We start from the raw sequence: 52,451 nt of genomic DNA on the forward strand, positions 1-52,451 counted from the left end.
CATCTGGAACATAGACACCACGACGAAGTCGTTTCACTTCATACTTGGAGACATCGTCACGCGCATAGCGTGTTGGACCCTCTTCGCTAAGGTGCGGAATGAACTCATCTGAGAAATAAAACTCGCTGTCACTGGCTTGTCTTGCCGTTCGAGTAATTTCTTTTTGTTTGGCATTTCTTTTTGGCTGCTGGATTATGGTATCCTGTTGCAACTTTTTAACGCCCTTTACTGCATCGCTGAACAGGGCGAAATCGTCATCGAAATCGGTGTCTTTTTTGCTCATCAGGTTATGAATTCTAATTTGAAACGTAATTAGCAGTATTGTAGCGCTTTTCGGAGACAATTTTGGATAAGATTTTTGTAGAAGAAGCGGTATCAGAACTACACACGCTTCAAGATGTGATTCGTTGGACTGTTAGCCGCTTCAATGCAGCGGGCCTATTTTATGGTCACGGCACTGATAATGCGTGGGATGAGGCGGTACAACTTATTTTACCAACTCTTTATCTGCCGATTGATGTTCCTTCACATGTATTGAACTCTCGTCTAACGAGCAGCGAGCGTCTACGCATTGTTGAGCGTGTAATCAAGCGTATCAATGATCGTACACCAACGGCTTACCTAACGAACAAAGCTTGGTTCTGTGGTCTTGAGTTCTTCGTTGATGAGCGTGTTCTTGTGCCTCGTTCTCCAATTGGTGAGCTTATTGAAGCTCAATTCCAACCTTGGTTAACTGAAGAGCCGACTCGCATCATGGACCTTTGTACGGGCAGTGGCTGTATTGCTATCGCTTGTGCACACGCATTCCCTGAAGCAGAAGTTGACGCAATTGACATCTCTACTGATGCATTGCAAGTTGCAGAGCAGAACGTTCAAGATCACGGCATGGAGCAACAAGTGTTCCCAATCCGTTCTGATCTGTTCCGTGACCTGCCAAAAGAGAAATACAACCTGATCGTATCTAACCCACCATACGTGGATGAGGAAGATATGAACAGCCTGCCAGATGAGTTCACTCACGAGCCAGAACTTGGTCTAGCTGCGGGTACTGACGGCCTGAAACTGGTTCGCCGTATCCTAGCTAACGCGCCAGACTACCTAACTGATGACGGTATTCTTATCTGTGAAGTAGGTAACTCAATGGTTCATATGATGGATCAGTACCCAGAGATTCCATTCACTTGGATTGAATTCTCTAATGGTGGTCACGGTGTATTCATGATCACTCGTGAGCAGCTTGTTGCTTGCGCTGATGAGTTCTCTATCTACAAAGACTAGTTGGTAGCTATTAAGCGAATGACCCGGTCATAGGGCTGTAAGCTTAGAACCTGAAATCTAGTAAGACGTTCGATTTGAAACGTTTTGTTTAAACGCCATGCATTGCTGCATGGCGTTTTTTATTGCCTAGATTAAAGATGTTTGTATTCATATCGAAGACGTTAAGTGCAATATTTAGTTGATTAATATGAGGGCTTATTACATATTGGTGTTTAATATTTAGTCGTTTTAGTGAGTTAAGGAGAATTCACGATGAGCTTTGATACATGGATTTACTATCTGCTAGCCGTGCTGATCTTGACGGCATCCCCAGGCCCGAGTTCTTTATTGTGCATGACCAAAGGAGTGCAATCGGGCTTCAAATTGTCGATATTTACAGCCTTGGGTAGCCTAACAGCGATTACCGGAATCCTCACGCTATCGTTTACGGGACTCGGAGTCATTATTGCCTCTTCTGAAGTGGTATTTAATGTCATTAAATGGACGGGGGCGGCTTATCTTATCTTCCTCGGATGGAAATCGTTGCGCTCGAGTCAGCAAGATTATGACCAACTACCGAGTCAGCAATCAGACTCTAAAGTCGTTAAAGAGAGTATCGTTTCTCACTACGTAAGTGGCTTTATCGTCGGTGCCAGTAATCCTAAAGCGATTCTGTTTTTTACCGCACTTTTCCCGCAGTTTATTGACCCATCACTCGCGCTATTACCGCAGTTTGCTGTGTTTGCTTTAACCTTTGCTGTGATGGAGCTTTCTTGGTTATTGGTCTACGCGTATTTAGGTGCAAAGTCGTCGAACTGGTTGTTCTCGAAAGGCCGAGCTAAGGTTTTCAATCGTGTGACAGGTGGCGTGTTTATTGGAGCTGGAGCGCTGCTTTCAACGACAAGTCGAGCTTAACTCTATGATTTATCGAAGGGGTGAATAGTTACAGAAACTTCTTGGTGCTGTCATAAAAGGTTAACATTAATATGCTTGCTGCTTTTAACAAAAAGCCGATATATTGTAGTTACACCATCACGTTCTCAAGGAGAGGCATATGCAGCATCAAGAAATGATTCAACACAGTAACTTTGGCGTTATCAGCCGTACTTGGATTTTCTCTACCCTTTCTCTAGTGGGTATTCTTGCTCTAATGTAGTCAGCTAAATGGCTCTATATTTCCAGTTTTCATTATGAACATACTTGTAAAAAAGTTTTCAAAGTTAGAACTCTTCCTCCTATAAATGTGGCTTTTCTCACCAGCTTAGCCACTTAACCTCTTCCTAAACGCGTCCTTCTTCTTAGTAAAAACTACATTTCATGGGGCAACAAAGCCAACTTTCGCACAAAGCTAATCGTGTAACCTGATCTGAAGTTGTTACTAAACTGTGATAATCTTAAATTATCTTTTATTTACAGTGTATCTCTCATGTCTGTCTGGGATTCTATTTCATTTAACAATCGATTTACTGCATTACCTCGACTGTTCTATACCCCAATCCAACCAACTCCGTTAAGCAATGTCCAATGGCTCGCCTGGAATCAAAGCCTTGCGACTGAACTCGGCTTTCCGTCATTTGAGAGCGCTTCAGAAGAATTGCTAGATACCTTGTCTGGCAATGTGGAACCAAAGCAATTTTCTCCATTAGCGATGAAATACGCAGGCCATCAGTTTGGTGCTTATAACCCTGATTTGGGCGACGGAAGAGGATTGTTGTTAGCTCAAGTTGTCGCTAAAAGTGGCGAAACGTTCGACTTACACCTAAAAGGTGCGGGGAAAACACCGTATTCGCGCATGGGTGACGGGCGCGCGGTTATCCGTTCGACTGTGCGCGAGTATTTGTGCAGTGAAGCTATGGCGGGGCTCAATATCCCAACCACACGTGCATTAGCAATGATGACCAGTGATACGCCGGTTTACCGAGAGAAGCAAGAATGGGGTGCACTACTGGTGCGTGCTTCTGAATCACATATCCGTTTTGGTCATTTTGAGCACTTGTTTTACACAAATCAGTTGGTTGAACATAAGTTGTTGGCCGACAAAATCATCGAGTGGCACTTCCCTGAGTGCTTAGATGAAGAAAAGCCATACGCTGCTATGTTTAATCAAATTGTTGACCGCACCGCAGAGATGATTGCGTTGTGGCAAGCAAATGGCTTTGCTCACGGGGTGATGAACACGGATAACATGTCGATCATTGGACAAACCTTCGATTACGGTCCATTTGCATTCCTAGATGAATATGACCCGAGATTGATTTGCAATCACTCCGACTATCAAGGGCGTTATGCGTTCAATCAGCAACCAAGAATCGGTATGTGGAACTTATCGGCATTGGCACACTCGTTGTCACCGCTGGTGGAAAGGGCTGATTTAGAGGCGATATTGGAACAATACGAGCCACAAATGAACGGTTATTTCAGCCAACTGATGCGTCGAAAGCTTGGTCTGATTTCCAAGCAAGAAGGCGACAGCCGCTTGTTTGAGTCTATGTTCGAATTGATGTCGCAAAACAAAGTCGATTACCCAAGGTTCTTTAGAACTCTGTCGAACTTAGACACTTTGCCTGCTCAGGAAGTCATTGATTTGGTCATCGATCGTGATGCAGCGAAGCTATGGTTAGATAACTACTTGCAACGTTGTGAACTTGAGGAGAGTTCAGCTACAGAGCGCTGCGAAAAGATGAGGCAGGTAAATCCTAAATACATTCTTAGAAACTATTTGGCTCAACTTGCGATTGAAAAGGCCGAACGTGGTGATAGTAGTGATGTTGATGCTCTGATGGTAGTACTCGCAGACCCATATGCGGAGCACCCTGATTACGAATACTTAGCTGCTTTACCACCGGAATGGGGTAAAAGGATGGAGATTAGCTGCTCGTCTTAAATCGGCTTATCAGTATAAAACCAACAGATAGCGGTCGCTTAGTTGTGATCTCTATCTGTTTGTTCTTCTAATTTTACAAACATATCAATAATCAAATACTCGACCTGCCTATACACTATGTGAATAAGTTGTAAATTTTATAGGTTTGGGCGATGCCAACAAATACTCGAATTCTCGTGGTGGATGATGATCAAGAAATCCGCGAGTTGCTGGAAGAGTACCTTACAAAATCGGGTTTCGATGTCTCTTCGGTTGGAGATGGGGTTGAACTACAAACTCACCTACAGAGCCAAGGTTACCCTGACCTGATACTTCTTGACGTGATGCTTCCCGGTGATGATGGTTTTACCCTGTGTCAGCGCGTCCGTAGAAACTCCAATGTGCCCATCATTATGCTGACTGCAGTGTCCGATGAAACCGATCAGATCATTGGCTTGGAAATTGGCGCCGATGACTATATCGCTAAGCCGTTTAGTCCCCGCCAATTAATGGCACGAATCAAAGCCTTGTTACGACGTGTTCAAGTGGTCGATGACAAGCCGAGTGACGCATTGCCTAAACAGATCATCTTTGGTGATTGGACACTCGATACTCTTGCACACCGAATCTCACACAACGAAAGCGCTGAAGAGATGGATTTGTCGGGCAGTGATTTTTCACTGTTAATGCTGTTCCTAACGCGCCCAAACGAAGTACTAGACCGAGATACTATCTCTTTTGCGACCAGAGGGCGTGAAGCACTGCCTTTTGAGCGTGGCATTGATGTTCAGTTAAGCCGTTTGAGAAGCAGGTTAGGAGATAGCGCTAAATACCCGCACTACATCAAAACCATGCGTGGTAACGGCTATATCTTGGCTGTACCTGTGCATTATGAGCACTGAGTAAGAAGTCCGTATGAAGTGGTTGAGAAGTTTAAAGCCAAACTCGTTAGTTGCTAGAACCTTGCTTTTGACCTTGCTAGCCGTCGTCATCGCACAAGGCATTGCAACGTCGATTTGGTATAGCGAATCCAAACAGAAAGAGTTAGAAGGTATTCGTTCTGCTTCATCGAGTATGGCGAACATGTTTGCTTCAACAGTGACCTTCTTTCAGTCTCTGCCCGTCAAATATCGCCATATCGTGTTAGACCAAATTCGAAACATGGGCGGCACGCGATTCTTCGTCTCTTTCAATAAAGAGGCATTGATTGTTGAGCCGATCCCCGATACCCGCTTAAAAACGGCATCGATAGAAGCGATAGAGAGTGTTTTGAGTAGCAAGCTTAACAAGGTGGAATCAGTTCGTGTCGACTTTTCTCGCCCAGAGCATCTTCGTTTGCTTAAAAATGACATCTATTTGAGCGATCTCCCGCGATCGTGGGCGCATCATACCTTAACTTTAGAGCCTCTTAATCCGCCTATTTTGGTTGTTCAGATTGAGCTAGCCAGTCACGAATGGGTTTACATTGCAGCACTGTTGCCAGCACCCTATGTAAAACTGGATGACACCATTCTCGGTCGTGAGCAGGTGATCTTCTTACTCTCTTCAACGTTGATTCTGCTGGTGTTGACCTACTTAATGATTCGCCGCCAAGTGCGCCCGCTTAAAAAGCTCGCGAGGGCCGCTAATGAGATGAGTATGGATATTCAGCAGCCGCCACTTAACGAGGAGGGGGCGACTGAGCTGGTCACGGCGACTCGAGCATTTAATCGCATGCAGCAGCGCATTCGTCGCTATGTGGCCGATAGAGAACACCTTTTCTCTGCTATTTCTCATGATTTAAAAACACCGATCACTCGGCTTAGGCTAAGAGCTGAATTGTTGGAAAGCGAAGTTAAGAAAGAGAAGTTCAACAAGGATTTGGATGAGCTAGAGATGATGGTCAAAGGTGCTCTGCAAGCGGTAAGAGATACGGACCTTCACGAAAACAACGCCATTATCGACCTCAATGACATGGTTGCTTCGGTTATTGAATCGCATAACCAGCATCAAACCTTAGTGGAGTTTGAACCCATTGTGGTTGAGCCGTTAGTCGCTAAACCATTAGCGATTAAACGTGTGCTGACCAATCTTATCGACAATGCAGTGAAATACGGCACATCCGCTAAGGTCGATATCAGTAGCGATTCTGTGTGGGTAATCGTGACGATTCAGGACCACGGTAAAGGAATCCCAGAAGACAAACTTGAGTTGGTGTTTGAACCCTACTTTAGGCTCGCGACCGACGATCAAGGGCACGGTTTAGGGCTCGGAATTTGTCGAAATATCCTGCACGGACACGGCGGAGATCTCATTATTCGCAACTCCCCTCAAGGTGGTTTAGAAGCCAAAGTCTATATCCCACGTGGCCTTGAAGTGTAATGTAACAATTGTGTTACATTGAGCTTACCTTTTGTTTCAATCTTATAAATCAGAATAAGTAGACTCTTTATTGAACCGGGCGTCGAGTCCGCTAAACATGGAAGATTATAATGAAAATCAATAAAACCCTACTTACTCTATCTCTTCTTGCTGCCTCAACATTTTCTCAAGCAGGTGAAGTGGAAGTACTTCACTGGTGGACTGCTGGTGGTGAAGCTAAATCCGCTGCAGTACTTAAAGAGATGATTGAAGAACAAGGTCATACTTGGAAAGATTTCGCTGTTGCTGGTGGTGGCGGCGAAAGTGCGATGACCGTTTTAAAAACTCGAGCAGTATCTGGTAATCCACCATCTGCCGCGCAGATCAAAGGTCATGATATTCAGGAGTGGGGTGGTTTAGGTTTTCTAACGTCTCTCGATGCAACCGCGAAACAAGAAAAGTGGGATGACTTACTTCCTGCTGTTGTTACCAAAGTAATGAAATGGGACGGTGAGTACGTAGCCGTTCCTGTGAACGTTCACCGTGTTAACTGGCTTTGGGCAAACCCAGAAGTACTCGAAAAATCAGGTGTGACGGTTCCAACTACCTTAGATGAGTTCTTTGTTGCCGCAGACAAGATCAAAGCGGCTGGCTTCATTCCACTGGCTCACGGTGGTCAACCTTGGCAAGACGCTACGGTATTCGAAGCTGTAGCACTTGATGTACTAGGCAGTGAAGATTACAACAAAGCGTTCGTTGATCTGGATATGGACGTGTTATCTGGCGACAAAATGGTGGAAGTGTTCACCAAGTTCAAAAAGATGCGTGACTACATCGACAGCAACTCTCCAGGTCGTGACTGGAACGTAGCAACCTCAATGGTTATCAATGGTGAAGCAGCAATGCAAATCATGGGTGACTGGGCGAAGGGCGAGTTTACAGCGGCAGGTAAAGTGCCAGGTAAAGACTACATCTGTGCACCAGCTCCGGGCACTGACGGCCAATTTACCTTCAATATCGATAGCTTTGCCTTCTTCGAGCTAGGCGATAAAGAGAATCAAAAAGCGCAACAAGATCTTGCGAAAACCATTCTTACTAAAGACTTCCAAGAGGTCTTCAACCTAAACAAAGGCTCGATTCCAGTACGTCTTGATATGGACATGTCTAAGTTCGACCAATGTGCGTTGGATTCAATGGCAACCTTCAAAGCAAGTGCGGAATCTGGCGACCTTGTACCGAGTATGGCTCACGGCCTAGCAACGACAAGCTACGCTCAAGGCGCTATCTATGACGTTGTGACCAACTTCTTCAATGAGAAAGATGCTGATCCTAAAGAGGCAGCAGCTAAGTTAGCGAAAGCAGTAAAAGCCGCTATCTAATCTCATTTGGTCTAGTACCAAACCCCCAGGGTGGGTAGGTTCGTGGCGAGCCTATCCGCTCTTCACCTCAATTCTGATATGCGTGATGCTGATGTGGTGCCGAGAGGTAAGCCATTGGCTTAATTGTGCAACAAGGAAAAGTTATGGAGCATGTTTTGACTGAGTCGACTCCAAAACCGACAAGGAGCCAGCCTGCACCAAAGCCCAGTTTTGCTGACAGGTTACAACATTGGTTACCTAAGATTGTGCTGGCACCGACCGCGTTGGTGACCGTGGTATGTATCTACGGCTATATATTCTGGACGGCAGCGCTGTCGTTTACTAATTCTCGATTTCTACCGAGTTTCAACTTTGTTGGCTTTGCTCAATATGAAAAGCTGATGGAGAACGACCGCTGGATCACCTCAATCACTAATCTCGGTGTGTTTGGAATCCTATTCATGGTGATTGCTATCGTCTTGGGTGTCGGTTTGGCGATTTTGCTTGACCAAAACATCCGTCAAGAAGGCGCGATTCGTACCATCTATTTATATCCAATGGCGCTGTCATTCATCGTGACGGGTACCGCTTGGAAGTGGATTTTGAATCCGGGCCTAGGCATTGAGAAATTGATGCAAGATTGGGGCTTTACCGACTTTAAATTTGACTGGTTGGTGGACTCTGAAATGGCGGTCTACACCTTAGTGATTGCCGCGCTTTGGCAGTCGTCAGGCTTTGTGATGGCGATGTTCTTAGCTGGCCTGCGTGGTATCGATTCCTCCATCATTAAAGCCGCACAAATTGATGGGGCAAGCTTACCCACTATTTATCTCAAAATCATTTTACCTTGCTTGCGACCTGTGGTTTTCAGCGCGGTGATCATAACTTCTCACATTGCGATTAAGAGCTTCGACCTTGTGACGGCGATGACAGCAGGTGGACCAGGGTATTCCTCGGATCTTCCGGCGCTATTTATGTATGCACACTCATTTACACGTGGACAAATCGGCCTCGGTGCCGCCAGTGCGATGATGATGCTTGCCGGTATCTTAGCGATTCTCGTGCCTTATCTTTACTCTGAACTTAGGGAGAAAAAGTCATGATGAATAACATCAATTTTGCTCGAATGTTTATCTATTCAGCACTGCTTTTCTTCTGTTTGGTGTATTTGATGCCACTGTTCGTGATGGTGCTGACCTCGTTCAAAACTCTGCCTGATATCAAGGCGGGTAACTTGATGAGCTTACCGAAAGAGTGGGTGTTTGATGCTTGGTATAAAGCGTGGGACACCGCTTGTACTGGCGTGAAATGTGAAGGCATCAAAGGCTACTTCTGGAACTCGTTCCAAATGGTGATTCCTGCGGTTGCGATCTCAACATTGCTCGGTGCATTTAATGGTTATGTCGTGACGAAATGGCAATTCAGAGGTTCAAACCTGTTCTTTAGTTTGTTGTTATTTGGCTGCTTTATTCCATTCCAAGTGGTGTTGCTGCCAATGGCAACCATGTTAGGAAAAATGGGTTTGGCAAACACAACTATCGGCTTAGTGATTGTGCATGTTATCTATGGCATGGCATTTACGACTCTGTTTTTCCGGAACTTCTACATCTCGATTCCTGATGAATTGATCAAAGCGGCAAAGCTTGATGGCGCTGGCTTCTTTACCATCTTCTTCAAGATCTTATTACCGATCTCCACGCCGATCATTATGGTGACGGTGATCTGGCAGTTTACTGCTATTTGGAATGACTTCTTGTTTGGAGTGGTCTATTCCGGCTCAGAAACTCAGCCGATTACCGTGGCATTAAATAACTTGGTGAACACCAGCACTGGCGTTAAAGAATACAACGTCGATATGGCAGCTGCGATCATCGCCGCACTGCCAACGCTGTTGGTGTATGTCTTCGCAGGAAAATATTTTGTTCGTGGCCTAACGGCAGGATCAGTAAAAGGATAATTACCCATGGCAACATTAGATTTAAAACAGATCCGTAAAACCTATCGCAACGCGGACAACGAAACGTTAAAGGGCATCGACATTAGTATCGATTCGGGGGAGTTCTTGATACTTGTCGGCCCTTCGGGGTGTGGAAAATCCACCCTAATGAATACCATTGCTGGGCTAGAAAACATTAGTTCAGGTGAAATCGTGATTGATGGTGTCGACGTGGCTCAGGTTGAGCCCAAAGACCGCGACATCGCGATGGTGTTCCAGTCGTACGCACTTTACCCAAACATGACGGTACGTGGCAATATCGCCTTCGGCTTGAAGATCCGTAAGATGCCTCAAGACGAGATCGATGCTGAGGTGAATCGAGTCGCTGAAATGTTGCAAATCGAACAACTGCTGGACCGCAAACCATCACAGCTATCGGGTGGTCAGCGTCAACGTGTCGCGATGGGGCGTGCTTTAGCGCGTCGTCCTAAGCTGTACTTGTTTGATGAGCCACTTTCTAACTTGGATGCCAAGCTACGTGTGGAAATGCGCCATCAGATTAAGCGTCTGCATCAAAAGCTCAGCACCACGATTGTTTATGTAACCCATGACCAAATCGAGGCAATGACGCTGGCTGATCGTATCGCAGTAATGAAAGATGGTGAACTGCAACAGTTAGGCACACCACAAGAGATCTACACTAAGCCAAGCAACATGTTTGTGGCAGGCTTTATGGGGTCACCATCGATGAACTTCATCAAGACCATGGTGGATCTCGACGAAGAGCAGAACCCGATCATCAAGGTTATTGGTACGGCTGATCAGGAGCACCATATTCGTCTGCCGCAAAGCATGCGCGAACAAGATGGCAAAGAAGTGGTGATTGGCCTTCGCCCAGAGCACATTACTGAGCAACAAGGCGATGATCTATCAGCAACCACTCAACTGGACTTACAACTGGAAGTGCTAGAACCGACAGGGCCAGATACGATAGCGATGGTGAAAGTGAACGACCAAGAAGTGGCTTGTCGCTTGTCGCCGGAATTTGAAGTGTCAGTTGGGCAAATGGCGCCGCTGCATTTTGATTTATCAAAGGCGGTATTCTTTGATGCTCAGACTGAAGCGAGAATTGATTTCTAGTTTTTGAGTCGGTCGCTCAATTAAAGGCTAAGCTTAAAATAAGGCAGTATCACCAATTCGTAATTGATAATGTGATGTTGCCTTTTTGTTGTTTTAGCTCGTTTTATTTCCTCATGAAAACAGAGGGATAAACGAGATAATCAGATTAACTGAAATAATATCGCCAATTAGTCACGGTTAGCTCTATAAAGCGGACTGAGAACAGCGTAGGATCGCGCTACTTTAGACCCAATACTAGGTGCACTTTTGTGCATAGACAGAATAAAACATGAAACTAACAGCAAAACCCTCCGCTAGTAACGCTCTACTTATCTCTATTACGACACCTGATTTTAAAGGTGACGAAGCAAAAGAGTCTCTTGCTGAACTTGCTCGATTAGTGACAACCCTAGGGTTTAAAGTGGTCGGTACTCAGTCACAACACCACAGTTCAACCCAACGACAAAACGTATTGGGTGCCGGTAAGCTTGCAGAAATTGCTCACCTAACCGGTTACCAAGGTTCGATTCAAGAAGTGGAAGACGAAGACTTCATTGATGAGTCTTTTGATTTTCATGCTGGTATTGATGAACTCGATTTTGACGACCTGCCATCTGAAGAGGTGGAGTTTGGTACTGCTGATGTTGTGGTATTTGACTGTGATTTGAGCCCATCTCAACTACGCAATGTTGAGGCTCACTTAGGTGTCGAAGTGTTTGACCGCACCGGTATCATCATCGAAATTTTCAGTCGCCACGCTCGCACTCGTACCGCACGTCTGCAAGTAGAAATTGCTCGTCTAAATTACTTAGTACCTCGACTTCGTGAAACAGCCGACGGTGACAAAGAACGTCAAATGGGTCAGGGTGCTGGTGAAACCTCACTAGAGCTTGACCGTCGTAAAGTTCGAGACCAAATTGCTGCGCTTAAGCGTGAGCTGGTAAGTGTACAAGATGAAATGAAGAACCGACGCACACAGCGTTCGGAACTTTTCACTGTTGCTCTGGTTGGTTACACCAACGCGGGTAAATCTTCGATGATGCGTGCAATGACCGCAACCGAAGTGAGTGGTGAAGACAAGCTGTTCGCAACCCTAGATACCACGGTTCGTGCACTTCAGCCGATCACTCAGCCGCGTATCTTAGTGTCAGATACGGTTGGTTTTATCAAGAAGCTGCCACATGATCTGGTTGCTTCATTCCACTCAACGCTTGCAGAAGCACACGACGCGTCACTACTGCTTTATGTGGTTGATGCGTCTGACGTTTCATTCCGCGCGCAGCTTGATGTGGTACATGAAGTATTAGCGCAAGTGGGTGTTGAAGGCAGTGAAAAACTCTTGGTACTCAACAAGTGCGATAGATTGAGTGAAGAGCAGCAGCTTGCGTTGATGGACGAATTCCCTGATGCAATGCTGACCTCGACTCGTGACCCGCTCGATATCACTAAACTGCACAAGTACATCGTGGGTGTGGCTGAGCAAGGAATGATCGAAGAAGAGATCACCATTCCTTATTCTGGGCAAGGCATCATCGGTGAGATCCGCTCTAATATGAGTGTGGTGAAGGAAGAGTACGACTACGAGTGCATTAAGCTGACAGTACGTTCAAGTGCTATTGATTTAGCAAGACTTAAAAAGCGTATGCAGAACTCGTAATCATCTGTTTCAGATAATATTTCAATATCCTATTAAGATAACCAGCTCTAAAGAATCTCTATATAAGGCTGCCATTTTGTTTACCGAAGTGGTGGCCTTTATTTTTCCTCCTAACCTTTATTTGTCCTCTAAACCTCTATTTCATCATTGATAGTTTGGTCAACTCTCACCCATTTATAAATTTTCTATGGGTCATTTTCCACCCATTAATATTATTGGCTGAGCTCCCTGATGAGCGGCTCGATATTACCAAGCCTTATGGTTAAAGGGTTGTTAATGATTTGTGTCAATATGGCGCGCTAATTGCCTTAGTGAAAGCACGCAGTTCCCATTGAAGGGCTGCTTTGTTTACTAAGGAGAATAATAATGTTTAAGCCTCTTACCCTGCTGTCTGTATCTGCTCTGGCACTCACCAGTTTTAATGCTGCTGCAAACTGTGATCCAGGTGAAATCGTGATTAAATTCAGTCATGTAACCAATACGGATAAACACCCGAAAGGCATCGCTGCTTCTCTACTTGAAGAGCGAGTAAACACGGAAATGAATGGTAAAGCTTGTATGCAAGTTTTCCCTAACTCGACGCTTTACGATGATAACAAGGTACTGGAAGCCCTGTTAAATGGTGATGTTCAAATGGCGGCACCTTCGTTGTCTAAATTTGAGAAGTTCACTAAGAAATACCGCATTTTTGACCTTCCGTTCCTGTTTGAAGATGTAGAAGCCGTTGACCGTTTCCAAAACTCAGAATCTGGTGAAAAGCTGAAGAACGCAATGAAGCGTCGTGGTCTTCAAGGTTTGGCATTCTGGCACAATGGCATGAAGCAGATGTCTGCGAACAAGCCACTACTAACCCCTGCAGATGCAGAAGGTTTGAAGTTCCGTGTTCAAGCGTCAGACGTATTGGTAGCTCAGTTTGAGCAGTTAGGTGCTAACCCTCAGAAAATGTCGTTCAAAGAAGTATATGGCGGCCTGCAAACTAAGGTTATCGATGGTCAAGAGAACACTTGGTCAAACATCTACGGTAAGAAGTTCTTCGAAGTACAAGACGGCGTGACTGAAACCAATCACGGCATTTTGGATTACCTAGTGGTAACGTCAAACGACTTCTGGAAAGACCTACCTGAAGATGTACGTACACAGCTTGGCACCATCGTCCAAGAAGTCTCTGAAACTCGTAACGCTGAATCTTCAAAAGTTAACCTAGCGAACAAAAACAACATCATCGAAGCTGGTGGTGAGGTTCGTACGTTGACGCCTGAACAGCGTCAAGCATGGGTAACAGCACTTCAACCAGTATGGAAGAAGTTTGAAAAAGACATCGGTTCAGATCTTATCGATGCAGCATTAGCTTCAAACCAATAACACCGCTATAGGGCGGCGGCTCCCTACCGCTGCCCTTTATTAAAACAATTATAAGCGGAGCATTTTATGGAACAGTCTCAAATGGAACAGTCTTTATTTTCCAAAGTCGGAAGAGTCACCGATTTAATTGAAGAGTCTTTAATAGCCTTCTTTCTGGGTGCAATGACCCTACTAACTTTTGCGAACGTGGTCTTTCGATACGCGTTCAATGACAACATTTTATGGGCATTGGAACTGACGGTATTCATGTTTGCATGGATGGTACTGGTTGGCGCTTCTTACGGCGTTAAAAAGCACTTTCACATTGGTGTTGATGTCATCATCAACCTTGCCCCTGAAAAGCTACGCAAAGTGTATGCGTTAATTGCCGTCACTAGCTGCCTTGCCTTTTCAATCTTACTTCTCATCGGCTCATGGAATTATTGGTACCCATTCGCGACTGATCGCGCATGGTATGAAACCGATGATATTCCAATGCCAGAGATACTGCAGTTCTTAGCTGACTGGCTGAATGAAGGTGAGCGATACGAGAAACTACCACGCTTTATCCCTTACATGGCGTTGCCGATTGGTATGGCATTACTAACGTTCCGATTCATCCAAGTTGCTTACCAAGTTGTGACGGGCAAACTCGACCGCATGATTGCAGGTCATGAAGCCGAAGAAGAGTTGGATGCGTTGAAAGCGGATGTACTTGCGGGTTCTGACGAAGACGCGACTGCAGTATTGGATTCGACTACGAACAACAAGACCAGCGCGTCGGGTACAAAGCCTAACGGTAAGGAAGACTAATCATGGCAATGTTATTTCTATTTTTGATGGTAATTGCTTTTATGTTGGTCGGTGTGCCAATTGCGATTTCCTTAGGTTTATCAAGCATCTTGTTTTTGTTGATGCATTCAGATGCGTCATTGGCATCGGTCGCACAAACTCTGTTTAACGCCTTTGCTGGCCACTACACATTGTTAGCGATTCCTTTCTTTATCTTGGCCTCGAGCTTTATGTCTACTGGTGGCGTGGCGAAACGAATTATCCGCTTTGCTATCGCGATGGTTGGCTGGTTCCGCGGTGGCTTGGCGATGGCATCGGTTGTGGCATGTATGATGTTCGCAGCGTTGTCTGGCTCTTCACCTGCGACGGTAGTGGCGATCGGTAGTATCGTTATCGCAGGTATGATCAAAAACGGTTATTCGAAAGAGTTTGCTGCAGGGGTTATCTGTAATGCAGGTACTTTGGGTATTTTGATCCCGCCATCGATCGTAATGGTGGTATACGCGGCGGCAACCGATGTATCGGTAGGTCGTATGTTCCTTGGTGGCGTGATCCCGGGTTTGTTGGCGGGTGTGATGTTGATGATCGCTATCTACATTGCAGCACGCATTAAGAAGATTCCAGCGCAACCATTTGTGGGTTGGGGTGAGATGTTCGCAGCCGCTAAAGACGCAAGCTGGGGTTTGCTACTGATCGTCATCATTCTTGGTGGTATCTACGGTGGTATCTTTACCCCGACAGAAGCAGCAGCAGTAGCGGCGGTGTATGCCTTCTTTATTGCCAACTTTATCTATAAAGACATGGGGCCGTTTGCGGATAAGAGCAACACCAAGCCAGCGCTGGTTAAAGTGTTCCAAACCTTCTTTCATAAAGATACCAAAGACACACTCTATGATGCGGGTAAGCTGACGATCATGCTGCTGTTTATCATTGCTAATGCTCTGATTTTGAAGCACGTGCTGACAGAAGAACGTATACCTCAGATGATTACCGAATCTATGCTCTCTGCGGGCTTAGGGCCGATCACCTTCTTGATTGTGGTGAACGTACTGCTCTTGATTGGTGGTCAGTTCATGGAGCCATCAGGCCTTCTGATCATCGTTGCTCCGCTAGTATTCCCAATTGCTATTGCACTCGGTATTGACCCAATTCACCTTGGCATCATGATGGTGGTGAACATGGAAATAGGGATGATAACACCGCCAGTGGGACTCAACTTGTTTGTAACTGCAGGGGTTGCCAAGATGTCGATGATGAATGTGGTCAAAGCGGCGCTGCCTTGGGTTGGCGTAATGTTCCTGTTCTTGATAATCGTAACTTACGTGCCTTGGGTATCGACATGGTTACCAACCACCTTGATGGGACCGGAGATCATAACCAAGTAGTTGCTTGAACGTTTCATTGACATGGCATTCAATTCATAAAAAATGAGGAGGTCTTTAGACCTCCTCATCTATGTGTCTTCCTCGCTTAACATGAGGATTGATCTGTTCGTATAGCGCTCTTTTCGCTTCCAATTCCGGCGTGTTTAAGTCGAGATGTTCATCGGTATAGTAAATGCCATCTATCTCGAAAGTGTCGCTAATCGAAGGAACTCTAGTTTTCTCACCCATAGCCATATCCTTATTATATTTATTGCATAACATCCTGTTATTGAAATAAGTATAGGTGATCTTGCTCGCAAATCTAATTTAGTTTGGTTCCGCCTTAAATGACTCTTTAGATAGCTGATGTTTTTGCATCTTATCGTAGAGTGTTTTTCTTGGTAGCTGCAGCCTTTCCATTGTCTCTTTGATACTACCGTTACATTCGATAAGCACTTGCTTTAACGTGTTTTTTTCAAATTCTGATACTAACTCGGCCAAAGACATTTGTTGGGCGGTTGTATTAGCGTTATCTGATAGGTGAGAAAGCTTACCTAAAAGGACAAAACGTTCTGCAGTGTTACGTAATTCACGCACATTTCCCGGCCAATCATGCGCTAAAAGGGCGTGTAATTCACTTTGTGGTAGAGCAGGGGCGGTTTTGCCATAGCGAGCGGCAGCGACCAACAAGAAGTGGTGGAACAGGGCTGGGATGTCTTCTTGTCTGCTTCTCAACGGTGGTAAATCTAAGGTCACAACGTTAAGTCGATAATAGAGATCCTGGCGGAAAGTACCTTCTTCAGCAGCCTTCTTTAGGTCGACTTTAGTGGCCGCAATCACGCGGATATCCAGAGGTACCAATCCGTTTGAGCCCACCCTTTCGATAACGCGTTCTTGCAACACACGTAGTAGGCGTATCTGTGCTTGCATCGGCATAGATTCTATTTCATCCAAGAACAGGGTTCCGCCCTGAGCAAACTCAAACTTACCCACGCGTTTACTCTCTGCACCTGTGAATGCGCCTTTTTCATGACCGTAGAGCTCACTCTCAATTAGGTTTTCAGGAACGGCACCACAGTTTACAGCGACAAAGTTTTGTTCTCTGCGGCTGCTTTGCTCATGCAGGGAGCGCGCGACCAGCTCTTTACCTGTGCCTGTCTCTCCAAACAACAAGATATCGGCGTTGGTGTCAGCGACATGGGTAATCACAGAGCGAAGCTCAGTCATGGATTGAGTATCACCAATGATTCTTGGTCCAAGGGTTTTACTGGCTTTGAGTGAGCGTTTGAGTTCAAGGTTTTCCAAGGTCAGCTGGCGCTTTTCAATGGCGCGTTTGGTTGTCTCTATTAAGCGTTCATTGGCAAAAGGCTTCTCGATAAAATCGTAGGCGCCGTCTTGAATCGCTTGCACCGCCATCGAGATGTCACCGTGCCCTGTGATCATGATGACGGGAATCTCTTTGTCTTTATGCATGACAGTGTTGAGCAAGTCATGGCCAGAGATACCGGGTAGACAGATATCGGTAATGATCACATGAGGTAACCCGTTCTCTTGAATCGCGAGCAAAGCTGATTCCGCATCGGGAAAGAATTCGGCGTCAATATCCGCGAGCTCAAAACTCTGTTCAATCGCTATTCTTAGGTCGGATTCATCATCAATGAAATAGACGTGACACATAGTTAATCCTTTACTCTTTTCTACTAATTATTGCTGAGTTTTTGTTCGCTCTTATTTGAGTGGGCGAATCTCAGTCTGTTGTTTTTGCTTCGTGTGTTGGTGCTTATTCTTTTGTCTTTGCAGTTCTTGCTCTTACTGTTGCTCAATAACGGGTAACTCAATGCTAAATCGAGCACCACCTTGTGGACTGGTTCCCGTCGTGAGCTTGCCGTTGATCCCACTGATTATTTGCTGAGATATCGATAAGCCTAACCCAAGCCCGTTCTTCTTGGTGGTATGGAAAGGCTCGAAAAAGTTACCGCTTGATGAAGACGTAAAGCCAGGCCCGTTGTCATCGATGTGAATCAGTAGCGTGTTATCTTGAGCCTCATCCGTTTCTTTGATTTCTAACAAGATGGCTAATTGCTTATCGTCTTGCTCTTCCATTGCCTGAACAGCATTAGTGAGTAGGTTGATGATGACTTGTTCCAGTTGAATGGCGTTAGCGAGTACACAGACATCGAAGGTTTCGGGCAGCTCATTAAGCTTAACTCGCTCGCTTTTGAACTGTGGCTTCATCAGTTCTTTAGATGAGTGAAGAATGGGCAGTATTTGTAAGGTGTGCAGCTCTTCGGCGGTCGATTTTTTAGCAAAGGAGCGAAGCTGGTGGCTGATTTTCGCCATACGATCGGTGAGTGCTGAAATACGCGATAAGTTGTCATCGACTCGATCTATTTTCTCTTTGGCCAGAAACAGTCGCCCATTGTCGGCGTAGCTGCGAATGGCCGCGAGAGGGTTGTTCAACTCATGACTAATACTGGCTGACATCTGACCTAATACCGCTAGCTTGGCTGCTTGAATGAGCTCGTCTTGGGTGTGTCTCAATACTCGCTCGGTTTCGATACGTTGCTTGATCTCTCCATGCAACTCAGAGGTTCTTTCGAGTACTTGAAACTCTAGTTTCTGATTCGCTTCAGACTGTAATCTGTCGATCTGAGCGCGTCGGTGTTGGCGATGAAGGTTAAGCTGAATGACCAGATAAATGATCGCGAATACTAAGCTTAATACCACCATGTAGGCTACCAAATCCCACCAAACCAAGTGTGTAGGAGAGAAGACCCTGACCGTTAATCCAGGGTCAGGTAGAAAGCGTGAAGAGGTAAAAAACTTTTCTCTAACTAAAGGATGAGATGAACGAATGCTGCTGGTCGCGCCCTCTAGATCGCCAGAGAAGTGAAGGCTTTCAATCTGGGTATCGAGATATTGCTGATTCTCCCGAATGCGAGCTTGTTGTGCATTATCGAGAGGCTGAAGACTTTTGAATAGCCATTCAGGATTGCTAGACATAAAGATAATCTGGTCTTTATCATCCGCGACAAAAAAGCTCTGTTTGCCTTGCCAGCTTGCTTCTATCGAAGATAAATCCATTTTTACCACAATTACACCAATGATTTCAGCAGCATAAGAGACCGGGTAAGAGTAATAGTAGCCTCTCTTTCCTGAAGTCGAACCTAAAGCAAAGTACTGCTTTTCATGTCCTTGAATGGCTTGTTGGTAATAAGGGCGAAAGGCAAAGTTACGCCCAACAAAAGAATGTTTTAGATTCCAGTTACTGGCTGCGATAGTGGTACCGATGCTATCCAATAAATAGGTGTCAGACGCCTGAATAACAGTGTTGACGTGCTCTAGATAGCGATTGGTGAGTTCAATTTGAGCAGTGTTGCTTGGTGAGTGCAGGGCATCAACTAGCTCTTTATCCTTCGAAAGTAGCTCAGGGATATGGGCAAACTTATCCAATTGGCTGGCAATGTGGACGGAAAAGCGGTCTAAGTTAGATTGGTGATCATTTAACAAACTTTGATGGCTCGTATTCCATACCCAGTGACCACCAAGGATCATCAAGACGCTGTAGGCGATCAATAACAGGATACGAATTCTCGAAGCTTGAAACATGTTGGTTCTCCGCTAAATCGGGGCGACAATATAAAGCCTGCTTTCTCTCATTCATCACAGCAATTAGCGGTAGTTTTTGCTGAAAATAGAGAGCTAGTAGATGGAGTTAGGTTAAGGCTTTGTAACGGAGATTGTTGAAAAAGTTATCGACTCTGAGGGGTAAAACAAGAGCAAGATCTCTTTTTAAGGTTTTTAGCAAAAAAAGCCCTCGATTCCCTTGAAAAAGTCGCTATTGTCCCCATTTCTGTTGTGCTAAGTGATGTTCTGAACGTTTTTGTATCATTTAGTTGGACGAATTTAGAGCATTCATCATCAAGCAGAGGTGAACGGCTCGACAGAGATTAAACAGATCGCTAGAATGTCGCGTCTAAAATTTCTGTCCTGAGGCTAATCGGAGATACCTTTCTTGTTTCCGAAAACAAGCTTCGCTGCTTTTTATTAGCCAGTGAAAACTGAGCTCTTAACAAGTATGTGAAGATGAAGATATCGCTGATTAGTCTGGTGTTTGGTTGAATGATCAATTCAAACATCAATGCTCGATTTTAAATTAGGTGTTCGGATAGAGCACTACACAAGGATGCAGCCAACAACGCCGGCTTTTGAATTAAAGCCAAGTTACGGCTCATATGCTCAGATTACTGAGCCAGTTTTGAGGTTTATATAATGCAAGTTACTGTTGAAACGCTAGAAGGCCTAGAGCGCCGTCTTAATATTACTGTTCCTGCTGCTAACATCGAAGATGCAGTTACAGCTGAACTACGCAACATCGCGAAAAACCGTCGTTTCGATGGTTTCCGTAAAGGCAAAGTGCCAATGAAGATGGTTGCTAAAATGTACGGCAAAGCAGTACGTCAAGACGTGATGGGCGAAGTAATGCAACGTCACTTCATCGAAGCGATCGTTAAAGAGAAAATCAACCCAGCTGGCGCACCAACTTTCGCACCAGTTGAAAACAACGAAGGCGCTGACCTAGTATTCAACGCAACTTTTGAAGTTTACCCAGAAGTTGAGCTGAAAGGTCTAGAAAACATCACTGTTGAGAAACCAGCAGTAGAAGTTAAAGACGCAGACGTTGAAGAGATGATCGAAACTCTACGTAAGCAACAAGCAACTTGGACTGAAGTTGACACTGCAGCTGACGCTGGTTCTCGTGCAACTATCGACTTCGTTGGTTCTATCGACGGTGAAGAGTTCGAAGGCGGTAAAGCTGAGAACTTCCCACTAGAGATGGGCGCTGGTCGCATGATCCCTGGTTTTGAAGACGGTATCGTTGGTAAAACAGCAGGTATGGAATTCGAAATCGACGTAAACTTCCCAGAAGATTACCACGCTGAAAACCTAAAAGGTAAAGCAGCTAAGTTTGCAATCAAAGTAAACAAAGTTGAAGCTCGTGAACTTCCAGAACTAAACGAAGAATTCGTTGCTAAGTTCGGCGCAACTGACGGCGTTGAAGGTCTTAAAGCTGAAGTTCGTAAGAACATGGAGCGTGAGCTTAAGCAAGCTGTTAAGAACCGCATCAAAGAGCAAGCTATCGACGGTCTAGTTAACGAAAACAACATCGACGTACCTTCTGCTCTAATCGATCAAGAGATCGGTGTTCTACGTCAACAAGCTGCTCAACGTTTCGGTGGCAACACTGAAGCTGCTGACCAACTTCCACGTGAGCTGTTCGAAGAGCAAGCTAAACGTCGCGTAGTTGTAGGTCTTCTACTTGGTGAAGTAATCAAGACTGAAGAGCTAAAAGCTGATGACGAGAAAGTTAAAGCTATCATCGAAGAGATGGCTACAGCATACGAAGATCCATCTGAAGTTATTGCTTACTACGAGCAAAACGAGCAAATGATGAACAACATGCGCAACGTTGCTCTAGAAGAGCAAGCTATTGATGCAATCATCGCTAAAGCTCAAGTTTCTGATAAAGAAGTTAGCTTCAACGAGCTAATGAATCAGCAACCTGCTTAATATAGTAATATCTGACGTAGAAGGTTGACGTACGGTCGACAATTCTGCTAACAATGGTCCGTATGATTTTATCATTCGGGCCATTTATTTTAGGGACATAAGAATATGAGCTACCAAGAAAAAAATACAATGCCATCGATTATGGACGCACTAGTTCCTATGGTGGTTGAACAGACTTCCCGTGGTGAACGTTCTTACGATATTTATTCTCGTCTATTAAAAGAACGAATCATTTTCTTAACAGGTCAAGTGGAAGACCACATGGCAAATCTTGTCGTGGCTCAACTGCTTTTCTTGGAATCTGAAAACCCAGACAAAGATATCTACCTTTACATCAACTCACCTGGCGGTAGCGTAACAGCAGGCATGTCTATCTACGACACAATGCAGTTCATCAAGCCAAACGTGAGCACAGTATGTATGGGGCAAGCTTGCTCTATGGGTGCATTCTTACTAGCGGGTGGTACTCCAGGTAAGCGTCACGTGCTTCCAAACTCACGTGTAATGATTCACCAGCCACTTGGCGGCTTCCAAGGCCAAGCGTCTGATATTCAGATTCACGCGCAAGAGATCCTAACGATCAAACAAAAGCTAAACAAACTATTGGCAGAGCACACAGGCCAGCCTCTAGAAGTTGTTGAGCGTGATACAGATCGTGACAATTTCATGTCTGCTGATCAAGCAGTAGAATACGGTTTAGTGGATTCAGTTCTTAATCACCGCGGTCAATAATTGCAGGGCAATTGTTTGACGCAAAGTGATGCAAATTGATATACACTCAAACCATAGAGAGTAAAGGCTAAGAGGTTAGCGAATGACAGATAAAAGCAAAGAGGGTGGTAGCGGTAAACTGCTTTACTGCTCTTTCTGTGGCAAAAGCCAGCACGAAGTTCGCAAGTTAATCGCAGGTCCTTCTGTTTACATTTGTGATGAATGTGTCGATCTTTGTAACGACATTATTCGTGAAGAAATCAAAGATGTTCTTCCTAAGAAAGAGTCTGAATCGCTGCCAACGCCGCGTGAGATTCGTGAGCACCTTGATGACTATGTAATCGGTCAAGAATACGCGAAAAAAGTGCTAGCAGTTGCAGTATATAACCACTACAAGCGTTTACGTAATGGTGATACGACAGCTGAAGGCGTAGAACTAGGTAAGAGTAACATTCTTCTTATCGGTCCTACTGGTAGTGGTAAAACACTACTGGCTGAAACACTGGCTCGTTTCCTAGACGTTCCTTTCACAATGGCGGATGCAACCACACTAACCGAAGCGGGTTACGTGGGTGAAGATGTTGAAAACATCATCCAGAAGTTGCTTCAGAAATGTGATTACGACGTAGCGAAAGCGGAACGCGGCATTGTTTACATCGATGAAATCGATAAGATTTCTCGTAAAGCTGAAAACCCATCAATCACGCGTGACGTGTCTGGTGAAGGTGTACAGCAAGCTCTACTAAAACTTGTTGAAGGTACAGTTGCTTCTGTTCCACCACAAGGTGGTCGTAAGCATCCACAGCAAGAGTTCTTGCAAGTGGACACGTCTAAGATTCTATTTATCTGTGGTGGTGCATTTGCCGGCCTAGATAAAGTGATTGAACAACGTGTAGAGACAGGTTCAGGTATCGGTTTTGGCGCTGAAGTGCGTTCAAAAGACGAAACCAAAACTATTGGTGAACTGTTCACTCAAGTAGAACCTGAAGATCTAGTGAAGTACGGTCTAATTCCAGAATTCATTGGTCGTCTACCTGTTACGACAACACTGACAGAGCTTGATGAAGAAGCGCTAATCCAAATCCTTTGTGAACCAAAGAATGCACTTACTAAACAGTACGCAGCATTATTTGAGCTAGAGGATACAGAGCTTGAGTTCCGCGAAGACGCGTTACGTGCGATTGCTAAGAAAGCGATGAGCCGTAAAACGGGTGCTCGTGGTCTACGTTCTATTTTGGAAGGTGTTCTGCTAGAAACGATGTACGAACTGCCATCTTCAACTGATGTAAGCAAGGTTGTGATTGATGAGTCGGTAATCAATGGTGAGTCAGAACCACTATTGATTTACAGCAACTCAGATAACCAAGCAGCTGTTGCAGAGTAGGTCTTTTTTAGACAAGTCACTCAAATTGAAAAAGGAGGTAAGCAATTACCTCCTTTTTTTTATTCTTCCATTGAATCCAGTCGTTTAAGCCCCATATACTGCTTTATAAGTTAAAGCGGAAGAGAGAAATATATGAACTTGGAACGTTCCGAGCGTATCGAAATCCCCGTGCTACCTCTACGTGATGTAGTGGTTTACCCACACATGGTTATTCCATTGTTTGTTGGTCGTGAAAAATCGATTACTTGCCTAGAGTCGGCAATGGAAGCTAACAAACAAGTACTACTTGTTGCGCAGAAAGAAGCGGACACTGATGAGCCTTCAATTGACGACCTATTTAAAGTAGGTACCGTCGCTACCATTCTTCAGTTACTTAAGCTCCCTGATGGTACAGTTAAAGTACTTGTTGAAGGTCAGCAACGTGCAAAAATTCACCAATTTAAAGAGAGTGAGTTTTTCCTAGCGGATGCCGAATACGTTGTTACCTCAGAACTTGACGAAAAAGAACAAGAAGTGGTTGTTCGCAGTGCGATCAATCAATTCGAAGGCTTTATTAAGCTAAACAAAAAGATTCCACCAGAGGTTCTAACCTCTCTGAATGGGATTGATGAAGCTGCTCGTCTTGCAGATACCATCGCAGCACACATGCCACTTAAACTTGTAGACAAACAGCACGTACTAGAAATTCTAGATGTGACTGAGCGTCTAGAGTTCCTGATGGGCCAAATGGAATCAGAAATTGATATCCTGCAGGTTGAAAAACGCATCCGTGGCCGTGTTAAGAAGCAGATGGAAAAATCTCAGCGTGAGTACTACCTGAATGAGCAAATGAAAGCGATTCAGAAAGAACTTGGCGAGATGGATGACGCTCCAGACGAATTCGAGACTCTGAAGAAGAAGATCGAAGAGTCGAAAATGCCTCAAGAAGCTCGTGAAAAAACCGAGCAAGAACTGCAAAAACTGAAAATGATGTCGCCTATGTCTGCTGAAGCAACAGTAGTACGTAGCTACATCGATTGGATGGTTGGCGTTCCTTGGGCTAAGCGCTCAAAAGTTAAGAAGAATCTAGCGAAAGCGGAAGAGATCTTAAACGAAGATCACTACGGTTTAGAGCGTGTTAAAGAACGTATTCTTGAGTACTTGGCGGTACAGAACCGTATCAATAAGCTGAAAGGTCCAATCCTTTGTCTTGTTGGTCCTCCTGGTGTGGGTAAAACGTCATTAGGTCGCTCTATCGCGGCTGCTACAGGTCGTAAGTACACGCGTATGGCACTAGGTGGCGTTCGTGATGAGGCTGAGATTCGTGGTCACCGTCGTACCTACATTGGTTCTCTTCCGGGTAAATTAATCCAGAAGATGTCTAAAGTTGGTGTTAAGAACCCACTGTTCCTATTGGATGAGATCGATAAGATGTCTTCTGATATGCGTGGCGACCCATCTTCAGCACTTCTTGAAGTACTGGATCCAGAACAAAACAACGCGTTTAACGATCACTACCTAGAAGTAGATTACGATCTGTCAGACGTTATGTTCGTGGCAACATCGAACTCGATGGACATCCCTGGCCCACTATTGGACCGTATGGAAGTGATTCGTCTGTCTGGTTACACAGAAGATGAAAAGCTGAATATTGCTAAGAGCCACCTGCTAGATAAGCAAGTTAAGCGCAACGGTCTAAAACCTCATGAGATTGAGATTGAAGACTCTGCAATCATCGGCATTATTCGTTACTACACGCGTGAAGCGGGTGTACGTAGCCTAGAGCGTGAAATCTCTAAGATCTGCCGTAAAGCAGTGAAGAACATCCTGCTAGACAGCGATCTTAAGTCTGTAACGGTTAACATGGATAACCTGAAAGAGTACTTAGGCGTTCAACGTCACGACTTCGGTAAAGCGGATGAGAGCAACCGTATTGGTCAAGTAACAGGCCTAGCGTGGACTCAAGTTGGTGGTGACTTGCTGACTATCGAAACCGAAGCAATGCCGGGTAAAGGTAAGCTAACGCAAACCGGTTCTCTTGGCGATGTGATGAAAGAGTCTATCCAAGCTGCGATGACGGTAGTTCGTTCTCGTGCAGAAAAACTGGGTATTAACTCAGATTTCTATGAGAAACGCGACATTCACGTTCACGTACCTGAAGGTGCAACACCGAAAGATGGTCCAAGTGCGGGTATCGCAATGTGTACTGCGCTTGTTTCTAGCTTAACGGGTAATCCTGTGAAAGCTGAGGTCGGTATGACAGGTGAAATTACCCTTCGTGGTGAAGTTTTACCTATCGGTGGCTTGAAAGAGAAACTGCTTGCAGCACACCGCGGCGGCATCAAAACGGTACTGATTCCGAAAGACAATGAGCGTGATTTGGAAGAGATTCCAGACAACGTAATCGCTGACTTGAAGGTGATCCCAGTTCAGTGGATTGACGAAGTACTGAAAGTAGCGCTAGAACGAGATCCGTCAGGGGTCGAGTTTGACGTGAAAAAATAGTGATGCATAGCAAAAATAAGTAAAGAATTACGCTGATAGGCCCGAAAAGGCTTGTCAGCGTTTTTTTTGGACGCTAAGTTATTGATCAAAGCGGCAGCCCTTTTGCAATAAGGGTTGCGGCTAAATTAAAACCAAAATGGAACGTACAGTCATCGAGAAGTAGTCACAGATGACACATAGGGGAAAAACAGTGAATAAAACACAACTAGTAGAATCAATCGCAGAAAACGCAGACATCTCTAAAGCTTCAGCTGGTCGCGCTCTAGACGCTTTCATCGAAGCAGTTGGCACAACGCTACAATCAGGTGACCAAGTTGCACTTGTTGGCTTTGGTACTTTCAGTGTTCGTACTCGTGCTGCTCGTACAGGTCGTAACCCAAAAACTGGTGAAGAGATCCAAATCGCAGAAGCTAAAGTACCTGGCTTCAAAGCGGGTAAAGCACTTAAAGACGCATGTAACTAATTTCTACTGCTGAAACCTCGATTTTAAAGAGGGGAAGGCAGTAAAATGCGTTTACTGTTTGAAAAATGATGTTTCATTCTTAAACAGTATATGTGCAAAGCACATTGAACTAATTTAAATTATGCGCATCCTACTGATGCGCATTTCTTTTTCTGATAATATCGCGTGAATAGATTTTTATTTTGAAGCCAATGCTTCATATCCGGAGAGCACTTAAATTATGATGGATCGATTACGCGAAGGCGTGAATAGCATCGCGGTAAAAATTATCCTTGGGTTGATTATCCTGTCATTCGTATTCGCAGGTGTAGGCAGCTACATCACCGGTGGCGGTAACAACGCAGCAGCTAAAGTTGGCAATACAGAAATCGGTCGTGGTGAGTTCGAACAAGCTTACCAAAACGAACGTAATCGCATGCAATCTCAACTTGGCGATTACTTCGCTCAAATGCTTGCAGACCCTGCGTACGTAGAGTCTTTCCGTAAATCAGTACTTGATCGCATGATCAACGACGTTCTACTTGAGCAGCAAGCAGAGTCTCTAGGCCTACGAATCAGCGATTCTCAAATCCGTACAATGATTCTAGAAATGCCTCAGTTCCAAACTGCGGGTCAATTCGACCAAGAAGTTTACCAAGCAGCACTACGCCGTGCAGGTTTCAGCGCAGAAAGCTTCGCTGAATACATGCGTCGTGACCTAATGCGCAACCAGCTTGTGACAGCACTTCAAGGCAGTGAATTCGTTCTTCAAGGCGAAATCGACACACAAAGCAAGCTAATCGCTCAAACTCGTGACATTCGCACAGTGACTCTTTCTGTTGCTGACCTTGCTAAAGACGTTGAGCTAACTGATGAGCAGATCGAACAGTACTACACTGAAAACCCTCTAGCGTACACTCGTCCAGAGCAAGCTAAAGTGTCTTACATTGAACTTTCTGCTGAAGCACTTAAGTCACAGCTAGAAGTGAGCGACGAAGAAGCACAAAAATACTACCAAGAACACTTAGACAAGTACTCAACGGCAGAGCAACGTAAAGTGAGCCACATTCTTGTTGAAGGCGACGACGAAGCAAAAGCTCAGTCAATCCTAGACGAGCTAAATGCAGGCGCTGACTTTGCTACGTTAGCAGAAGAGAAATCTGACGACTTCGGCAGTGCAGATGTTGGCGGTGACTTAGGTTGGATCGAACGTGATGTGATGGACCCAGCTTTCGAAGACGCAGCTTTCGCTCTTCAGAATGTTGGTGATACAACTGGCCTAGTTAAGTCTGACTTCGGTTACCACATCATCAAGCTAGACGAACTAAAAGCGCCTGAATCTCAGCCATACGCAGAAGTAGCAGCGGAGATTAAGCAAGAACTTCTAGACCAACACGCAGTAGACCAGTTCTACGAAATGCAAACTGAGCTAGAAAAAGTAGCGTTTGAATTCCCAGACTCGCTAGACGATTCTGCAGAAGCTATCAATGCTAAGATCACAACAACTGATTTCATCTCTCAAGCTGATGCTCCAGAAGTTCTGATGACGCCTGCAGTTATGCAAGCTATTTTGAGCCCTGAAGTGAAAGAAGATGGCCTTAACTCCGAAGTTATCGAAGTGGCTCCTGAGCACGTCATTGTTGTACGTGTTGAAGAGACTCGTGATGAGACAGTTCTTCCTCTTGAAGAAGTGAAAGACCAGGTTGTGGCGGCACTATCTGCTGTAAAGGCGGAAGAGCAAGCTGTTGAGCTAGGTGTTTCTCTAGTTAACGACCTTAAAGCTGGTAACGAAGCTGTGCTAGCGGACAACAACCTTGAGTTCACAGAACTTGAGACCATTGACCGCAACTCTCCACTAGCGGCTTCTGTATTTGCTCTAGCTAAGCCAGAAGAAGGCCAAGTTGTATTCGGTCAATCTAAAGACCAAGAAGGCAACATCGTTGTTGTGGAACTGTCTAAAGTAACAGCTGAAATCAACCCAGCTTACAGCACTCAAATTGGTGCTCAGTTGGAGCGTGTTGGTAACCAGCAAGATCTAACTAACGTATTAAACGTACTACGCAAAAACGCAGACGTTGAATACTACGTAGTAGGTCAAGGTCAGTAATCATCAATTGTCTTGCTAGTTAGCCACAAATCATATTTGTGAGCCAACAAGCAAGCTGATGAAAATAAGATGTATAACAAAGCGGGTCACTTAGGTGACCCGCTTTATTTTTATCTGGCGATTATGTTATCTCTTGCTACAAACGCATAAATTACCTTTTTTCACAAAGGAATGGATTATGCGCACTCTATATTCAACACTACTTCTTTCACTTCTGATGTTTTTAAGCCCTACAGCACTCGCAGACAGCCCAACTAAGGCTGAGCTTTATGATGGCATTGAGGTTACAGTAAACATTAATACCGCGACCGCAGAAGAGCTATCAGCGCTATTGGTTGGTGTGGGCGATAAGAAAGCCAAAGACATTGTCGACTATAGAACTGAGAACGGTGCATTTGCTACCGCTGACGATTTGGTGAGTGTCAAAGGGATTGGTGAAGCAACGGTTGAGAAGAATCGCGAAAGAATACAGCTTTAGTTTGTTTTTTTGCTCATTACCAATGAAATGATAGCTAGGAAGCCGCCTGCCAGTGCACCTGCTAGGTGGGCTTCAATAGCCACTCTCGCGTTAATTAGCTCACCAGTCGTGCTGGAAGGGCCTACAAATTGCTCCCAAGCGATTTTAGCGACTAATCCTGATACCAACAGCCAACTAGATTTCCTGCCGTTTAAAGCCTCTCTGAGCGCGAAAAAGCCAAACAATCCATGCAGTGTTCCCGATAAGCCTACATAAATCTGAATGCTTGAAAGCAACAAAGCCAATCCAGTGATTAAACTGATCATAGCTAACGCAGAGATCAGTTGTTTTCGCGTGGGTTGAAACAGATAACTGATGATCCACAAGCCTGCTAGATTCATTAGCAGATGTGAGTAGTTGGTATGTGAAAAGTTTCCTGTTAGGATCCGCCACCATTGTCCATCGACAATCGCACTTTTATCCCAAACGACCCAAGCCTGCACTGGCTCTAGTTGGAATATGACGCATAAAAGTGAAGTGAAAATTAAAACAGGGTACACATTACATCCATGTCTCGTTATTGCCCCCAATGCAGCAAGGCGTTGAAAGCTTGTATTTGTCAGTGGGTTACACCACTAGAGTCGAACGTTGAGCTTATCATTCTTCAGCACCCATCAGAAGAGCATCGTCCGATGGGAACCGCGCGTATCCTCTCGTTATCTTTAAAAAATAGTGTGACGATCGTCGGTGAAGATTTTTCAGACAATGAGCAACTGAATGCCATGCTGGCTGATACGCAATATCAGCACGTGATTTTGTACCCGAGTGAACACTCTGCGCCAGTTGAATCTGTAACACGGCCTAATAAAAAACTACGTGTGATTTTATTGGATGGGACGTGGAAGAAAGCATTCAAGATGTGGCAAGTGTCGAGTAACTTGCATGCGTTGAACACGGTCCACTTACCAAAAGATCTCAAGGGTAATTACCGAATCCGTAAAGCGCCAAGTGAAAATAGCTTGTCGACTGTAGAAGCTGGGTACCATTTACTGAGCTTGTTAGAAGATGGCCGAGATTTCAGTCCGCTGCTAACGGCATTTGACCAAATGATTCAGTTTCAAATCAATCAAATGCCGCCGGGCGTATTTGAGAAAAACTACTTAGCGTAATCTCACTAATACTTATCTAAGTTCGCTGAGTCTAAGTACTGCGAGTAAGTCTAGAACTCTGTATGTGCTGAAAACAACTGTTGGTGCATCTTCTGAGCCAGGTCATCGGTCATTGATGAGATGTAATCGGTGATCACGCGCATCTTTCTGGATGCATCTTGATGTTGTAGCCATTGCTTCTTGATGGGCAGTGGCAACAGGCGTTCAGGATCGGCGCTGAAGGCTTCAAACATATCCATGATGATCTGCTGGCCTTTGTACTCAATAACTTGAACCTGCGGTACTTGAATCACGAATTCGCTGACGAAGTGTTTCAGCTTGTCGAGGGTAGCATCCATGCTTGGCTCCAATACGGCATTGTAGGCAAGCAGTGCGTTCTCAAAACTTTCATCAACAGGCTTAATCGAGATACTCGTCAGCAGCGCGTTAACAATCCCACCAATGGCATCTTTTCTGCGGTACTGCTCGCCAGAAAACAACATCTCTGTGATCGAATCTAGGTGTTCACAGATCCACGGGTCCGCCATCTCTTTTAACTGCGGATAAGCCGATTCAACCCACTGCGCTTTAGTCACTGAACCAAGCACAATCGCATCTTCCAGATCATGCACGCCATAAGCGATGTCATCGGCAAGCTCCATGATGGAACAGTCGAGTGACTTATACTTAGTCTTGTTATGTTCTAGTGGCTCTGTGTGCGACTTTCTTTTCTGTTTGAGAAGCTGTTGGTCGTTCGCTGAGAGTGGTTCAAGTACCCAGTTGAATAACTCTTCGTCATGATCGTAGATACCTTTCGCTGGCATCCAGTCTTTGGCACGAAGTTGTCGCTGGTGCTTAACGGGTTCTGGTTGTTCTTTTGCCTTCACTTCACTGAGTAGTGAAGGGTACTTGATTAGCCCTAACAGGGTACGTCGAGACAGGTTCATCCCGTGGTGCTCTGTGTAAGGTTCTAGCTGGGTGACAATGCGAAAGGTTTGCGCATTGCCTTCAAAGCCGCCGTGTTCGCGCATCATATAGTTGAGTGCAACTTCACCGCCATGCCCGTATGGCGGGTGGCCGATATCGTGAGCCAAACATAAAGAATCAATTAGGCTATCTGAAGGCAGAAGGTCTCGAAACTCAGGTTGCTTTTTCTTCAGTTGAGCAACGATACCTGTGCCAAGCTGCGCTGCTTCTAGCGAATGAGTTAAGCGCGTGCGGTGAAAGTCATTAACCGTGGTGCCGTGCACTTGAGTTTTAGCTTGTAGGCGACGGAAAGCGGCAGAGTGAAGTACGCGTGCTCGGTCTCGCTGATAGGGGCTGCGGTGATCATCACGTCTTATTTTGTGTTCATCGTCATTTCGATGTTGCCACTCTTGTTCGAGTACAAAAGAGGATTCGAGTTGAGAATTCAAAATATCACCTATCAAATTGATTTTATTTAATTACAAGCAACTTATACCTGGCTAGCTTATCTCGTCTAGTGATAATTCAAAGCTTGGGGCAAAGGTGGTGAGAAAGTAGTCCATTTCCGGGCTTTTTCGCTGTGCGAGAGTTTCTTCTAGCCGACGTTTGGCTTGTTCATACTCATGGTTGCCAGCGCTGAGCTCTTCTAAACATTTTAGATACGCACAGATAGTGTCGGCTTGTTTTACGATGTTTTGTTCTTCTTTACTGGCGGTGCCGGAGATTAAGAAGGGGGCGAAATCATCTTGAAACTCTTCTGGCAGCATCGAAAGTAGCCTTTGCTCTGCAGCTGCTTCTATCTTCTTATACTCTTGAGCAATATCTGGGTTGTAGTATTTGACGGGTGTAGGCAGATCACCAGTCAGTACTTCACTGGTGTCATGATACATCCCGATTAGGGCAATGTGTTCTGGGTTGAGTTTGCCATCAAACTTTTTGTTTTTGATAAGCGCCAAGGCATGGGCGACGAAAGCGACCTGTAGGCTGTGTTCTGAAATGTTCTCGCTTGAGACGGAGCGCATCAGAGGCCAGCGTTGGATAAGCTTCATGCGTGCGAGATGGGCGAAGAAATGGCTCTGTTTCATAAATGTCCTATCTAGAGAGTGCTCCACTCGTACTTTTTGTTTGCCACAAACTGCACGAGACAGCGGATACAAAAAAGGCTCCTAAACTGGAGCCTTTTAAGCATAGAAGTGAATGAATACAAGTTAAAGTCTTTTAAAACAGCAAATTGTAGCCATCTTTCTTGTGCTCATTAACCTTCGATGAGGTCGTCTTGATTGTAAGTCTGCAAGAAGCGCTCTAGGCGACCAATTGCCACTTCAAGGTCTTCAATATGTGGCAAAGTCACAATACGGAAGTGGTCAGGCTTAGGCCAGTTGAAGCCAGTACCTTGTACTAACAGTACTTTTTCTTGCTTAAGGAAATCGAGTACGAACTTCTGATCGTCTTTAATGTTGTACATCTCGGTGTCGATCTTCGGGAACAGGTACATCGCGCCCTTTGGCTTCACACAAGACACGCCAGGGATCTTGTTAATCAGTTCCCATGCTCGGTCACGTTGCTCAAGCAGGCGGCCGCCTGGCAGAATCAGTTCATTGATACTCTGATAGCCACCCAATGCCGTTTGGATAGCGTGCTGCATTGGTACGTTGGCACACAAACGCATAGAGGCAAGCATTTCTAAACCTTCAACATAACCTTTGGCTAAGTGTTTAGGGCCCGTTAGGAACATCCAACCACCACGGAAACCACAAACACGGTAAGCTTTAGATAGGCCGTTGAACGTTACCATCAGTACGTCTTCAGCCAGCGTTGCAACAGAGGTATGCACAGCACCGTCGTAAAGGACTTTGTCGTAAATCTCATCAGCGAAGATGATTAGGCCGTGTTCACGTGCAATCTCGACAACTTGCAGTAGGAAATCACGGCTGTAAACCGCACCTGTAGGGTTGTTCGGGTTGATAAGAACGATGCCGCGAGTCTTCGGTGAGATCTTTGCGCGCATATCATCCAGATCTGGGTACCAGTCTGCATCTTCATCACACATGTAGTGAACCGGAGTACCACCAGAAAGTGCAACAGACGCTGTCCATAGTGGGTAGTCTGGAGCGGGAACTAAGATTTCATCACCATTATCCAGTAGCGCTTGCATAGACATAACGATAAGCTCTGAAGCACCGTTACCAATGTAAACGTCTTCTACGTCAAGATTGCGTAGGCCTTTTTTCTGGTAGTGTTGAACAACCGCTTTACGGGCTGAATAGATACCTTTTGAGTCACAGTAACCTTGAGATGTCGGCAGGTTACGGATTACGTCAACAAGGATTTCATCAGGGGCGTCAAAACCAAATGGGGCGGGGTTACCAATATTAAGCTTTAGTATTTTATGCCCTTCTTCTTCCATGCGCTTAGCATGTTTGAGTACAGGCCCCCTGATTTCGTAGCATACGCTGTTGAGTTTTGACGACATCCCGATATTTTGCATTGCCGATTTCCTGAAATTAATTTAAATACTTTATTAAAGTACCGCAAAATGGCGTTTGATAGAATAAAAATCTGATGAATGTCGCATTTCAGTGTCACGTTTGGTCTTTTTGTTGTCACCCTTTTCTAAGTTTTAATTCATCGCTTTTATGGTTATTGTCTAAAATGATAGAGGGGCTCGCTTAAAGTCACAGGAATGTTGAAAAGATATCGGACATTCTTGATCTAAGTGGGTGCTACCCATAAAGTATCAAACTAATATAATAAGAATTTAGATGTGAACGAGGTCGATTTGTCACATTTCCAGCAAACTATCTCCGCTTTGATTGAGCGAGTACAAAATGCCCAAGCAAGCGAAGTTCGTTGTGTTGAAGTTCTCACGCAAAAACCATCGTTTGCATTTATCGAATGGCTTCATGCTCAACCGCTTTTTCCTAAGTTCTACTGGCAGTCACGCGACACTCGTGAAGAGGTGGTTGCGCTTGGTCAGTTACACACATTTTCAGATCCAGCACCCGCGTATGCGATTCTAGGTGAAGACCAACGAATCTGGGGTGGACGTTCATTTGACGGGCACACTGAAAAAAATCGCCGCTGCATGGAATCTTTCTTCTTTCTACCTCAGATTGAATTGATCCGCTTTGACGACACTTGGTCGCTGGCGGTTAACTTGTCCCCTGATCGTGTTGTTTCTATTAATGCTTTGAATAAGCTATCCGTAGAAGCCGCGATATTGGCGCCTTTGTCTGCCCATATTGAACAGATAAACCACGTTCCAGAAAGAGAACAGTGGGGCGGGTTAGTTGAGAAAGTACTGAAAGGCATTAGCGACGAAGAGTACAAGAAAGTGGTTTTAGCGCGAAAAACCACGCTACAACTTGATGCACCTATTTGTGCGGCTCAACTCCTTAAGGCTAGTTACCAGCAAAACCACCATAGCTTTCACTTTATGTTGGTGTTGGATTCTAAACACAGTTTCATTGGTTCGACACCTGAGCGCTTATACAGCCGTCATGGCACCGAGCTTGATACCGAAGCGCTCGCTGGCACCATTGGTCGTGGCGAGAACGCTACCGAAGATATGGAGCTAGCAAATTGGCTTTCACAAGACACCAAGAACCTTAATGAAAACCAATATGTCGTCGACGACATCATTGAGCGTCTCACTCCTCATTCACAATCCGTGCACGTAGAGAAAGAAGCGCGCCTTGTTCGTTTGCGTAAGGTACAGCACCTAAAACGTAATATTCACGCGCAGCTTAATAACGGCGTTAATGGCGTTCAGTTACTTGCGGCTTTACAACCAACCGCAGCCGTAGCCGGTTTACCGCGCAAAGAAGCGATGGACTTCATTCTAGAACACGAACCGTTTGCGAGAGGCTGGTATGCCGGCTCTGTCGGTTATATCAGTCATCAACGAGCAGAATTCTGTGTGGCGATTCGAAGTGCATTGGTTGTAAACGATCAAGTACAACTGTTTGCGGGCGCGGGGATCGTACCAGGATCGGTGGCTGAACATGAGTGGCAAGAGTTGAACAAGAAGATGTCGACCTTGTTGAGCCTAATTTCAGATCACCCACCACTGGGTGTCGCATCATGAATCACGACCAAGCCGTATTAAATAGAGTTTGGTGTCACACGTTACTTGAAGAGCTTACACGCAGCGGTGTTGAACATGTTTGCATCGCACCGGGCTCTCGTTCAACACCATTAACACTCGAAGCCGAAGCTAACTCTAAGCTAACCTTACATACGCACTTTGATGAGCGCGGGCTTGGCTTTCTTGCTCTAGGCTTAGCTAAAGCGAGCAACAAGCCAGTTGCGGTGATTGTTACTTCCGGTACTGCCGTCGCTAACCTTCTACCAGCGACCGCTGAATCTGGATTAACGCGAGAAAAGCTAATCTTGCTGACCTCTGATCGACCAATTGATTTAGTCGATTGTGGTGCTAACCAAGCGATTCAACAGCAGGGTATCTTTTCGTCTCACGTTGAAACGGCGCTAAACCTGCCAAGCCCGACGACACAAGTTTCTTTGAATTGGCTTTTGACATCGATTGATCACGCACTGGCGAAACAACGCAGTGTTGGTGGTGCTATTCACATCAACTGTCCGTTCCCAGAACCTCTTTATTCCGCTAATAGCGCTGAGATGTATGCGGATTATACAAAGAGCGTGGCAGCTTGGAGAGCTTCAACCAGCCTTTACTCGAACACTTATTTACCGAGCCATTTAAACGCTCAGCCTGTTTCTGCAAGTGATTATGTCGCTCGTAAAGGCGCGGTGGTTATTGGTTCTATCGAGAATGAAGCTGCAATTAAAGCCAAGCAGTTTGCGTCAGCTTTGGGCTGGCCAGTTTTCTGTGACCCTCAATCGGGTGTCAGCAGTGACTGGAAACACTATGATTTATGGATGCAAAGTGACGCAGCCAAAGCACAGCTTAGCCAGTGTGACTTTATTATCCAGTTTGGTGAGCGCATCGTTTCTAAGCGTCTTAACCAATGGGTAAAAGGGCAAGCTGCTACATTTTGTTCATCGCAGTACATCGTTGTTTCACCAGATGCGCATCGTATTAATCAAGATCATCTGCCTCAAACTCACATCGTCGCTGATATCGAATATTGGTTATCAGAGCAGCATCTACCAACGCTGTTGGGAGAACATGCTGGTTGGGCGGCACCTTTGGCGGAAGTCGCGAACACAGTTCAACAATTGGCATTGGCACAAATCTCTAATAATGATCAACTTACAGAGTTGAGCGTCGCCGTTGACTTGTCGTCTAGACTTAAAGGCAGAGAGTTATTTGTGGGAAATAGCTTGATGGTAAGGCTGGTGGATATGTTGTCATCAATATCTGCGACTCAAGTTTATAGCAACCGTGGTGCGTCGGGCATTGATGGCTTGGTGGCAACGGCTGCGGGCGTGATAAAAGCGAACCAGAATCCTTTGATGATGCTGATTGGCGACACCTCTTTGTTGTATGACCTCAATTCGCTGGCGCTACTCACTCATAATACAACGCCAATGGTTATTGTGGTCACCAATAACGATGGCGGGGCAATCTTTGATTTGTTGCCGGTTCCTGAGCAACAAAAACAATCTCTATATCAGATGCCTCATAGTTTTAGTTTTGAACATGCTGCTGCGCAATTCCAGCTTGGTTATGCGGCACCAGAAACCTTGAATTGCTATCAAACGCTCATCGAACAACATTTCGAACAAGGTCAGGGTACTTTGCTCGTAGAAGTTAAGACGCCTCCCGAACAAGCGTCTACTTTGCTGAAGCAATTCAGCTCAATGCTCACCGAGGCATTAGCCTAAGGACTTTACATGCTTTACTCCAATTATTACCCAGCTGCACAAGTACCTTCTGACAAACCTTTGCTTGTTTTCTTACATGGTTTACTCGGAAGCGGGGATGATTGGAGTGCATGCCACCCCTTCCTCGAAGATTTTCCTCGTCTTTGCATAGATTTACCCGGACACGGACAAAGCCGTTTTATTGATCCAGTAGGCTTTGAACACTGCTGCACCAAGATTGTTCAGTGCATCACATCTCAGCTGGCTCTCAACGATCTTCCTGCCGATTATCCTATCGTGGTGATTGGCTACTCAATGGGAGGAAGGCTCGCCATGTATGGGGTGACAAGCCCTTGCTTTGAAACACTCAACATTGAAAAAGTCATCATCGAAGGTGGTAACTTTGGCTTAGAGTGTGACGAAGAAAGAGCACAAAGGTTAGTACATGATACGCAATGGGCCGTGCGCTTTGCACAGCAGTCGATTGAGGATGTTTTAGACGATTGGTACCAACAAAGCGTCTTTTCTTCACTAAATCATGAGCAAAGACAAACTTTGGTCATAAAGCGTAGTGGTAACCTTGGAGTATCCGTAGCAAATATGTTGTTATCTACTTCGTTAGCGAAGCAACCTGATTTACGTGCTACATTGAAATCTCATGAGCATATTTTGCACTATGTATGTGGTGAAAAAGATCGTAAATTCATGGAGCTAGCTGAGAATAGTGGCTTTGAATATAGTCAGGTTGATTACGCTGGTCATAATGTTCATTTTGAACAACCAGAGATGTTTTCAAACTTGATTATCCAATGTATCGCCAGTCGTTGATGAACTGACTGAGCGAGTCTCTCGTATCAAGCGCTATAGAAAGCAGAGCAACACCGTCGCGACTCTACGCTAGTCGCGCTCTCTAATAGAACAATGGGAATCACCATGGCTAAAACAGTAGGCATCACAGAAGAAGAACTTTACGCAGCCGTTAATTGGCGCGATGAAAGCAGTCAATATGAAGATATTCAATACCACAAGTCTGATGACGGTATTGCGAAAATCACGATTGCTCGCCCTCAAGTGCACAATGCGTTCCGTCCACAAACCGTAAAAGAGATGATCAATGCACTGGCCGATGCTCGTTATGACGAGAAAGTTGGCGTAATCATTCTAACGGGTCTTGGTGAGAAGGCTTTCTGTTCTGGTGGTGACCAAAGTATTCGTGGTGACTACGGCGGCTATCAAGATGATTCAGGTACACACCACCTAAACGTGCTTGATTTCCAACGCCAAATCCGTACTTGTCCTAAACCAGTAATCGCAGCGGTATCTGGCTGGGCAGTAGGTGGTGGTCACGTGCTTCATATGATGGCTGACCTTACTATTGCAGCAGACAACGCTCAATTTGGTCAGACTGGCCCTAAAGTGGGTTCATTCGATGGCGGTTGGGGTGCTTCTTACATGGCTCGTATCGTTGGTCAGAAGAAAGCTCGTGAAATCTGGTTCCTGTGCCGTTTCTACGATGCTCAAGAAGCACTGGATATGGGCTTGGTGAACACGGTTGTGCCTGTCGCTGATCTAGAAAAAGAAACCGTTCGTTGGTGTCGTGAAGTTCTGCAACACAGCCCAATGGCGCTACGTTGTCTGAAAGCAGCGCTGAATGCCGACTGTGATGGCCAAGCCGGTCTGCAAGAGCTTGCAGGTAATGCAACCATGATGTTCTACATGACAGAGGAAGGCCAAGAAGGCCGTAATGCGTTTAACGAGAAACGTCGACCTGATTTCGACAAATTCCCGCGTAACCCATAGTTTTATCCTCTTCAGAATGAGTCGCTAAATAGCGGCTCGTTTTGTTTTAATGTTCCCGTTTTTTAGGAAACCTTATGAATTCAATGAATTCCCAGCGTCACGCTAAACTGTATCGTTATCAACTACCTATGGATAGTGGAGTGGTGCTGCGTGATAGTAAGTTGAACGAACGTGTTGGCTACATTATCCATCTTGAGTGTGATGGCAAGTCTGCTTTTGGCGAAGTCGCACCTTTGCCGGGCTTTAGCCAAGAAGATGCCGAGCAAGCCGGCATTCAGTTACAAAACGAGCTAGAGCTTTGGAGTCACAACAAACCTAACACCCCATTTGATGAACTTTATCCGTCAGTGGCGTTTGGTTTTTCAATGGCGTTGATGGAGCTTCAAGGCGAACTCAATGCGGAAGGCAACTACCAAGCTGCACCTCTATGTACGGGTGACCCAGATGAACTGATCCCTGTGCTAAATGAGATGGAAGGTGAGAAGGTCGCTAAAGTCAAAGTTGGTCTTTACGAAGCGATCCGTGATGGGATGCTGGTGAGCTTATTCCTTGAATCGATCCCTGATTTAACGCTACGACTTGATGCTAACCGAGCGTGGAAGCCTGAAAAAGCGAAGCAGTTCATTAAATACATTTCGCCATCACTTCGTCAGCGCATTAGCTTTATTGAAGAGCCTTGCCAAAAGCCAGAAGATAGCTTGGCCTTTGCCATCGACCATGGCGTAGCAATTGCTTGGGACGAGACACTGCAAGAGGCGGTGCGTAACCCTGAGTTTGATTTAAGTGATTTAACTGGTGTTAAGGCTGTGGTAATTAAACCAACCTTAATCGGCTCGGTAGAGCGCTGTGTGGCAATCATTGAACGTGCACAACAACTTGGCATTAAGCCTGTTCTAAGCTCAAGTATTGAGTCGAGCCTTGGCTTAACTCAGATTGCGCGATTGGCACAGCAGTACTTGCCTAATGAAGTGCCGGGGCTTGATACGATTGGTTTGTATCAACAACAGCTAGAATTGCCATGGCCAGGTTGCCAGCTTCCTGTTGTGAGTCTTGAACTGCAGCAACTGATTTGGTCTTCTTAGACCGAGCTATTTGAATGGCAATTTAGTTAGCTCAGTAAGTTATTAATCTATTTTTGGTTATCATATGATGCGCCCACAATCTAATCATCACCCGCTCTGGGTACAGTGGGCGCAGCAAAACCCACTTCAACCAGCGTTAGTGACTACTCACCGCACTTATACTTGGCAGCAAGTGTTTGTGTTGGTTAGTCAGTACCAACAACAGCTATCTCATCAAGGCCTATCTGAAGGTGATGTACTGACTATTGTTGGTAAGAATCAAGCTGAAGTGATCCCGGCTTACCTTGCCGCACTCAATTTGGGTGTGGTTTGTGCGTTTACGATGCCTCAGCCTAGTTTACGCCTCAAGCAAAAGCTCGATTCCTTATATCAATCAGATCAACAAAGCTACCTTTGGCTCTTGGGCAATAGCGGGATAGAGCAATCAGAGACTGCTGATTTGAATACTCAGTTGGTGACCTTACCTTGTTTAAATGAAGTGAAGGTCGATGGTGATGACAGTTGGATAACGACATCTCAAGAGTCCAACTTCAATCCGCAAAATCTAGCGAGTATCGTATTCACTTCAGGTTCTACCGGAAACCCTAAAGCGGTGGCTCACACACTTGAGCAGCACTTATGTTCTGCTGCCGGGTTACTGGACGCCTTCCAATTTAAAGGCAGTGATACTTGGCTGCTGAGTTTACCTATGTACCATGTGTCGGGGCTGGCGATTGTTCATCGTTGGCTGGTTGCTGGTGGCTGTATAAAAATGGGTATTGGTCAGCTTGAATCCGATATCAAGGGCTGTAGCCATGCTTCGTTGGTCGCTACTCAACTACATAGATTATTAAAGAGTAAGCAAGCACTTACTTTAACTCATGTGCTGTTAGGTGGTAGCCATATTCCAGAAGCACTTGGCCTTGAAGCTCAGCAAATGGGGATTGAGACTTGGCTTGGTTATGGCATGACGGAAGCGGCCTCAACGGTGACAGCAAAGCTTGTTGATGCGAACAGCACTGCCGGTTTTGTGCTTAATCATCGCCAATTGAAAATAGAAAACCAACGTATCTATATTGGAGGTAATACCCTCGCTTCTGGTTACTACTATCAAGGTACTTTAACCCCTTTAGTGGATGAGAATGGCTGGTTTGATAGTAAAGATCTTGGTCAATGGCATGGCGAGCAAGTGTCGATTATTGGCAGAGCCGATAATCAGTTTATTTCTGGCGGTGAGAATATTCACTGTGAAGAAATTGAGAGGGCACTTGGTCAACTTCCTGAGGTTAAGCAAGCCTTTATTATACCCGTTGAAGACAGTGAATTTGGCTTTAGACCCGTTGCGATTATTGACTGTGATGAAATGCCAACCAAAGTGTGGTTTGCCGAACAGCTACAAGGAAGCCTAGAGCGATTTAAGTTCCCTATCGACTACTACCGCATGCCAGAGCAAGAACAATTAGGCATCAAGGTATCGAGAGCGGGATTGGCGCAGTGGTTACAAGAGGTTCGTTCTAAATAAAACGAAGCGCAATACACGGTGACTAGTCGTAATTGCGCTTCAGGGGGGTGTGATGGTGGTGAAGCCATCACAAATTCTTATTGTTTTATCTTGTCATCAAAAGGTGCCGTGTTAAGCGAGAGCCTTTTTCATTTGTTCTGCGACCTTATCCACTTTTCCTAAGCCAATGATAACTTGCAGTCCACCTTTACCCACCGGAACCACACCTGCTGCTCCTAGTTTCTTCAGTTTGTCACTGTCGGCGATTGAAGAGTCTTTTACCGTTAGGCGTAGGCGAGTGATGCAGTTATCAACTTCTAGGATGTTGTCCGCACCGCCAATCGCTTCAATGTAGTTGTTAGTTAGGTTCACGAGTGCTTCAGGAGATGCAGTCTCGCCTTCAGCTTCCATCTCTTCACCACGACCTGGAGTACGTAGGTTGAATTTGATGATAGCGAAGCGGAAGATGCAGTAGTACAGCGCGAAGAACACAACACCTTGCACCAATAGCATGTACCAGTTCACTGCTAGTGGGTTTTGGCTAGACAGTACCAGGTCAACAAATCCTGCTGAGAATCCGAAGCCTGCCATCCATTCCATGCTTGCCGCAATGTAAAGTGATAGACCTGTTAATACTGCGTGCAGTAGGAACAGTACAGGAGCAAGGAACATGAAGCTGAATTCTAGTGGCTCTGTGATACCCGTGAAGAATGAAGCCATAGCTGCCGCAAGCATGATAGCGAATACTTGGTTCTTATTTTTCGCATCAGAACAGTGATACATCGCCAATGCTGCTGCTGGTAGGCCAAACATCATGATAGGGAAGAAGCCCGCTTGGTACATGCCAGTTTTCCCTGGAATACCCGTACCGTTAGCGATAGATTGCGCGCCGCCTAGGAAGTTTGGAATGTCGTTAATACCGACAACGTCGAACCAGAACACAGGGTAAAGAGCGTGGTGCATACCAACTGATAGGAACAAACGGTTGAAGAAACCAAACAGACCAGCACCGACTGCGCCCATGCTTTCTAGTTTAATACCCAGAACGATCAGAGCGTCGTAAACAGCTGGCCAGATGTAAAGAAGAGCAAAGGAGAGAGCCATACCTGCGATTGAGGTCAGGATAGGAACCAAACGCTTACCGCTGAAGAACGCTAGAGCTTGAGGAAGTTCAACGGTTGAGTAGCGGTTGTAGATCTCAGCAGAGATGATACCCACAATGATACCTACGAATTGGTTGCTGATTTTGCCAAAAGCGGCTGGCACTTCACTTGCCTCAACATTAAGCAACTGTGCGACTGAGCCTGGGTTTAGCAACGTGGTGACGACAAGGAACATCACGAAACCAGATAGCGCCGCAGAGCCATTTTTGTCTCGGCTTAAGCCAAATGCGACACCGACTGCAAAGAGAACGGCCATGTTATCAATGATCGCACCGCCAGATTTGATCAAGAATGCGGCAAAAATACTTTCCGAACCCCATCCAACAGGATCCAACCAGTAGCCAATACCCATAAGGATTGCCGCAGCTGGCAGTGTGGCTACGGGAACCATCAATGCCTTACCTACTTTTTGCATATACCCAAGTATATTCATACGTGCCCCTAAATTTTGAAATTAATTTTTTTAATGTTTCTGCTCACCAGTATTTGCAACCAAATATTGATCAATGCAGTATTTTAAGTAACTGCGGCTATTAGAAACTTATTTCTTAATGCAAACAAACGAAACGGGTAGTACCATGAATTAAAATTTTTAATGCATGAGTGCTTATGGCAAACCATCAGTCTTTACTTAGAAATCTTCATACCTTTAATGTCGCAGCAGAGAAAATGAGCTTTACGCTGGCTGCTAAAAAGCTTCATTTAACACAAGGAGCGGTGAGTCATCGTATTAAGGTGTTAGAAGGTGAGCTTGGCTTTAACTTGTTTGTACGAGGCACACGCAAGCTTGAGTTGACCGAAGAAGGTCAGCGCTTTCAACGAACTTTGTCTAAGTCGTTAAGCTCGATTTTTGGTGAGATTGAAGACATTACCAACACCGATCTCTATGGGCAGATCAATATTGGTACTAGCCCAGCGTTTGCTAATAGCTGGTTGTTGCCTAGGCTCGCAGACTTTAAGAAAAGATACCCTAAGTTTAATCTCAATATCTTTTCGCAAGAGGAACAGGACTTTCACCAAAACCACCTTGATATAGCAATCTATTACGGTGCGGAAGATCTTAAAGACATGCACCGACAACGCCTTTTTGGTGAAAAGTACATTCCGGTTTGTACGCCGAGTTATGCTGCAGAACACAAGATCTTTGATGATGGTTTGGAGTCGCTTAATAGGATTAACTTTATTCATGCGTTAGGCTCCGACGTTTGGCAGCGCTGGATTAAGCACAATAATTTGGATGTGAATCTGTTCGAGCAGTTTTATTGTGTGAGTCACCGAGATATGGGCGTTAAGAGTGCTTTGTTCAATATTGGCGTTGCGATGGGGCGTTATCACTTTGTGAAGCAATACATTGAGACGGGGGAGCTTATTACGCCTTACCCAAGCATGGAGACAGATAAAGGGTATGATCTTATCTGCCCGCTCGGTACCGAAAAGCGGCCTAAAGTCAGAACCTTTATCAAGTGGTTAGAAGGTCAGTTGAACTAGGTTAGTTAATTTAGCAATTAGATAGTTCAAAACAGAATTTATTATCTTTATAACCATCCATCATAATAAGCCATATAAATAACGGATTATAGAATAAGGTCTTATTATGAAAATTGCCCTCATCATTGCAGTATTACTGCAGATAGGCCAAGCCATCACATCGTCAGGGCTGACGCGTTCGTTAGCTGAACTTACTGCATTTGTGTTAGTTGTGGTATTGGTTTTAATGAAAAGAGAGAGCAAGAAGAGTGATAAGCCCCTGTTTGAATAGCGAATTGGTCGAAATGTATCAAAAACGATAAAGGCAAAGCCCATATGAGCTTTGCCTTTTTGTTTCCTGTTTCGATATTCGAGCTTAGTGATCTTGTTAGAGATTTAACTCCCTAGAGGTTATGCGAGGGTCAACCAAGCTAACGAACCTGTAGAAATCATCACCCACATCGTAATACCAAACATCAACGGCTTTGGTCCCGCCGCTTTCAGTTTCTCTACAGAGATACCGCAGCCAATCAAGAATAGACACACAACTAATGCACGCTTAGACACGTCAAAAATGCCTTGGTATACCACTTCAAATTGTGGCAACAAGTCGCTGACTGCGATAGCCGCGCAGTAGAAGAAAATGAAGTAAGGCACGGTAATCTTCTTTTGATCGCTCTTGAAGATCATTGCGCTAACCAAAGCGATTGGGATGATCCACAATGCACGCGCGAGCTTAAGTGTTGTTGCGGTAGTCAGTGCTTCTTCACCATATGCAGAGGCAGCACCAACAACTGAAGAAGTATCGTGAATCGCGATCGCAGCCCAGGTACCGAACGTTTGTTGGCTCAATTCAAGTGCATGACCAATCATCGGGAATAGGAACAGTGCTACAGAGTTCAATACAAAGACGGTAGCCAAAGCTAAACCAATCTGTTCGTCTTCTGCTTTGATTGCTGGAGCGACCGCTGCAATCGCGCTACCACCACAAATGGCGGTACCAGAAGAAATCAGGTAACCCGTAGTACGGTCCAGCCCCATGCGTTTTGCTAAGAACCAGCCAATAACCAGCGTGCCTATGATAGTGGTGATGATCAAACCAATACCGTCACCTGTTACTGCAAGTGCTTTCTCAAACTGAATACCGAAGCCCAGGCCGACAATCGAATAGGCCAGTAGTTTCTTAGTCAGTTTGCCGACTTCTACGTTTTCTGGCACTAAACCTAAGCTCGCAAGCAGGAAACCGATAACCAGCGCAGTAGGGGAGCTTACCCATGGGGTTAAGCAAAATAGAGCAGCAAGATAAAATGGAATGGATTTATTCATTTTCATTATATTATTTTTATCGTTTCTGGTTATGGCAGCGTAGCGAAGACTATACGCTTAACTTGATGATAAGTAAGTCTAAATGAATTGAACAAACGTTAAGAAAAACTAAACGTCTGTTCAGGAGGGACATTTGGACTTATTTTAAGCTAATTATCTTTGAGAGCCACGTAGATCAGCAACAGCCTGACGCAGAGTTTCACAAGAGGCATCGGCCGGTGAAATTGGCTCACCTGTTTCGATCTCTAGCTTTGTCCAGAAACGAGTTGGCAACCCTTTGCATGCTCGGCCTTTATAGCGGCTAAAGTAGCTGCCCCATAATCCTTTGAGAGCCATTGGAATGACTGGTACGGGAGAGCGTCGGATAATCAGCTCCATGCCACGCATGAATTCCGCAACCTCGCCATCTGAGGTGAGTTTACCTTCTGGGAAGATACACACGATATGACCTTCATGCAGTGCTTGTTCAACCTCGTTGAAAGCGTTGCGAATCGAGCGGCGGTTGGTGGATGAGATAGGAATCACTCCAGCTCTTTTTAAGAAGCGTCGTAATGGTGGAAGCTTGGCATAGTCTTCTTCCATGACAAAACGAATCAGGCGAGGGCATACCGCGCTGAGTAGCAGTGCATCCATATAGCTGACGTGGTTACAAACAATCAACGCTCCACCGTTTTCAGGTAGGTTATGCAGATTCTTGTGCTTAACACGGTACATGGTGTGCGTGACGACCCAAGTGAAGAAGCGGAAGGCGTAAATGGGTACCTGATAGAACAGGTAAAGCATCACGAAGGTATTCAACAGAGCCAGTAGTACAAACAGCTGTGGAATGGACAATTCAAGCACGCTTAAGCATACGATGCCCATCACAGCGCTACCTACCATGAACAGCGAGTTGTAGATATTTAGCCCTGCAATCACTTGAGCACGCTCGTCTGGTTTCGCGCGTAGCTGCATCAGTGAATAAAGCGGCACAATAAAGATACCACCAGAGATACCAAGTAGCAGTAGATAAGCAAACAGCGGCCATAGCTCGGAGTAAGTCACAAATTGCTGGAAAGAGCCAAACTCGGTCAAAGACTCAGGGATGGATGTCGCCATCAGCAAGCCAAAGATTGAAATTCCTAAACTGCCCATTGGCACAATGCCGATCTCAATTCGGTGATTGGAAAGCTTGTCACAGGCTAGAGAGCCAATGGCAATGCCTACAGAGAATAGCGCCAGCAAAAAGGCAACAGAACTCTCAGTGCCATTCAAATGCAGCTTAGTGAAGTTTGGGAATTGGGTTAAGTAGGTCGCGCCAAGGAACCAAAACCAGCTTATAGACATTAAAGCTTGGAAGGTTGGTCGGTCTTTTTTTGCAATCGCGAGTGTTGCTTTGGTCAGCTTGATTGGCTGCCATTTCACTTTAAGATCTGGCGCATTGCTTGGTGCTTCAGGAATAAAGCAGCTTGATACGTAGCCAAGCACAGCAAATGACACAATACAAATTGCTGCAACCAGCTTCGCGCTCTCTTCCGATGCAATAATACCGGCACCCAAAGTACCAATTAAAATTGCTAGAAATGTACCTGTCTCAACTAATGCGTTACCTGAAACGAGTTCTTTTGTTTCTAGTTGCTGAGGGAGTAGCGCGTATTTTACCGGTCCAAAGAAGGCACTCTGCGTTCCCATTAGAAACAGAAGTAGAAGTAAGATACCGTAGCTTTCGTAGATAAAACCAATCGCACCCAGCGACATGATCACCACTTCAAGCAGCTTCACTTTACGGATGAACCAAGATTTTTCGTATTTGTCAGCCAGTACACCAGCTAAAGCTGAGAACAGGAAGAAGGGCAGAATAAATAGCCCAGCCGCCAAGTTTATGAATAGGTTGCTGGAGATAGGTAGTGTGTCTACGCTTGCGAAAGCAACAAACAGCAACAGAACATTTTTGAATATGTTGTCGTTAAAGGCTCCCAGAAACTGGGTAATAAAGTAGGGTAGGAACCTTTTTTGCGTTAACAGCGAAGATTGGCTGCTGTTGTTCATTGTCTTTCCTTGAATGCTTACCAGTTGGTTAAGTAGTTTGAGACTAGGTTATTAATCAACTCTTTACCATCGATAGGCTCAGATGCGAAAAACTTATCGTCAACACTCAGAAGTGTAATTCCGTGCACGCCAGACCATAATACACGGCTCGCTTTAACGACTTCGCTTTCCGTATGTTCAGGTGCAATTGCGATTAACAATTGCTCTAGCATGCCAGTCATCTTATCGATACGGTTGGATTGCCATTCAGGTAGGTTTTCACCGTTCATGTTGTGCTCAAAGATAAGCTGCCAACGGTGTGGGTGCTTTTGCGCAAAGTCATGGTAGCAGTAAGCAAGATTAAATAACGCTTGTTGCGCATTGCTTGATTGTTCAACGGCAGCTGCAGATTCAGCGGCGAGTTCATCTAGCGTTTTGGCTACTACGTGAAGAAGCAAAAGATTGTAGTTACCGAATACATTTACCAGTGTACTTGGTACATAACCAATCATGTTCGCGATTTTTCGTAGGCTCAACTCGTGATAGGAGTGCTGCTCTAAAAAGTCTGTCACTGTATTTAAAGTCAGCTGGATCAATTGTTCTCGAGTGTGGTCGTTTCTGCGTGCCATGAGTAGTTTCTAGTAAATGAACATCGTTCAATATTTTAATGCTGCCCCTGAGTGCCGTCAATCCCTTCGCTAGTTTAGTAATTAACTAATCGCCGCAATATTATGAAACATGTGTAAACACAGTGAATATTTCATTGTGCTTTGTTAACGAGTATGATTAAGGTGTCGAAAGATAAAGAAACCTATAAAGGATAATAATGAAACGATTTTTCTCACTAGTCGCGATTCTGATGGTATCAGTCGCGGTGACACCAATCGCGGAAGCGAAAAAGTTTGGTGGTGGTAAGTCTTTTGGTAAGAGTTTCAAAACGGCTCCTGCACCCAAACAGCAACAACAGAACACGAATTCAATCCGACAAGATCAAGCCGGTAAGAACACAGCGGCTAACTCTAGCAAGAAAGGCCTTATGGGCGGTCTGCTAGGCGGTTTACTTGCAGGTGGTCTACTAGCAGCATTCTTCGGTGGCGCATTTGAAGGTATCCAGTTCATGGATATTCTGATTATGGGTCTGATTGCTTTCCTAGCGTTTAAGTTCCTACGTGGCATGCTTGGCGCGAAGCAGGGTTCTATGAACCAGCAGAATGCACGAGGCCAACAGCCAGCATTCGGCGGTATGGGACAAAACAAGTTTGAACAACCAACGCAACAGCCAAATGTTCATAACTTCGAGCAAGCACAACCTCAATCACAAGGCACTGCTGGTGGCTTTGGTTTTGGTGCGCAAAGTGATGTTCCACATAACTACCCACCGGGTTTTGATCAAGCGGCATTCATCAACGGCTCTCGTGAGCACTACCGTACACTGCAAGGTGCATGGAACCACAACGAGCTAAGCACGATTGAAGAATACGTGTCTCCAAGCCTTTTCGAAGACCTAAAAGCTGAGCGTAGCAAGCTAGACGGTGATCAGCATACAGACGTAATGTACGTTGATGCTGAAATCGTTCGTGCAGACCATGACGGCAGCAAAGCACAGCTAAGCCTACAGTTTAGCGGTCGCTACCGTGATTCTGAGGAAGGTATCGAAGAAGACATCACTGATATCTGGCACTTAGAGCGTGACCTAACAACCGACAACGCACCTTGGTTGATTGTTGGTATTCAAGGTTAATTCCACGACTTAGTTAAACATCAATATGTGTAGTTAATCGGAATAACACCTAATAATTGAAAGCCCCTACAGAGAGATCTGCAGGGGCTTTTGTGTTTTTAGGATAACCAGTAAGTAATGTCTGGGTCCTTAGAACAATGAGTGCCATGGTTTTGCTAGAGATGATTCAAATTTGAGAGGCAGTACTTTGAAAGCGGACATTTGTCCTCAATGCTTTGTACCATTGCTTCTTATGATTGCGCCAACAAAACAAATAAGGAAACATTATGACTGCACATATTGCTGGCACTGCTGAGGATTTCGCATCTACGGTAATTATGCCGGGTGATCCACTACGAGCGAAATACATTGCTGAAACCTACTTAGAAGACGCAAAGCTTGTGACTGATATTCGTAACATGCTTGGATATACAGGCTATTACAAAGGGCAACGTATCTCAGTAATGGGTCATGGCATGGGTGTACCTTCAATGGTTCTCTATGGTCATGAACTGATTAATGACTTTGGTGTGAAGCGCATTATTCGTATCGGTAGTGTTGGGGCAACGCAGAAAAATGTGATGATGCGTGATGTGATTTTGGCACAAGCCGCCGGTACAGACTCTCCAACGAATGCCAAGCGCAGCAGTGGCTATCACATGGCGACCTCGGCAACGTTTGAGCTTTTACATAATGCTTACCTTTCAGCAAAAGAGAAGAATATAGACGTAAAAGTTGGCAACGTGTTCACTGGCGACCTTTATTACGATCCTGATGAAGACCTCATTCCTGCGCTGGAGCGTTTTGGGGTGCTTGGTATCGATATGGAAGTTGCAGGCTTATACGGGCTAGCGCAACAATTTGGTATTGAGTCATTAGCGATCCTGACGGTATCTGATCATTGTATCACGGGTGAGGAGACGACAGCAGAAGAGCGTCAGCTTTCATTCAACAACATGATTGAAATTGCTTTAGAAACGGCAATCAAAGCTTAAGCCTGTGTGGAGGGCTTAAAGTTAAGCTCTCCCAAATTAAAACATCTAACCTACGAGCCCTTGGAGTGAACAATGAAAAATAAAATGACACTCACTGCTATCAGTTTCCTCGCTAATTTCGTTATGGCGGGCTTTGCGACACAATTTGGTATGTTGGTCGAGCCAATAGCCAATGCATTTAACGCGAATGTAAATGAAGTAGCATCAATATTTTCTTTATTAAATGGTGGAGCACTAGCCGGTACAATTGCGGCTTTCTTCTTAATTGAAAAAGTCGGTATTAAACGTATGACGGTACTGTGCTACGGGATTATCGCACTGTCCTCATTAGGCCTTTACATAGCACCTTTGTTATCGATTGTGATGCTATGTATGGCTATCATTGGTTTTTGTGGCGGTGTTGGTCTGTGTATCGCTGGTACTATTGTCGTTTCACTATGGAAAGACAAAATTCAGAGCACAATGTTAGTAGTACAAGACGCGACATTTAACATTGCAGGTGTTGTATTCCCAATGATCACCACTTACGCACTTACTAATGCAATGAATTGGAGCATCAGTTACTTAAGTGTTGGCGTGGTTGCATTGGCAACAATGTTTATCGCTTTGCTGACTAACTTCAATCAATGTGGTGATGAAAGCACAGCACAAACTGAATCAAAGTCTGAATGGAACTTTGGCATTATTAGTGGTGGTATCGGATTATTTTTAGGAATGCTTGCCCTTTATACCTTCTTAACTTGGGCTCCAATGTTTGTGAAAGAGAAGTTCGATATTCCATTTGAACAAGCGGGTAGCATTATTACTCAGTATTGGTCAGCAGCGTTGGTTGGTGCTTTAGTTTCGACTGTCATTGTGTCGCGTATGAAGATTCAGTCTTTCTTATTGACGATCATTACACTTGCAATGGTAATAACGAGTGTCATCGTTACGACAAACAAACTAGAATGGCTCTCTTACCTGACTTATGGTTACGGATTTGCTTGTGCCGCACTTTATAATGCTTTCATTGCTTATGGTGTGTCATTTGTTCGCAATGCATCAAGTAAGAATGTTTCTTATATATTGGTTAGTGGCAGTGCTGGTGCAATGTTTAGTCCTGCGATTAGCTCTATGATGGAAAGTATTGTTGGCTTACAAACGGTTATGTATGCCATCCCTGCTATCTATGCTGTTGTGTTGGTGATGCTTATTGCATCTTCAAAGTACAAAGCAAGCCAAGCCAATCAAGCTCAAACTGCATAAATAGTTACCGTTTTAAGTGACCCCGAAAAGGTCTGCATTTGCGCAGGCCTTTATTGTTCCGCAAACTTTCTGAGTCCTTCTAGATCAAGAATCCTTAAGCCTTTCTTTTCTTTCGCAATAAAACCTTTGCTCTCAAGCTCTTTCACTGCGCGGCGGTAGACTCTATCTGTCGTAGCAAAACGTTCTGCTTCAAGGTAATTTTTTTGAAAGCCATCGACGGGTAAGTCATTCAAATATTGATGATAAATGTCGTAGGCAACATTGTAAGTGATCGGATACAGAAGACGCCTTGTTAGGATCTCGACGGTGTCTTGATAGTCAATAGCGATAGCACTGGCGAAATAAAGAGAGAGCTTAGGTTGCTCTAACAAATATTTCTTTAGTTTTTGTGCATCAATGATAGATACGCTCACAGGCTCGATGGGCATAATATCCATCTGGCAGCGGTATCCGGTAAAGAACTCCATCTCTCCGAAAACTTGTTGCTCACACTCGAGAGTACCTAGCAAAAATGTTTTACCGTTTCGAGCCGTCATCCCCATAGAAACCCTTCCTGAATCGACAAGGTATAGGTTCTCTACATGCTCTCCTTGAGTTAATAACTTCTCATTTTCCTCAAATATTCTGCTCGTACAAATACAATCACGAATGGTTTGTTCGATTAGTTGCTTGTCTTCGGTCCACTCAGTTTCGAAGCGACCTTTTCCTAGGGTTTGTAGCTGCATATTTGGTTTTAATTCAGTTGTTGAGATAAGTTTCTTAACTTGGATGATAGATTATCAAGAGCGTTGAGCGAGAAAGGTAACAGGTACAGTGAAAATATTATACACAGAAACGAAAAAAGCCAACTCAATGAGTTGGCTTTTCGATTTTCCAATTAAGGAGAATATGGTGGAGGGAGACGGATTCGAACCATCGAAGGCAGTGCCGGCAGATTTACAGTCTGCTCCCTTTGGCCACTCGGGAACCCCTCCAGGCTGTGTCTTACTCTTCACAAAGTAAGCCTAAATTGATGCTTTCCCATAAGCCCATCAATCAGGTTGTTCTCTTAACTCTTAGGTAGAGGTAAGAAGAATATGGTG

45 protein-coding genes, 1 tRNA gene and 1 pseudogene (1 of these 47 only partly in view) are annotated in these 52,451 nt (G+C 45.0%); 33 read left to right on the forward strand and 14 right to left on the reverse strand.

What is annotated here, in order from left to right:
- Positions 1 to 283, reverse strand: partial view of an endonuclease SmrB gene (smrB, locus tag F0251_RS00270; protein ID WP_116870198.1) — the 5' portion only. It extends 248 nt beyond the left edge of the window; 283 of the gene's 531 nt are visible here — the first part of the coding sequence; its start codon is at positions 281 to 283; its stop codon lies beyond the left edge, outside the window.
- Positions 284 to 345: 62 nt separating this feature from the next.
- On the opposite strand from smrB, the gene prmB reads away from it, so the two are divergent.
- From prmB to F0251_RS00335, 13 genes are all read left to right on the forward strand, one after another.
- A complete protein-coding gene (gene prmB / locus F0251_RS00275; RefSeq protein WP_008218350.1) occupies positions 346 to 1,278 on the forward strand; it encodes a 50S ribosomal protein L3 N(5)-glutamine methyltransferase in 933 nt (310 codons plus the stop codon).
- Positions 1,279 to 1,530: 252 nt separating this feature from the next.
- On the forward strand, positions 1,531 to 2,172 hold the full coding sequence (locus F0251_RS00280) for a LysE family translocator (protein WP_171730082.1): 642 nt from the start codon (positions 1,531 to 1,533) through the stop codon (positions 2,170 to 2,172).
- Between the two features lie 511 nt (positions 2,173 to 2,683).
- Positions 2,684 to 4,141, forward strand: coding sequence for a protein adenylyltransferase SelO (locus F0251_RS00285; protein ID WP_171730083.1), 1,458 nt, complete (start codon positions 2,684 to 2,686; stop codon positions 4,139 to 4,141).
- 152 nt (positions 4,142 to 4,293) lie between these two features.
- Positions 4,294 to 5,022 carry a response regulator gene (locus tag F0251_RS00290; RefSeq protein WP_061033671.1) on the forward strand — a complete coding sequence of 243 codons (729 nt, stop codon included), beginning with the start codon at positions 4,294 to 4,296 and terminating at the stop codon, positions 5,020 to 5,022.
- Between the two features lie 13 nt (positions 5,023 to 5,035).
- On the forward strand, positions 5,036 to 6,481 hold the full coding sequence (locus F0251_RS00295; RefSeq protein WP_150871501.1) for an ATP-binding protein: 1,446 nt from the start codon (positions 5,036 to 5,038) through the stop codon (positions 6,479 to 6,481).
- A gap of 110 nt (positions 6,482 to 6,591) precedes the next feature.
- Positions 6,592 to 7,839: an ABC transporter substrate-binding protein gene (locus tag F0251_RS00300; protein WP_137407315.1), complete on the forward strand. Its 1,248-nt coding sequence runs from the start codon at positions 6,592 to 6,594 to the stop codon at positions 7,837 to 7,839.
- A 143-nt stretch (positions 7,840 to 7,982) separates the two neighbouring features.
- Complete coding sequence (locus F0251_RS00305) at positions 7,983 to 8,921, forward strand: carbohydrate ABC transporter permease (RefSeq protein WP_004739913.1); 939 nt, start codon at positions 7,983 to 7,985, stop codon at positions 8,919 to 8,921.
- On the forward strand, positions 8,918 to 9,775 hold the full coding sequence (locus F0251_RS00310) for a carbohydrate ABC transporter permease (RefSeq protein ID WP_048661487.1): 858 nt from the start codon (positions 8,918 to 8,920) through the stop codon (positions 9,773 to 9,775). Before F0251_RS00305 ends, F0251_RS00310 begins: the two co-directional genes overlap by 4 nt.
- 6 nt (positions 9,776 to 9,781) lie before the next feature.
- Positions 9,782 to 10,894 carry an ABC transporter ATP-binding protein gene (locus F0251_RS00315; RefSeq protein ID WP_171730084.1) on the forward strand — a complete coding sequence of 371 codons (1,113 nt, stop codon included), beginning with the start codon at positions 9,782 to 9,784 and terminating at the stop codon, positions 10,892 to 10,894.
- A 268-nt stretch (positions 10,895 to 11,162) separates the two neighbouring features.
- Positions 11,163 to 12,530, forward strand: a complete 1,368-nt coding sequence (hflX, locus tag F0251_RS00320) for a GTPase HflX (RefSeq protein ID WP_171730085.1) — start codon at positions 11,163 to 11,165, stop codon at positions 12,528 to 12,530.
- Between the two features lie 366 nt (positions 12,531 to 12,896).
- On the forward strand, positions 12,897 to 13,892 hold the full coding sequence (locus F0251_RS00325; protein WP_061033666.1) for a TRAP transporter substrate-binding protein: 996 nt from the start codon (positions 12,897 to 12,899) through the stop codon (positions 13,890 to 13,892).
- 66 nt (positions 13,893 to 13,958) lie between these two features.
- Positions 13,959 to 14,684, forward strand: a complete 726-nt coding sequence (locus F0251_RS00330) for a TRAP transporter small permease (protein WP_171730086.1) — start codon at positions 13,959 to 13,961, stop codon at positions 14,682 to 14,684.
- A 2-nt stretch (positions 14,685 to 14,686) separates the two neighbouring features.
- Positions 14,687 to 16,048 carry a TRAP transporter large permease gene (locus F0251_RS00335; RefSeq protein WP_008218377.1) on the forward strand — a complete coding sequence of 454 codons (1,362 nt, stop codon included), beginning with the start codon at positions 14,687 to 14,689 and terminating at the stop codon, positions 16,046 to 16,048.
- A 54-nt stretch (positions 16,049 to 16,102) separates the two neighbouring features.
- On the opposite strand, the gene F0251_RS00340 is transcribed toward F0251_RS00335, so the two are convergent.
- The 3 genes from F0251_RS00340 to F0251_RS00350 form a co-directional block, all read right to left on the reverse strand.
- On the reverse strand, positions 16,103 to 16,276 hold the full coding sequence (locus F0251_RS00340) for a hypothetical protein (protein WP_008218379.1): 174 nt from the start codon (positions 16,274 to 16,276) through the stop codon (positions 16,103 to 16,105).
- A 78-nt stretch (positions 16,277 to 16,354) separates the two neighbouring features.
- Positions 16,355 to 17,704 (reverse strand): sigma-54 dependent transcriptional regulator, encoded by a 1,350-nt coding sequence (locus F0251_RS00345; protein ID WP_171730087.1) that lies wholly within the window; start codon positions 17,702 to 17,704, stop codon positions 16,355 to 16,357.
- Positions 17,705 to 17,836: 132 nt separating this feature from the next.
- Positions 17,837 to 19,636, reverse strand: a complete 1,800-nt coding sequence (locus F0251_RS00350; protein WP_171730088.1) for an ATP-binding protein — start codon at positions 19,634 to 19,636, stop codon at positions 17,837 to 17,839.
- 162 nt (positions 19,637 to 19,798) lie between these two features.
- Here F0251_RS00350 and F0251_RS24620 point away from each other — a divergent pair.
- The 8 genes and pseudogenes from F0251_RS24620 to F0251_RS00385 form a co-directional block, all read left to right on the forward strand.
- Positions 19,799 to 19,981 (forward strand): annotated as a pseudogene (locus F0251_RS24620) (hypothetical protein); the annotation flags it as partial.
- 318 nt (positions 19,982 to 20,299) lie between these two features.
- Positions 20,300 to 21,598 (forward strand): trigger factor, encoded by a 1,299-nt coding sequence (gene tig / locus F0251_RS00355; RefSeq protein ID WP_004739926.1) that lies wholly within the window; start codon positions 20,300 to 20,302, stop codon positions 21,596 to 21,598.
- A 105-nt stretch (positions 21,599 to 21,703) separates the two neighbouring features.
- Positions 21,704 to 22,330, forward strand: a complete 627-nt coding sequence (gene clpP / locus F0251_RS00360) for an ATP-dependent Clp endopeptidase proteolytic subunit ClpP (RefSeq protein ID WP_004736080.1) — start codon at positions 21,704 to 21,706, stop codon at positions 22,328 to 22,330.
- Positions 22,331 to 22,412: 82 nt separating this feature from the next.
- The gene (gene clpX / locus F0251_RS00365; protein ID WP_008220631.1) at positions 22,413 to 23,693 is read left to right on the forward strand and encodes an ATP-dependent protease ATP-binding subunit ClpX; all 1,281 of its coding nucleotides are present in this window, start codon (positions 22,413 to 22,415) and stop codon (positions 23,691 to 23,693) included.
- A gap of 132 nt (positions 23,694 to 23,825) precedes the next feature.
- Complete coding sequence (gene lon, locus F0251_RS00370) at positions 23,826 to 26,177, forward strand: endopeptidase La (RefSeq protein WP_102425398.1); 2,352 nt, start codon at positions 23,826 to 23,828, stop codon at positions 26,175 to 26,177.
- A 169-nt stretch (positions 26,178 to 26,346) separates the two neighbouring features.
- Entirely contained in the window at positions 26,347 to 26,640 is a 294-nt protein-coding gene (locus F0251_RS00375) for an HU family DNA-binding protein (protein WP_012604504.1), read from the forward strand.
- A gap of 220 nt (positions 26,641 to 26,860) precedes the next feature.
- Positions 26,861 to 28,726: a peptidylprolyl isomerase gene (ppiD, locus tag F0251_RS00380; RefSeq protein WP_116870206.1), complete on the forward strand. Its 1,866-nt coding sequence runs from the start codon at positions 26,861 to 26,863 to the stop codon at positions 28,724 to 28,726.
- A gap of 178 nt (positions 28,727 to 28,904) precedes the next feature.
- Positions 28,905 to 29,204, forward strand: a complete 300-nt coding sequence (locus F0251_RS00385) for a helix-hairpin-helix domain-containing protein (protein ID WP_061033659.1) — start codon at positions 28,905 to 28,907, stop codon at positions 29,202 to 29,204.
- On the opposite strand, the gene rrtA is transcribed toward F0251_RS00385, so the two are convergent.
- The gene (gene rrtA / locus F0251_RS00390) at positions 29,201 to 29,743 is read right to left on the reverse strand and encodes a rhombosortase (protein ID WP_171730089.1); all 543 of its coding nucleotides are present in this window, start codon (positions 29,741 to 29,743) and stop codon (positions 29,201 to 29,203) included. The two genes, F0251_RS00385 and rrtA, sit on opposite strands and share 4 nt — an antisense overlap.
- Before the next feature lie 9 nt (positions 29,744 to 29,752).
- Between rrtA and F0251_RS00395 the strand changes: the two genes are divergently transcribed.
- Positions 29,753 to 30,352 carry a tRNA-uridine aminocarboxypropyltransferase gene (locus tag F0251_RS00395; protein WP_061033657.1) on the forward strand — a complete coding sequence of 200 codons (600 nt, stop codon included), beginning with the start codon at positions 29,753 to 29,755 and terminating at the stop codon, positions 30,350 to 30,352.
- Positions 30,353 to 30,402: 50 nt separating this feature from the next.
- On the opposite strand, the gene F0251_RS00400 is transcribed toward F0251_RS00395, so the two are convergent.
- The 3 genes from F0251_RS00400 to F0251_RS00410 all read right to left on the reverse strand — a co-directional run bounded on the left by F0251_RS00400 (position 30,403) and on the right by F0251_RS00410 (position 33,785).
- Positions 30,403 to 31,746, reverse strand: coding sequence for an anti-phage deoxyguanosine triphosphatase (locus F0251_RS00400; protein ID WP_116870208.1), 1,344 nt, complete (start codon positions 31,744 to 31,746; stop codon positions 30,403 to 30,405).
- A 51-nt stretch (positions 31,747 to 31,797) separates the two neighbouring features.
- On the reverse strand, positions 31,798 to 32,382 hold the full coding sequence (yfbR, locus tag F0251_RS00405) for a 5'-deoxynucleotidase (RefSeq protein WP_061033655.1): 585 nt from the start codon (positions 32,380 to 32,382) through the stop codon (positions 31,798 to 31,800).
- Between the two features lie 170 nt (positions 32,383 to 32,552).
- Positions 32,553 to 33,785, reverse strand: a complete 1,233-nt coding sequence (locus tag F0251_RS00410; protein WP_004739935.1) for a pyridoxal phosphate-dependent aminotransferase — start codon at positions 33,783 to 33,785, stop codon at positions 32,553 to 32,555.
- Between the two features lie 291 nt (positions 33,786 to 34,076).
- Here F0251_RS00410 and F0251_RS00415 point away from each other — a divergent pair, with 291 nt between their 5' ends.
- From F0251_RS00415 to menE, 6 genes are all read left to right on the forward strand, one after another.
- Positions 34,077 to 35,384 (forward strand): isochorismate synthase MenF, encoded by a 1,308-nt coding sequence (locus tag F0251_RS00415; protein WP_116870602.1) that lies wholly within the window; start codon positions 34,077 to 34,079, stop codon positions 35,382 to 35,384.
- Complete coding sequence (menD, locus tag F0251_RS00420) at positions 35,381 to 37,105, forward strand: 2-succinyl-5-enolpyruvyl-6-hydroxy-3-cyclohexene-1-carboxylic-acid synthase (RefSeq protein WP_171730090.1); 1,725 nt, start codon at positions 35,381 to 35,383, stop codon at positions 37,103 to 37,105. The genes F0251_RS00415 and menD overlap by 4 nt, the downstream gene beginning before the upstream one ends.
- 9 nt (positions 37,106 to 37,114) lie before the next feature.
- Entirely contained in the window at positions 37,115 to 37,912 is a 798-nt protein-coding gene (gene menH / locus F0251_RS00425; protein WP_171730091.1) for a 2-succinyl-6-hydroxy-2,4-cyclohexadiene-1-carboxylate synthase, read from the forward strand.
- A 105-nt stretch (positions 37,913 to 38,017) separates the two neighbouring features.
- Positions 38,018 to 38,884, forward strand: coding sequence for a 1,4-dihydroxy-2-naphthoyl-CoA synthase (gene menB / locus F0251_RS00430; protein WP_171730092.1), 867 nt, complete (start codon positions 38,018 to 38,020; stop codon positions 38,882 to 38,884).
- Between the two features lie 74 nt (positions 38,885 to 38,958).
- Positions 38,959 to 39,966 carry an o-succinylbenzoate synthase gene (menC, locus tag F0251_RS00435; RefSeq protein ID WP_171730093.1) on the forward strand — a complete coding sequence of 336 codons (1,008 nt, stop codon included), beginning with the start codon at positions 38,959 to 38,961 and terminating at the stop codon, positions 39,964 to 39,966.
- 64 nt (positions 39,967 to 40,030) lie between these two features.
- The gene (gene menE / locus F0251_RS00440) at positions 40,031 to 41,467 is read left to right on the forward strand and encodes an o-succinylbenzoate--CoA ligase (RefSeq protein WP_171730094.1); all 1,437 of its coding nucleotides are present in this window, start codon (positions 40,031 to 40,033) and stop codon (positions 41,465 to 41,467) included.
- A gap of 111 nt (positions 41,468 to 41,578) precedes the next feature.
- Here the strand turns inward: menE and nagE are convergent, their stop codons facing one another.
- Positions 41,579 to 43,024 (reverse strand): N-acetylglucosamine-specific PTS transporter subunit IIBC, encoded by a 1,446-nt coding sequence (gene nagE / locus F0251_RS00445; RefSeq protein ID WP_171730223.1) that lies wholly within the window; start codon positions 43,022 to 43,024, stop codon positions 41,579 to 41,581.
- A 194-nt stretch (positions 43,025 to 43,218) separates the two neighbouring features.
- Here nagE and F0251_RS00450 point away from each other — a divergent pair, with 194 nt between their 5' ends.
- Together F0251_RS00450 and F0251_RS00455 are read left to right on the forward strand one after the other, a co-directional pair.
- The gene (locus F0251_RS00450) at positions 43,219 to 44,097 is read left to right on the forward strand and encodes a LysR substrate-binding domain-containing protein (RefSeq protein WP_105059192.1); all 879 of its coding nucleotides are present in this window, start codon (positions 43,219 to 43,221) and stop codon (positions 44,095 to 44,097) included.
- Between the two features lie 106 nt (positions 44,098 to 44,203).
- Positions 44,204 to 44,368 (forward strand): hypothetical protein, encoded by a 165-nt coding sequence (locus F0251_RS00455; protein WP_008220662.1) that lies wholly within the window; start codon positions 44,204 to 44,206, stop codon positions 44,366 to 44,368.
- 119 nt (positions 44,369 to 44,487) lie between these two features.
- On the opposite strand, the gene F0251_RS00460 is transcribed toward F0251_RS00455, so the two are convergent.
- The 3 genes from F0251_RS00460 to F0251_RS00470 all read right to left on the reverse strand — a co-directional run bounded on the left by F0251_RS00460 (position 44,488) and on the right by F0251_RS00470 (position 48,038).
- Positions 44,488 to 45,408: a YeiH family protein gene (locus F0251_RS00460; protein ID WP_061033648.1), complete on the reverse strand. Its 921-nt coding sequence runs from the start codon at positions 45,406 to 45,408 to the stop codon at positions 44,488 to 44,490.
- A 147-nt stretch (positions 45,409 to 45,555) separates the two neighbouring features.
- Positions 45,556 to 47,430, reverse strand: coding sequence for an MFS transporter (locus F0251_RS00465; protein ID WP_171730095.1), 1,875 nt, complete (start codon positions 47,428 to 47,430; stop codon positions 45,556 to 45,558).
- Positions 47,431 to 47,447: 17 nt separating this feature from the next.
- On the reverse strand, positions 47,448 to 48,038 hold the full coding sequence (locus F0251_RS00470; RefSeq protein WP_008220667.1) for a TetR/AcrR family transcriptional regulator: 591 nt from the start codon (positions 48,036 to 48,038) through the stop codon (positions 47,448 to 47,450).
- Positions 48,039 to 48,235: 197 nt separating this feature from the next.
- Between F0251_RS00470 and F0251_RS00475 the strand changes: the two genes are divergently transcribed.
- The 3 genes from F0251_RS00475 (at position 48,236) to tsgA (ending at position 51,369) form a co-directional block, all read left to right on the forward strand.
- Positions 48,236 to 49,150 (forward strand): Tim44 domain-containing protein, encoded by a 915-nt coding sequence (locus F0251_RS00475; protein ID WP_061033646.1) that lies wholly within the window; start codon positions 48,236 to 48,238, stop codon positions 49,148 to 49,150.
- Positions 49,151 to 49,416: 266 nt separating this feature from the next.
- The gene (gene deoD, locus F0251_RS00480) at positions 49,417 to 50,124 is read left to right on the forward strand and encodes a purine-nucleoside phosphorylase (protein ID WP_061033645.1); all 708 of its coding nucleotides are present in this window, start codon (positions 49,417 to 49,419) and stop codon (positions 50,122 to 50,124) included.
- Positions 50,125 to 50,196: 72 nt separating this feature from the next.
- Positions 50,197 to 51,369: an MFS transporter TsgA gene (tsgA, locus tag F0251_RS00485; RefSeq protein ID WP_171730096.1), complete on the forward strand. Its 1,173-nt coding sequence runs from the start codon at positions 50,197 to 50,199 to the stop codon at positions 51,367 to 51,369.
- A 50-nt stretch (positions 51,370 to 51,419) separates the two neighbouring features.
- Here tsgA and F0251_RS00490 read toward each other — a convergent pair whose 3' ends face one another.
- Both F0251_RS00490 and F0251_RS00495 read right to left on the reverse strand, forming a co-directional pair.
- Positions 51,420 to 52,094, reverse strand: coding sequence for a Crp/Fnr family transcriptional regulator (locus tag F0251_RS00490; RefSeq protein ID WP_061033643.1), 675 nt, complete (start codon positions 52,092 to 52,094; stop codon positions 51,420 to 51,422).
- A gap of 164 nt (positions 52,095 to 52,258) precedes the next feature.
- A tRNA-Tyr gene (locus F0251_RS00495) sits at positions 52,259 to 52,343 on the reverse strand.
- Positions 52,344 to 52,451: the final 108 nt, after the last annotated feature.

This window comes from Vibrio sp. 070316B (genome assembly GCF_013114115.1).
Taxonomy (GTDB): Bacteria; Pseudomonadota; Gammaproteobacteria; order Enterobacterales; family Vibrionaceae; genus Vibrio; species Vibrio chagasii_B.

Bases quoted from the DNA above. Each gene is read 5' to 3' on its own strand.
- F0251_RS00280 (WP_171730082.1), top strand. From the start codon at position 1,531: ATGAGCTTTGATACATGGATTTACTATCTGCTAGCCGTGCTGATCTTG.
- F0251_RS00285 (WP_171730083.1), top strand. From the start codon at position 2,684: ATGTCTGTCTGGGATTCTATTTCATTTAACAATCGATTTACTGCATTA.
- F0251_RS00290 (WP_061033671.1), top strand. From the start codon at position 4,294: ATGCCAACAAATACTCGAATTCTCGTGGTGGATGATGATCAAGAAATC.
- F0251_RS00295 (WP_150871501.1), top strand. From the start codon at position 5,036: ATGAAGTGGTTGAGAAGTTTAAAGCCAAACTCGTTAGTTGCTAGAACC.
- F0251_RS00300 (WP_137407315.1), top strand. From the start codon at position 6,592: ATGAAAATCAATAAAACCCTACTTACTCTATCTCTTCTTGCTGCCTCA.
- F0251_RS00305 (WP_004739913.1), top strand. From the start codon at position 7,983: ATGGAGCATGTTTTGACTGAGTCGACTCCAAAACCGACAAGGAGCCAG.
- F0251_RS00310 (WP_048661487.1), top strand. From the start codon at position 8,918: ATGATGAATAACATCAATTTTGCTCGAATGTTTATCTATTCAGCACTG.
- F0251_RS00315 (WP_171730084.1), top strand. From the start codon at position 9,782: ATGGCAACATTAGATTTAAAACAGATCCGTAAAACCTATCGCAACGCG.
- hflX (WP_171730085.1), top strand. From the start codon at position 11,163: ATGAAACTAACAGCAAAACCCTCCGCTAGTAACGCTCTACTTATCTCT.
- F0251_RS00325 (WP_061033666.1), top strand. From the start codon at position 12,897: ATGTTTAAGCCTCTTACCCTGCTGTCTGTATCTGCTCTGGCACTCACC.
- F0251_RS00330 (WP_171730086.1), top strand. From the start codon at position 13,959: ATGGAACAGTCTCAAATGGAACAGTCTTTATTTTCCAAAGTCGGAAGA.
- F0251_RS00335 (WP_008218377.1), top strand. From the start codon at position 14,687: ATGGCAATGTTATTTCTATTTTTGATGGTAATTGCTTTTATGTTGGTC.
- F0251_RS00340 (WP_008218379.1), bottom strand. From the start codon at position 16,276: ATGGGTGAGAAAACTAGAGTTCCTTCGATTAGCGACACTTTCGAGATA.
- F0251_RS00345 (WP_171730087.1), bottom strand. From the start codon at position 17,704: ATGTGTCACGTCTATTTCATTGATGATGAATCCGACCTAAGAATAGCG.
- F0251_RS00350 (WP_171730088.1), bottom strand. From the start codon at position 19,636: ATGTTTCAAGCTTCGAGAATTCGTATCCTGTTATTGATCGCCTACAGC.
- tig (WP_004739926.1), top strand. From the start codon at position 20,300: ATGCAAGTTACTGTTGAAACGCTAGAAGGCCTAGAGCGCCGTCTTAAT.
- clpP (WP_004736080.1), top strand. From the start codon at position 21,704: ATGAGCTACCAAGAAAAAAATACAATGCCATCGATTATGGACGCACTA.
- clpX (WP_008220631.1), top strand. From the start codon at position 22,413: ATGACAGATAAAAGCAAAGAGGGTGGTAGCGGTAAACTGCTTTACTGC.
- lon (WP_102425398.1), top strand. From the start codon at position 23,826: ATGAACTTGGAACGTTCCGAGCGTATCGAAATCCCCGTGCTACCTCTA.
- F0251_RS00375 (WP_012604504.1), top strand. From the start codon at position 26,347: ATGACACATAGGGGAAAAACAGTGAATAAAACACAACTAGTAGAATCA.
- ppiD (WP_116870206.1), top strand. From the start codon at position 26,861: ATGATGGATCGATTACGCGAAGGCGTGAATAGCATCGCGGTAAAAATT.
- F0251_RS00385 (WP_061033659.1), top strand. From the start codon at position 28,905: ATGCGCACTCTATATTCAACACTACTTCTTTCACTTCTGATGTTTTTA.
- F0251_RS00395 (WP_061033657.1), top strand. From the start codon at position 29,753: ATGTCTCGTTATTGCCCCCAATGCAGCAAGGCGTTGAAAGCTTGTATT.
- yfbR (WP_061033655.1), bottom strand. From the start codon at position 32,382: ATGAAACAGAGCCATTTCTTCGCCCATCTCGCACGCATGAAGCTTATC.
- F0251_RS00410 (WP_004739935.1), bottom strand. From the start codon at position 33,785: ATGCAAAATATCGGGATGTCGTCAAAACTCAACAGCGTATGCTACGAA.
- menD (WP_171730090.1), top strand. From the start codon at position 35,381: ATGAATCACGACCAAGCCGTATTAAATAGAGTTTGGTGTCACACGTTA.
- menH (WP_171730091.1), top strand. From the start codon at position 37,115: ATGCTTTACTCCAATTATTACCCAGCTGCACAAGTACCTTCTGACAAA.
- menB (WP_171730092.1), top strand. From the start codon at position 38,018: ATGGCTAAAACAGTAGGCATCACAGAAGAAGAACTTTACGCAGCCGTT.
- menC (WP_171730093.1), top strand. From the start codon at position 38,959: ATGAATTCAATGAATTCCCAGCGTCACGCTAAACTGTATCGTTATCAA.
- menE (WP_171730094.1), top strand. From the start codon at position 40,031: ATGATGCGCCCACAATCTAATCATCACCCGCTCTGGGTACAGTGGGCG.
- nagE (WP_171730223.1), bottom strand. From the start codon at position 43,024: ATGCAAAAAGTAGGTAAGGCATTGATGGTTCCCGTAGCCACACTGCCA.
- F0251_RS00450 (WP_105059192.1), top strand. From the start codon at position 43,219: ATGGCAAACCATCAGTCTTTACTTAGAAATCTTCATACCTTTAATGTC.
- F0251_RS00455 (WP_008220662.1), top strand. From the start codon at position 44,204: ATGAAAATTGCCCTCATCATTGCAGTATTACTGCAGATAGGCCAAGCC.
- F0251_RS00460 (WP_061033648.1), bottom strand. From the start codon at position 45,408: ATGAAAATGAATAAATCCATTCCATTTTATCTTGCTGCTCTATTTTGC.
- F0251_RS00465 (WP_171730095.1), bottom strand. From the start codon at position 47,430: ATGAACAACAGCAGCCAATCTTCGCTGTTAACGCAAAAAAGGTTCCTA.
- F0251_RS00470 (WP_008220667.1), bottom strand. From the start codon at position 48,038: ATGGCACGCAGAAACGACCACACTCGAGAACAATTGATCCAGCTGACT.
- F0251_RS00475 (WP_061033646.1), top strand. From the start codon at position 48,236: ATGAAACGATTTTTCTCACTAGTCGCGATTCTGATGGTATCAGTCGCG.
- deoD (WP_061033645.1), top strand. From the start codon at position 49,417: ATGACTGCACATATTGCTGGCACTGCTGAGGATTTCGCATCTACGGTA.
- tsgA (WP_171730096.1), top strand. From the start codon at position 50,197: ATGAAAAATAAAATGACACTCACTGCTATCAGTTTCCTCGCTAATTTC.
- F0251_RS00490 (WP_061033643.1), bottom strand. From the start codon at position 52,094: ATGCAGCTACAAACCCTAGGAAAAGGTCGCTTCGAAACTGAGTGGACC.